Annotated in this window: 41 protein-coding genes and 1 riboswitch; of the genes, 26 read left to right on the top strand and 15 right to left on the bottom strand. The window is 67.7% G+C overall.

What is annotated here, in order from left to right; all coding sequences use genetic code 11:
- Window positions 1-234: 234 nt before the first annotated feature.
- The gene (locus IAE56_RS01555; RefSeq protein WP_200751201.1) at window positions 235-2,031 is read left to right on the top strand and encodes an autotransporter assembly complex family protein; all 1,797 of its coding nucleotides are present in this window, start codon (window positions 235-237) and stop codon (window positions 2,029-2,031) included.
- On the top strand, window positions 2,028-5,897 hold the full coding sequence (locus IAE56_RS01550; protein ID WP_200751200.1) for a translocation/assembly module TamB domain-containing protein: 3,870 nt from the start codon (window positions 2,028-2,030) through the stop codon (window positions 5,895-5,897). The genes IAE56_RS01555 and IAE56_RS01550 overlap by 4 nt, the downstream gene beginning before the upstream one ends.
- A gap of 57 nt (window positions 5,898-5,954) precedes the next feature.
- Here the strand turns inward: IAE56_RS01550 and IAE56_RS01545 are convergent, their stop codons facing one another.
- The 3 genes from IAE56_RS01545 to IAE56_RS01535 are packed head-to-tail and all read right to left on the bottom strand — an operon-like array spanning window position 5,955 to window position 10,347.
- Window positions 5,955-7,277 (bottom strand): J domain-containing protein, encoded by a 1,323-nt coding sequence (locus IAE56_RS01545; protein ID WP_200751199.1) that lies wholly within the window; start codon window positions 7,275-7,277, stop codon window positions 5,955-5,957.
- Complete coding sequence (locus tag IAE56_RS01540; protein WP_200751198.1) at window positions 7,274-8,662, bottom strand: hypothetical protein; 1,389 nt, start codon at window positions 8,660-8,662, stop codon at window positions 7,274-7,276. The genes IAE56_RS01545 and IAE56_RS01540 overlap by 4 nt, the downstream gene beginning before the upstream one ends.
- A complete protein-coding gene (locus tag IAE56_RS01535) occupies window positions 8,659-10,347 on the bottom strand; it encodes a molecular chaperone HscC (RefSeq protein WP_200751197.1) in 1,689 nt (562 codons plus the stop codon). Before IAE56_RS01535 ends, IAE56_RS01540 begins: the two co-directional genes overlap by 4 nt.
- Before the next feature lie 144 nt (window positions 10,348-10,491).
- On the opposite strand from IAE56_RS01535, the gene IAE56_RS01530 reads away from it, so the two are divergent.
- The 4 genes from IAE56_RS01530 (at window position 10,492) to IAE56_RS01515 (ending at window position 17,852) form a co-directional block, all read left to right on the top strand.
- Window positions 10,492-12,639 (top strand): S46 family peptidase, encoded by a 2,148-nt coding sequence (locus IAE56_RS01530; protein ID WP_200751196.1) that lies wholly within the window; start codon window positions 10,492-10,494, stop codon window positions 12,637-12,639.
- 225 nt (window positions 12,640-12,864) lie between these two features.
- Window positions 12,865-16,311: a PAS domain-containing hybrid sensor histidine kinase/response regulator gene (locus IAE56_RS01525; protein ID WP_200751195.1), complete on the top strand. Its 3,447-nt coding sequence runs from the start codon at window positions 12,865-12,867 to the stop codon at window positions 16,309-16,311.
- Window positions 16,312-16,475: 164 nt separating this feature from the next.
- Window positions 16,476-16,644: riboswitch (yybP-ykoY riboswitch) on the top strand.
- Between the two features lie 10 nt (window positions 16,645-16,654).
- Window positions 16,655-17,230 carry a manganese efflux pump MntP family protein gene (locus IAE56_RS01520; RefSeq protein ID WP_200751194.1) on the top strand — a complete coding sequence of 192 codons (576 nt, stop codon included), beginning with the start codon at window positions 16,655-16,657 and terminating at the stop codon, window positions 17,228-17,230.
- Between the two features lie 166 nt (window positions 17,231-17,396).
- Entirely contained in the window at window positions 17,397-17,852 is a 456-nt protein-coding gene (locus IAE56_RS01515; protein ID WP_164074355.1) for a transposase, read from the top strand.
- Window positions 17,853-17,907: 55 nt separating this feature from the next.
- Here IAE56_RS01515 and IAE56_RS01510 read toward each other — a convergent pair whose 3' ends face one another.
- On the bottom strand, window positions 17,908-18,573 hold the full coding sequence (locus IAE56_RS01510) for a response regulator transcription factor (RefSeq protein WP_006477308.1): 666 nt from the start codon (window positions 18,571-18,573) through the stop codon (window positions 17,908-17,910).
- A 153-nt stretch (window positions 18,574-18,726) separates the two neighbouring features.
- The gene (gene acs, locus IAE56_RS01505; RefSeq protein ID WP_200751193.1) at window positions 18,727-20,670 is read right to left on the bottom strand and encodes an acetate--CoA ligase; all 1,944 of its coding nucleotides are present in this window, start codon (window positions 20,668-20,670) and stop codon (window positions 18,727-18,729) included.
- A 244-nt stretch (window positions 20,671-20,914) separates the two neighbouring features.
- Here acs and IAE56_RS01500 point away from each other — a divergent pair, with 244 nt between their 5' ends.
- Together IAE56_RS01500 and IAE56_RS01495 are read left to right on the top strand one after the other, a co-directional pair.
- Window positions 20,915-22,342 (top strand): DcaP family trimeric outer membrane transporter, encoded by a 1,428-nt coding sequence (locus IAE56_RS01500; protein ID WP_200751192.1) that lies wholly within the window; start codon window positions 20,915-20,917, stop codon window positions 22,340-22,342.
- A 95-nt stretch (window positions 22,343-22,437) separates the two neighbouring features.
- Complete coding sequence (locus IAE56_RS01495; protein WP_108770498.1) at window positions 22,438-24,093, top strand: MFS transporter; 1,656 nt, start codon at window positions 22,438-22,440, stop codon at window positions 24,091-24,093.
- A 428-nt stretch (window positions 24,094-24,521) separates the two neighbouring features.
- Here IAE56_RS01495 and IAE56_RS01490 read toward each other — a convergent pair whose 3' ends face one another.
- On the bottom strand, window positions 24,522-24,905 hold the full coding sequence (locus IAE56_RS01490; RefSeq protein WP_200751191.1) for a hypothetical protein: 384 nt from the start codon (window positions 24,903-24,905) through the stop codon (window positions 24,522-24,524).
- A gap of 1,008 nt (window positions 24,906-25,913) precedes the next feature.
- Between IAE56_RS01490 and IAE56_RS01485 the strand changes: the two genes are divergently transcribed.
- From IAE56_RS01485 to xth, 4 genes are all read left to right on the top strand, one after another.
- Window positions 25,914-26,531 (top strand): hypothetical protein, encoded by a 618-nt coding sequence (locus tag IAE56_RS01485; RefSeq protein ID WP_200751190.1) that lies wholly within the window; start codon window positions 25,914-25,916, stop codon window positions 26,529-26,531.
- 54 nt (window positions 26,532-26,585) lie between these two features.
- Window positions 26,586-27,125: a DUF3304 domain-containing protein gene (locus tag IAE56_RS01480; protein ID WP_234455815.1), complete on the top strand. Its 540-nt coding sequence runs from the start codon at window positions 26,586-26,588 to the stop codon at window positions 27,123-27,125.
- Between the two features lie 127 nt (window positions 27,126-27,252).
- Window positions 27,253-28,662, top strand: coding sequence for a coniferyl aldehyde dehydrogenase (locus IAE56_RS01475; protein ID WP_200751189.1), 1,410 nt, complete (start codon window positions 27,253-27,255; stop codon window positions 28,660-28,662).
- Window positions 28,663-28,766: 104 nt separating this feature from the next.
- Window positions 28,767-29,534 (top strand): exodeoxyribonuclease III, encoded by a 768-nt coding sequence (xth, locus tag IAE56_RS01470; protein ID WP_200751188.1) that lies wholly within the window; start codon window positions 28,767-28,769, stop codon window positions 29,532-29,534.
- 79 nt (window positions 29,535-29,613) lie between these two features.
- Here xth and IAE56_RS01465 read toward each other — a convergent pair whose 3' ends face one another.
- Window positions 29,614-29,865: a GlsB/YeaQ/YmgE family stress response membrane protein gene (locus IAE56_RS01465; protein WP_108766857.1), complete on the bottom strand. Its 252-nt coding sequence runs from the start codon at window positions 29,863-29,865 to the stop codon at window positions 29,614-29,616.
- 90 nt (window positions 29,866-29,955) lie between these two features.
- On the opposite strand from IAE56_RS01465, the gene IAE56_RS01460 reads away from it, so the two are divergent.
- The 9 genes from IAE56_RS01460 (at window position 29,956) to IAE56_RS01420 (ending at window position 37,997) form a co-directional block, all read left to right on the top strand.
- The gene (locus IAE56_RS01460) at window positions 29,956-30,555 is read left to right on the top strand and encodes a 4'-phosphopantetheinyl transferase superfamily protein (protein WP_108766856.1); all 600 of its coding nucleotides are present in this window, start codon (window positions 29,956-29,958) and stop codon (window positions 30,553-30,555) included.
- Between the two features lie 39 nt (window positions 30,556-30,594).
- The gene (rsmG, locus tag IAE56_RS01455; RefSeq protein ID WP_108770494.1) at window positions 30,595-31,233 is read left to right on the top strand and encodes a 16S rRNA (guanine(527)-N(7))-methyltransferase RsmG; all 639 of its coding nucleotides are present in this window, start codon (window positions 30,595-30,597) and stop codon (window positions 31,231-31,233) included.
- Between the two features lie 112 nt (window positions 31,234-31,345).
- Window positions 31,346-32,143, top strand: a complete 798-nt coding sequence (locus tag IAE56_RS01450) for a ParA family protein (RefSeq protein ID WP_200751187.1) — start codon at window positions 31,346-31,348, stop codon at window positions 32,141-32,143.
- Window positions 32,143-33,063, top strand: coding sequence for a ParB/RepB/Spo0J family partition protein (locus IAE56_RS01445; RefSeq protein WP_079224318.1), 921 nt, complete (start codon window positions 32,143-32,145; stop codon window positions 33,061-33,063). Before IAE56_RS01450 ends, IAE56_RS01445 begins: the two co-directional genes overlap by 1 nt.
- Window positions 33,064-33,148: 85 nt before the next feature.
- Window positions 33,149-33,874, top strand: a complete 726-nt coding sequence (locus IAE56_RS01440) for a suppressor of fused domain protein (RefSeq protein WP_200751186.1) — start codon at window positions 33,149-33,151, stop codon at window positions 33,872-33,874.
- Between the two features lie 45 nt (window positions 33,875-33,919).
- Window positions 33,920-34,885: an NAD-dependent epimerase/dehydratase family protein gene (locus tag IAE56_RS01435; RefSeq protein ID WP_200751185.1), complete on the top strand. Its 966-nt coding sequence runs from the start codon at window positions 33,920-33,922 to the stop codon at window positions 34,883-34,885.
- A gap of 90 nt (window positions 34,886-34,975) precedes the next feature.
- Window positions 34,976-35,698, top strand: coding sequence for a glycosyltransferase family 2 protein (locus IAE56_RS01430; RefSeq protein WP_108770490.1), 723 nt, complete (start codon window positions 34,976-34,978; stop codon window positions 35,696-35,698).
- Window positions 35,698-36,039 (top strand): lipid-A-disaccharide synthase N-terminal domain-containing protein, encoded by a 342-nt coding sequence (locus IAE56_RS01425; RefSeq protein ID WP_108760679.1) that lies wholly within the window; start codon window positions 35,698-35,700, stop codon window positions 36,037-36,039. The genes IAE56_RS01430 and IAE56_RS01425 overlap by 1 nt, the downstream gene beginning before the upstream one ends.
- 188 nt (window positions 36,040-36,227) lie before the next feature.
- Entirely contained in the window at window positions 36,228-37,997 is a 1,770-nt protein-coding gene (locus IAE56_RS01420) for a DUF885 family protein (RefSeq protein WP_200751184.1), read from the top strand.
- 57 nt (window positions 37,998-38,054) lie between these two features.
- On the opposite strand, the gene IAE56_RS01415 is transcribed toward IAE56_RS01420, so the two are convergent.
- The 4 genes from IAE56_RS01415 to IAE56_RS01400 are packed head-to-tail and all read right to left on the bottom strand — an operon-like array spanning window position 38,055 to window position 44,080.
- Window positions 38,055-41,252 (bottom strand): CusA/CzcA family heavy metal efflux RND transporter, encoded by a 3,198-nt coding sequence (locus tag IAE56_RS01415; protein WP_200751183.1) that lies wholly within the window; start codon window positions 41,250-41,252, stop codon window positions 38,055-38,057.
- 10 nt (window positions 41,253-41,262) lie between these two features.
- Entirely contained in the window at window positions 41,263-42,435 is a 1,173-nt protein-coding gene (locus IAE56_RS01410; RefSeq protein ID WP_200751204.1) for an efflux RND transporter periplasmic adaptor subunit, read from the bottom strand.
- Window positions 42,432-43,685 carry a TolC family protein gene (locus IAE56_RS01405; protein WP_200751182.1) on the bottom strand — a complete coding sequence of 418 codons (1,254 nt, stop codon included), beginning with the start codon at window positions 43,683-43,685 and terminating at the stop codon, window positions 42,432-42,434. The genes IAE56_RS01410 and IAE56_RS01405 overlap by 4 nt, the downstream gene beginning before the upstream one ends.
- Window positions 43,686-43,741: 56 nt before the next feature.
- Entirely contained in the window at window positions 43,742-44,080 is a 339-nt protein-coding gene (locus tag IAE56_RS01400) for a hypothetical protein (RefSeq protein ID WP_200751181.1), read from the bottom strand.
- A 149-nt stretch (window positions 44,081-44,229) separates the two neighbouring features.
- On the opposite strand from IAE56_RS01400, the gene IAE56_RS21035 reads away from it, so the two are divergent.
- Window positions 44,230-44,916: a hypothetical protein gene (locus IAE56_RS21035; protein ID WP_234455813.1), complete on the top strand. Its 687-nt coding sequence runs from the start codon at window positions 44,230-44,232 to the stop codon at window positions 44,914-44,916.
- A 47-nt stretch (window positions 44,917-44,963) separates the two neighbouring features.
- Here the strand turns inward: IAE56_RS21035 and IAE56_RS01390 are convergent, their stop codons facing one another.
- Entirely contained in the window at window positions 44,964-45,353 is a 390-nt protein-coding gene (locus IAE56_RS01390) for a RidA family protein (protein WP_200751180.1), read from the bottom strand.
- Between the two features lie 110 nt (window positions 45,354-45,463).
- Between IAE56_RS01390 and IAE56_RS01385 the strand changes: the two genes are divergently transcribed.
- Both IAE56_RS01385 and dnaQ read left to right on the top strand, forming a co-directional pair.
- A complete protein-coding gene (locus tag IAE56_RS01385) occupies window positions 45,464-46,357 on the top strand; it encodes a LysR family transcriptional regulator (protein WP_200751179.1) in 894 nt (297 codons plus the stop codon).
- 130 nt (window positions 46,358-46,487) lie between these two features.
- Complete coding sequence (gene dnaQ, locus IAE56_RS01380; protein WP_200751178.1) at window positions 46,488-46,997, top strand: DNA polymerase III subunit epsilon; 510 nt, start codon at window positions 46,488-46,490, stop codon at window positions 46,995-46,997.
- Between the two features lie 46 nt (window positions 46,998-47,043).
- Here dnaQ and IAE56_RS01375 read toward each other — a convergent pair whose 3' ends face one another.
- Entirely contained in the window at window positions 47,044-48,258 is a 1,215-nt protein-coding gene (locus IAE56_RS01375) for a glycosyltransferase (RefSeq protein WP_200751177.1), read from the bottom strand.
- A gap of 115 nt (window positions 48,259-48,373) precedes the next feature.
- On the opposite strand from IAE56_RS01375, the gene IAE56_RS01370 reads away from it, so the two are divergent.
- Both IAE56_RS01370 and IAE56_RS01365 read left to right on the top strand, forming a co-directional pair.
- Window positions 48,374-49,093 carry a helix-turn-helix domain-containing protein gene (locus tag IAE56_RS01370; RefSeq protein ID WP_079224290.1) on the top strand — a complete coding sequence of 240 codons (720 nt, stop codon included), beginning with the start codon at window positions 48,374-48,376 and terminating at the stop codon, window positions 49,091-49,093.
- A gap of 70 nt (window positions 49,094-49,163) precedes the next feature.
- Window positions 49,164-50,489: an MFS transporter gene (locus IAE56_RS01365; protein WP_200751176.1), complete on the top strand. Its 1,326-nt coding sequence runs from the start codon at window positions 49,164-49,166 to the stop codon at window positions 50,487-50,489.
- A 113-nt stretch (window positions 50,490-50,602) separates the two neighbouring features.
- Here IAE56_RS01365 and IAE56_RS01360 read toward each other — a convergent pair whose 3' ends face one another.
- A complete protein-coding gene (locus tag IAE56_RS01360) occupies window positions 50,603-51,772 on the bottom strand; it encodes a mandelate racemase/muconate lactonizing enzyme family protein (protein ID WP_200751175.1) in 1,170 nt (389 codons plus the stop codon).
- Window positions 51,769-52,701, bottom strand: a complete 933-nt coding sequence (locus tag IAE56_RS01355) for a dihydrodipicolinate synthase family protein (protein ID WP_200751174.1) — start codon at window positions 52,699-52,701, stop codon at window positions 51,769-51,771. Before IAE56_RS01355 ends, IAE56_RS01360 begins: the two co-directional genes overlap by 4 nt.
- Between the last annotated feature and the right edge of the window lie 139 nt (window positions 52,702-52,840).

Here is a 52,840-nt window from a genome sequence, read left to right as displayed (position 1 = left end):
GCGAGCGCCTGGGCAAGGTCGCGGCGATCGAGCACCTGTCGAGCTGATGGGGGGATAGGTAGCGCCGGGCCATGCCCGGCGGCTTTCCGCGGGACCGCGCGGCGCGCTCGCCGGGCATGGCCCGGCGCTACCAACATCGTGCAGATAACGCGCACAAAGCTGCGCATTTTGACTGCCACTTAACAACCGATCCCCATTCGCGCGCTGCATTTCGCATCGTCACGCGCGGTCGGTATGCTGTGCCGCATGCAGCCAAAGAAATACGCCCTCCCGCTGATGGTCCTGACCCTGGCCACCACTTCCGTGGCCCATGCGCGCGGCACCATCGACAAGGTGGACATCAAGGGATTGGACAAGGGCGACGACGCCGCGATCATCGAGAACATCCAGGAATCGCTGTCGCTGTACGACACCATCGGCAAGGAACAGGGCGAGTCGCGGCTGGAATACCTGCTGTCGCAGGCCGAGCGGCAGACCCGCGAGGCGCTGGAGCCGTTCGGTTACTACAACCCGGTGATCACCGTGGAAGCGCCCCGCCAGGACGAGCGCGTGCAGGTGCATATCCGGGTGGAGAAGGGCGAGCCGGTGCGCGTGCGCCGCGAGCACATCGACATCACCGGCCCTGCCATGTACGACCAGTACCTGCAGGATGACCTGGCCGCGTTCAAGCCGCGCAAGGGCCAGCGCTTCGAACACACCCAGTACGAAGCCAGCAAGATCACCATCACCCGGCGCCTGGCCGAGCGCGGCTACTTCGACGCCGACTACACCCAGCGCCAGGTGCAGGTCACCCGCGCCGAGAACGCCGCCGACATCGACCTGACCTGGGACAGCGGGCGCCGCTACAACATGGGCCCGGTGACCTTCGAGCAGGATTACTTCGTCGACAAGCTGTTCGACCCGCTGGTGTACTGGGAACAGGGCAGCTACTTCCACGAAGGCAAGCTGGACCGCCTGCGCGAATCGCTGACCAAGCTGGACTACTTCAGCGTGATCGACATCCAGCCGCGGCCGGACCAGGCCGACGAGAACGGCGAAGTGCCGGTGGACGTGAAGCTGACCCGGGCCAAGCGCACCATCTACACCTCGGGCCTGAGCTACGGCAGCGAGAGCGGCGCGGGTGTGCGCGGTGGCATCGAGCGGCGCTACGTGAACAGCCGCGGCCACAAGATGAACACCCAGCTGGACTATGCGCAGAAGCGCAAGAGCCTGACCAGCACCTACCGCGTGCCGGCGTTCAAGTGGCTGGACGGCTGGTACGGCTTCACCGCCAGTGCCTACGATGAGCAGACCGATTACATCGACCTGCGCAACTTCAAGCTGATCGCCAGCCGCAGCGGGCAGATCAACGAGAACTGGACCGCCATCGCCTCGATGAACGCTCTGCGCGAGCGCTGGCGCTATGCCTCGGGCACCGAATTCACCAACGCGGTGTACAACACCTCGACCCTGGTCTATCCGCAGCTGGTCGCCGACTACGTCAACGTCGACGATCCGCTGTTCCCGCGCAGCGGCGTCAGCGGCACCGCCACCCTGCGTGGCGGCATCGAGGGCGCCGGTTCGGATACCAGCTTCGTGCAGGCCAATGCCGTGCTGCGCTGGTATATCCCGGTGGGGCAGAGCGACCGCCTGATCCTGCGCGGCGAAGGTGGCACCACCTGGACCAGCGACCTGGTGGCGATGCCGCCGAGCCTGCGCTACTTCGCCGGTGGCGACCGCAGCATCCGCGGCTATGCCTTCCGTGAGGTGGGCCCGCGTACGCCGGCGCCGGACAAGTACGCGCTGGGTGCGAAGAACCTGGTGGTCGGTTCGGCCGAGTACGAGCATTACTTCAAGGGCGGTCCGTGGGGTGCGGCGGTCTTCGTCGACACCGGCAGCGCGTTCGACAACACCATCGACCTGCACACCGGCGTGGGCTTCGGCGTGCGCTGGAAATCGCCGGTGGGCCCGGTGCGCGTGGACATCGCGCACGGCCTGAACAACCCTGATTCGCAGTTCCAGCTGTACCTGAACATCGGAGCGGACCTGTGAGCGCGCAGACCCCGGAGACCCGCACCCCGCCGCCGCCGCGCGTGCGCTTCTACCGCCGCCGCCGCTTCTGGGCGTGGTCGGGCGTGGGCGTCATCGGCCTGGTGCTGCTGGCGCTGCTGGCCGTGTACTGGCTGCTGCAGACCGTGGCCGGCCGTGATGTGCTGCTGGCGCAGGTGGTGGCGCGGCTGCCGGTGGGCGCCAGCTTCACCTGGGACAAGGCGGACGGCCCGGTGGCTGGCCCGTTGACCCTGTACAACGTCGATTTCCGCTACGACGACATCCACTTCCACGCCGAGCGCGCACACCTGGAGCCGGACCTGCGCCCGCTGCTGGGCCGCAAGCTGCTGCTGGACAAGCTGGAACTGACCAACGCCACGCTCAACCTGGCCAAGAGCGATGAGCCGTTCAAGCTGCCGTCGTGGCCCGATTCGCTGCCGCAGATCGAGATGCCGCTGGCGATCCAGGCCGATGTCATCGCCATCGATGGTTTCCGCATCAGCCAAGCCAATGAGCCGGTGATCGACATCGCCCGCGTGCGTGGCGGCATCGAGATCGCCAATGGCGAGTTCCAGGCGCACAAGCTGGTCGTGGACAGCGACATGGGCGATTTCACCGCCCAGGGCCGCTACATCCCGGCCAAGGATTACGACACCGACGTGACCGTGACCGCCGTGCTGCCGGCACCGCGCGGGCGCACTGCCGCCACCCTGGGCCTGGTCGCGCGCGGCGACCTGGCGCACATGGAAGTGGCCGTGGCCGGCCGTGCACCGCAGCCGCTGAAGGCGATGCTGGTGTTCGACGGCCGCACCGACCCGACCTGGAATGCCGCGGTCCGCAGCGACGAACTGGATCTGGCGCTGCTGTCGCCGGCGTTGGCGACTTCGGGCATCGCGCCGTTGGCACTGGATTTCACCGCCTCGGGCAAGGGCGGCAACGCCAACCTGCATGGGCGGGTGAAGCAGGGTGAGCAGGAGCTGGAACTGGCACCGTCGGTGGTTTCGCTGCAGGACCAGGTACTGAAGGTCTCGCCGCTGGTGGTGAAGGGCCTGGGCGGCGAAGCACGCCTGGAAGGCACCGCCGATTTCAGCCAGGAAGACCAGCAGAAGCTCAATTTCTCGGTGATCGCGCAGAACCTGACCTGGGTGCCGGCGCCCGATCCGAACACCGCCGGCAGCGCACCGGTACCGGTGACCCTGAAGGAAGCACGCTTCGGCCTGGCCGGCACGCTGCAGGCCTGGGCCGCGATCGGCCGCGCCGACGTGCAGCGCGAGCAACAGAAGGCGCAGCTGCGCTTCGATGTGCGCGGTAATGACAAGGCCGCGCAGATCCACCAGCTGCAGGCGCAGACCCCGGGTGGCCAGCTGCAGGTGGAGGGCCAGGTGGCCTGGTCGCCCCAGCTGGACTGGGATGCCAAGGCCACGCTGAAGGACTTCGACCCGGGCTATTTCGTGCCGGGCTGGAATGGCCGCCTGTCGGGCAACTTCGCCTCCAAGGGCCAGCAGCTGCCGCCGCCGGCCAATGCACCGGCCGGCACCGCCGGTACGCTGCAGGCGACGGTGGACCTGCCCTCGCTGAAGGGCACGCTGCGCCAGCGCAACGTCGACGCGCAGGGCAAGTTCGCCCTGCAGGGCGAACAGGGCCAGGGCGAGCTGAAGCTGACCGTAGGCAGCAGCCGGGTGACCGCGTCGGGCAAGGTCGGCGATCGCCTGGACATCGACGCACGCTTCGAACCGCTGCAGCTGAGCGACCTGCTGCCCGGCGCCGATGGCGGCCTGCGCGGCCAGGTGCAGGTGAAGGGCCCGCGCGATGCGCCGGACATCACCGCCGACCTGGTAGGCAACAACCTCAACTGGGATGGCTACGGCGCCGAAAGCCTGAGCATCAAGGGCCACCTGCCGTGGCGTGGCGACAGCGGGACGCTGGCGGTGCAGGGCCAGCAGGTCAATGCCGGCATGCTGCTGGAGCGCTTGAACGTGGATGCGCAGGGCAGCGTGTCCAACCTGCGCCTGGCCGCACAGACGCGCAACGAGATGGGTGCGATCGACCTGCAGGGCAGCGTGCGCCAGCAGGGCACGCAGTGGCGCGGTGAACTGTCCGCGCTGCGCATCGCGCCGATGAAGGGCGATCCGTGGTCGCTGCGTGCACCGGCGACCTTCGCCATCAACGGCAGCACCTACACGCTGTCCGAAGCCTGCCTGGCCACCACCGGCAGTGGCGCTCTGTGCGCGCAGGCCAACTGGCCGCGCGAGGGCGTGGTGGTGCGCAGTGATGCGCTGCCGCTGTCGCTGGTGCAGCCGTGGCTGCCGCCGCAGTCCGGCCGCCGCATCTACCTGCGCGGCGATGTCAGCCTGGACGCGCAGATCCGTCCGCGCGCCAACGCCTGGGAAGGCCACGTGGAAGTGCGCTCGAAGGAAGGTGGCGTGCGCCTGGGCGAGCTGCGCAACGCCGGTACCGCCGGCACCGACAGCACCCGCGGCGAACTGGTGCGGTACGACCAGTTCTCGTTGAAGCTGGACATGACCCCGGCCAGCATCAAGGGCTACCTGGGCATGGGCTTCCAGGGCAACGGCTTCGTCGATGCGAAGATGCAGACCGGCTGGGAAGCCAGCGCGCCGTTGAACGGTGAGCTCTATCTCAACATGTCGCGGCTGTACTGGCTGGAGCTGTTCTCGCCGGACATCGTGCGTCCCACCGGCCTGATCGAAGGCCACGTGAGCCTGCGTGGCACGCGCGGCCAGCCCTCGCTGGGCGGTGACGCGCAGCTGAGCAACTTCAAGGGCGAATTCCCGGCACTCGGCCTGACCTTCGACCAGGGCAAGGGCAGCTTCGTCGCCCAGCCCGATGGTTCGGCCAAGATCACCGCACAGGCCAATTCGGGGCAGGGCACGCTGTACGTCGACGGTGGCCTGTCCTGGTTCGGCGATGCGCAGCCGCTGCAGCTGAAGATCCACGGCGAGAACGTGCTGGTGTCCAACACCAGCGAACTGCGCATCGTCGCCAACCCCGATCTCGACTTCACCCTGGCCAAGGCGGCGATGGAGCTGCGCGGCACGGTCAACGTGCCCGAGGCCGACATCGACCTGGAGCGCCTGGACCGCGGCACCTCGGTGTCGGAGGATGTGGTGGTGCTGGATCCGGCCGACCCGGAGGAATCGCGCACCTCGCCGCTGGACATGGACCTGACCGTGAGCCTGGGCGACAAGGTGAAGATGACCGGCTTCGGCCTGAAGGGCGGGTTGACCGGCAAGATGCAAGTCTGGGCCAAGCCCGGCCGCGAGATGACCGCCAACGGTGGGCTGGAAGTCAGTGGCCGCTACAAGGCCTACGGCCAGGACCTGACGATCACCCGCGGCAACCTCAACTGGAACTACAACGCCGTCTCCGATCCGCGCATCAACATCCGCGCCGAGCGCCGCATCGGCGATGTCACCGCCGGCATCGACGTGACCGGCCGCGCGCAGCAGCCGCGTGCGGATGTGTGGTCCGACCCGGCGATGTCGCAGTCCGAGGCACTGGCCTACCTGGTGCTGGGCCGCAGCCTGACCAATGCCAGCACCGACCAGACCCAGCAGGTCACCGCGGCCTCGGCGGCGTTGTCGGCCGGCAGCGGCCTGCTGGCCTCGCAGCTGGGCGCCAAGCTGGGCCTGGACGATGCCGGCGTGAGCCAGTCGCGCGCGCTGGGCGGTTCGGTGATTGGCTTCGGCAAGTACATCTCGCCCAAGCTCTACGTCGGCTACGGCGTGTCGATGGTCGGCGCCGGTTCGGTGCTGACCCTGAAGTACCTGCTGCGCCGTGGCTTCGACGTGGAAGTGGAGTCGAGCACGGTGGAAAACCGCGGCTCGCTGAACTGGCGTCGCGAGAAATGATCCGGTCGGGGTCGGCACCCTTCGTTGAAAGGGATCCGACCCCATCGCCCGACGCGGCTAGCGGTTGAACCAGCGCAGCTCGTCGCGGTGGACGTGCAGGTCCTTCGCCCAGTAGACCAGGGCCATGACCAGCGCGGGCACGATCAGCACGATCGCCACCACCAGACTGCCGGAAGCCGCGTCCTGCTCCGCTGAGCTGCAGCGCTGCAGGAAGCGCTGGCGGGCCATCCGCAGCACCGCACCACTGGCGAAGACCAGCAGGACCAGCGTGCCGACCGGCACCCCGGTCGTGAAACGCAGCGCCAGGTGGAACGTACCCATCACCGCGGCGACCGCCAACGGAACGGTCAGGATGCGCACCCCCGGCAGGACGGTGGCGACGTGCTCCGGCAGCGACTGCCAGCGGATGATCGCGCGCGTGGTGTGGGACGTGAGCCACAGCCCGGGAACCAGCAGCACGGCAGCGGCGATGATCAGCGCCGCGCGCTGGCCGCCATCCAGCATGCCATCCTCCGAGGGCGGCAATGGCCAGCTGGCGATCACGGCCCAGGTGCAGATCAGCCCGAGGACCAGCGCGACCAGCAGGGCGCGCAGGCCACCGGCCTGCCAATGGATGGCATCGCCCTCGCGGCCGAAGCGTGACCAGAACGCGACCTGCCCTGCATCCAGGCCGGGTGGCACGCGCAGGTCGTGCCAGTAGCCGAGCGCCGCCAGCAGGCTGATTGCCTGGTGCGCGCGCGACGGCTGCAGGGTACTCAGCAGGTTGCGCCAGGCCGGGCGCGGCTCGCGCAGGCTGGGAAGCACATCGCTGCCGGGCACCAGCAGCGACTCGCTGATGCCCAGGTAGCGGGTCGCCAGTGCCTGCGCACCGGCGGATGACAGCAGCCAGCGCTGCTCGCAGCGGCGCGCGACTGCATCCAGCCAGTGCAGGTCCATGCCCCGCACCGGGTCATCCCAGTTGAAACACTCGCTGAGCGTGTCAAAGGTGCTGCGCGGCAGCGCCGGTTCGTCCGTCACCAGCTGCTGCAGCACGGCGTGGCCGATGCGCTGCTTGCCGTGCAGCGACCACAGCTCCGGTTGCTGCTGGAGGGCCTGCCGCAGGAGCGCGTCATCGCCCTGTCCGGCCACCTCGACCAGCTGCGCGGCAACGCCCTCGGCGTCCACCGTATCCGTCGATGCCTGCGCGGGGCGGACTTCCGCAGGCGGCGCTGCATCCTCGCGCAGTTGCGCCAGCGCGGCCTGGTAGGCCTCGTGCAGCCGCTGGAACGCCACCGGGTCATCTTCGGGCCGGGTGACCCGCAGCTGCCGCGCATACGCGCGCTTGATGGTGCGCTCGTCTGCCTCGGCGTCCAGCCCCAGCAGCGTCATCCAGTCGTTCATCGCTGGCGGCGCCACACCTGGGTCCAGGCATCGCGCGCCCACAACGCCACTGCGAAGGCGACCGGCAGCTCGGCGTAGCTCATGCCGAGGATCAGCAGTTTCAGGAACGGCACCACCGACAGCAGCAGCCAGCCGTTGAACTGGATCTGCAGGTGGGTGCGCCGCCACCAGCGCCACACGGACAGGCCCAGTACCGGCCAGGCGAGCAGGGTGCCGGCCGTGCGCAGTTCCAGTCCGTGGATCAGCACGATGGCCACGATCGCCAGCAGCGGAATCGGCAGCAGCGCCGCGAGCGCGGATCGATGTGGCTGCTCGTCCTGCACCTGCCAGTGCAGGAAGGTCTGCACCGCGGGGGCGACCGCGCCCAGCAGCACCAGCGCCAGCGCGGCGTACAGTGCCACCCGCGCGTAGGTGGCCATCGGATGGATGCCGGCAGCGCCGTCACCCGAGGCAAACTGGCCCAGCACGCCCACGGCCAGCACCAGCAGCGCGGCGATCACCGCGCACGCGACACCGCGCAGCAGTCCCTGCAGCCAGCGCTCGTGGTTCAGCCGGTGCATCGCGCCGATGTCGCGCCAGAACGCGATCTGGCGGGCCTGCAGTGGGGCCGGCACCGGCGTGTCGTCATCGATGCCCAGGGCATCCAGGGTCTGGTTGAGGTCGCGCCCACGCTGGGGCGACAACGAAGTGAGCAGTGCCTGCCAGTGATTCCACGGACGCGACAGCCAGGCCATGTGCTCGCCGGCCGCGGCGGGCGGGTTCGGCAATCCGCAGCGCTGCAGCAGTTCGGCCAAGCGATGGTGGTTGCCCGGCTGCACCACCCACTGGCGGTGCATCTCCATGCGCCGTGCATCCAGTGCATAGGGATCCACGCCGCTGCCGATCTCGTCCCAGCCGAACCGTTCGGCCAGCACATCGAGGTTGTCGGCCTGCACCGGCTCGGTGGCGGAGAACAGCGCGTCCAGCAGGGCGTCACCGATCCGCGCCTTCCCCTGCAGCGACCACAGTTCCGGCTGCTGCGCCAGCCACTCCTGCAGCGCGTCCGGCTCCTGCTGTACGGCTTCGGCCAGGATGCGGCCGGCGATGGCCTCCACGTCCATGCGCGGGTCGGCCCGCACGTGGTCATTCGCCTGCGGACCCGCGTCATCAACGCTCGGCGCTGCCGATTGCAGCGGTGCTTCCGGTCCGCTGCCGGGCCACGGGGTCTCCTCTGCGGCGCGATCCTTCGCCCATGCCAGTGCGGCCTGGTAGGCCTCATGCAGCTGCTGGAAGGCGACCGGATCGTCCTCCGGGCGGGTCACCCGCAGGCGCTGGGCGTAGGCCCGCTTGATCGCACGTTCGTCGGCATCCTCGTCCAGCTCCAGCACGTCCAGGCCCCAGCTCATGCATCGCGCTCCAGCATGTCCAGCGCCTGCGACAGCTCGCGGCGCTGCTGCTCGATGTGGTGCAGGTCCTGGCCGTCCAGCGCGTGGCGGAACTGCAGCAGCCAGCCCTGCAGCGTGTCGCGCTGATCGATGAACTCCTCGTACAGGCGTTCGGCACGGGCCACCACGGCCAGGTTCTGCTGGGCATCGCGCGGATGGATCTTCAGGTCCTGCAGGGCCTGCAGGCGCTGCTGGATCTCCTCGGGCGACAGCAGGCCCGGGTTCTGTTCCAGGATCAGCTCGTGGCGCAGGCCCGTGGCATCCTCAGTCACCTCCACCTGCAGCAGGCCGTTGATGTCGTAGGTGAAACGGGTGGTGATGCCGCGCTCTTCCATCGGTGCACGATGGGTCAACGGCACGCGCAGCTCGCCCAGCTTGATGTTGCGGTCCACGGTCGGGCTTTCGCCCTGGTAGATGTCGATCACGACTTCGCGCTGGCTCTCGTGGATCGGGAAGAACTGATCCTCGCGGCTGACCGGCACCACGCTGTTGCGCTGGATGATGGGATGGAAATAGCCGCCGCGCGACTGCCCGTCCGGCATACGGCGGGACACCTGGGTGCCCAGCGTGTAGGGGCAGACGTCGGTCAGCACCACTTCGCGCAGGGCTTCGTTGCGCCCCTTCAGGCCGGCGGCGACGGTGGCACCCAGGGCGATGGCATGGTCCGGGTGGACATGGCGCAGCGGCAGCCGACCGAACATGCGGGTGACCAGGCGGCTGACCATCGGCATGCGCACCGCACCGCCCACCAGCACGATGTCGTCCAGTGCGTCCGGCTGCAGCCGTGCATCGCGGATCGCCCGCTCGATCGGGCCGCGCATGCGCTGCAGCAGCGGATCGCACAGCCGGGCGAATCCGGCCTCGTCCAGTTCCCAGCGCAGCCGGCGTTCGCCCAGCGTCAGCTCCAGCGTGCTGCTGCCGCTGAGGCTCAGCTCGCGCTTGAAGAGTTCCAGGTGGCGCAGCAGCTGCGCCCTCTCGCTGTCGGCCAGGGTAGCCAGGTCCAGGCGCTGGTCGGCCAGCAGGGCCTCCAGCAGCACGCTCGAGAAATCCTCGCCGCCGAGGAAGTTGTCGCCGGCACTGGCATGCACTTCGATCACGCCGTCGAACAGCTCCAGGATCGACACATCGAAGGTGCCGCCGCCCAGGTCCAGCACCAGCACCCGACCTTCGCCCTCGCGCTGCTGCAGGCCATAGGCCAGCGCGGCGGCGGTGGGTTCGTTGATCAGGCGCTCCACGCGGATGCCGGCCAGTTCGCCGGCAGTGCGCGTGGCCTTGCGCTGCGCATCGGAGAAGTACGCCGGCACGCTGATCACCGCCTCTTCCACCTTCTGCCCCAGGGCGGCCTCGGCGTCGGCCAGCAGCGAGCGCAGCACCAGCGCCGAGAGCTCCTCGGGGCGGAAGCTGCGGTCGCCCAGGCGGGTCTGCCGGTCGGTGCCCATCCAGCGCTTGAAGTTCGCCACGCTGTGCGCCGGATGGCTGACCAGGCGGTCGCGCGCCGGCTGCCCGACCAGCACCGCGCCATCGGCCAGGCTGACCACCGAGGGCGTCAGCAGCTCGCCATGCGCATTGGGGAACAGTCGACCGCCGCCCGCCTCGTAGATGCCCACCAGCGAATGGGTGGTGCCCAGGTCGATACCGACGATCATGCTGCTTCCCTGACTGCATGTGATGGAACCGCGATTGTAGGCCGACAACGTGGCCGATGAACGCGCCACCCCAACCATCGGCCGTTGCCCCATCCGCCCCCAGCGGCTATGGTCCCGGGCTGTTCTGTACTGCTGGAAACGCCGATGTCTGCCCGTAAAACCCTTCCTGCCGCCCTGGCCCTGGGCCTGACCCTCGCCGCAGGCGCCCATGCCGATGAAGGCATGTGGATGCCGACCCAGCTGCCGGAGCTGGCCAAGCCGCTGAAGGCGGCCGGTTTCAAGGGCAACCCGGCCGAACTGGCCAACGTCACCGCGCCGCCGCTGAGCGCCGTGGTGCGTGCCGGCGGTGGCACCGCTTCGTTCGTTTCCGCCGACGGCCTGCTGCTGACCAACCACCACGTGGCGATGGGCGTGATCCAGTACAACAGCTCGCCCGAGCACGACCTCATCAACGGCGGCTTCATCGCCCAGGGCCGCGCCGACGAGCGCCCGGCCAATCCCGACTTCCGCGTGCTGGTCACCGTCGGCTTCGACAAGGTGACCGACCAGGTGCTGGCCCAGGCCAAGGGCAAGACCGGCCGCGCCTACTTCGACGCCGTCGATGCGGCCAGCAAGCAGATCGTGGCCGAGTGCGAGAAGGACGGCAGCGTGCGCTGCTCGGTGGCCAACATGTACTACGGCACCGATTTCTACCGCATCGCCCAGCTGGAACTGAGCGACGTGCGCCTGGTCTACGCGCCGCCGCGCGCGATCGGCAACTACGGCGATGAGATCGACAACTTCATGTGGCCGCGCCACACCGGCGATTTCACCCTGCTGCGCGCCTATGTCGGCAAGGACGGCAAGCCGGCCGCCTACAGCAAGGACAACGTGCCCTACCAGGCGCCGGCGCACCTGCAGATGTCGGTGGAAGGCCCGAAGGAAGGCGATTACGCGATGCTGGCCGGTTACCCGGGCATCACCTACCGCCACCGCACCGCCGCCGAATTCGCCGGCCAGATCGACACCGTGCTGCCGCGCCGCGTCTCGGTGTTCCAGCAGATGATCGACACCATCGAGGCGGCCAGTGCCAACGATGCGCAGGCACGTACCCGCTACGCCTCGCAGCTGCAGTCGCTGAAGAACAACCGCAAGCGTGCCGCCGGTGAGCTGGAAGGCCTGCTGCGCAGCGATGCCAAGGCCCAGCGTGCGGCCGACGAAACCGCCATGCTGGCGGCCACCGACCGCAGGTACCAGGCCGACATCAAGGCGCTGCTGGCCAACCTGTCGCAGGGTGCGGCGGTGGGCGAGCGCGACCTGCTGCTGGACCAGATGGCCCTGCAGACCCAGCTGCTGCGCTCGGCGCTGCTGCTGGAACGCCTGCGCATCGAATCGGCCAAGCCGGACGCGCAGCGCGAAACCGGCTACCAGCAGCGCGACCAGGCGATGATCGAAGGCGTGCTCAAGCAGGTGCAGCGCCGCTATGCACCGGAGGTCGAGAAGGCCCTGCTGACCCGCCTGCTGACCCGCTACCAGCAGCTGCCGGACGCGCAGCGCGTGGCCGAGTTCGACACCGCCTTCGGCCGCACCCCGGAACAGCTGGCCAAGGCCCTGGACAGCCTGTACGCCGGCACCCAGCTGGGTGACGAGGCACAGCGCCTGTCCCGCTTCGCCGCCGCCCGCGAAGGCAAGGCCCTGGCCGCCGATCCGCTGATCGCCGTCGCCGGCCCGCTGGTGGCCGCGCAGCTGCGCATCGAGAACGAGAGCAAGACCCGCGAAGGCGAGCAGCTGCGCCTGCGCCCGGCCTACATGCAGGCGCTGTTCGCCTGGCGTGCCAAGCAGGGCCGCGCGGTGTACCCGGATGCCAACCGCACCCTGCGCATCAGCTACGGCAAGGTCGAAGCGCTGCACCCGCGTGACGGCGTGACCTACTCGCCGGTGACCACCGTGGCCGGCATCGTCGAGAAGAACACCAACGCCTACCCGTTCGATGCGCCCAAGCCGCTGCTGGCGGCCATCGCCAAGGGTGATTTCGGCAGCACCGCCGACCCGGCGCTGAAGACCCAGACGGTCAACTTCCTGACCAACCTGGACACCACCGGCGGCAACTCCGGCTCGCCGGTGCTGAACGCCAAGGGCGAACTGATCGGCCTGAACTTCGACAGCAACTGGGAATCGGTCAGCGCCAGCTGGTGGTTCGACCCGCGCTTCAAGCGTGCCGTGCACGTGGACATGCGCTACCTGCGCTGGCTGCTGGCCAAGGTCTACCCGGCGCCGGAGCTGCTGAAGGAAATGGGCGTGCCGGCGGAATAAGGCCGGTTGCGGGTGGGTGCCTACCTCCTCTGGTGGGTGCCCACTGTCCACCTCTTCTGGTGGGTGCCCACTGTCCACCTCTTCTGGTGGGTGCCCACTGTTAGTGGGCACGGATGCCCCGTCACGACCAACGGTCGTGACCCACCAGACGGGTCAACGGTCGTGACCTACCAGAATGGCCAACGGTCGTGATCTACTGGCCCCTGTCCTGACGGAAACGCGCGCGTGGTCTCCAGCTGGATCCTGCTGCTGGTCTCGGTTGCCTATGCCGCGCTGCTGTTCGGCGTGGCGTGGTGGGGCGACCGTCGGCCGATGTACCCCGACCGGCCGTGGCTGCGGCCGGTCGTCTACAGCCTGGCGCTGGCCGTGTACTGCTCGTCGTGGACCTTCTACGGCGCGGTAGGCACCGCGGTCCGCCACGGCGTGGGCTACCTGCCGATCTACATCGGCCCGCTGCTGATGCTGCTGTTCGGCTGGCGCATCATCGAGCGCCTGGCGCTGGTGGCGCGCAGCCAGAACGTGGTGTCCATCGCCGATTTCATCTCCTCGCGCTTCGGCCGCTCGCGGCGGCTGGCCGCGCTGGTGGCGATCATCGCCCTGATCGGCATCGTTCCGTACCTGGCGCTGCAGTACAAAGCGGTGGCGATGAGCCTGCAGGTGCTGACCGGCAACACCGGCCCCACCGGCTTCTTCACCGACCCGGCGCTGTACGTGGCGCTGCTGATGGCGCTGTTCGCGACCCTGTTCGGTACCCGCCAGGTCGATGCCACCGAGCACCACCACGGCATGATGCTGGCCATCGCCTTCGAATCGGTCATCAAGCTGCTGGCGATGCTGGCGGTGGGCGTGTTCGCCTACCTGTGGCTGAGCAACCGCACCGATGCGGTGGTGCAGTCGGTGCATACGCTGTTCACCGGCCTGCCGCCGGTGGGCTTCATCTCGCAGACGCTGCTCAGTTTCCTCGCCATCATCTGCCTGCCGCGGCAGTTCCACGTGGCCGTGGTCGAGTGTGGCGACGTGCGCGACGTGCGCCGCGCGCGCTGGATGTTCGGTGGCTACCTGGTGCTGATCTCGGCGATGGTGCTGCCGATCGCCACCGCCGGCGTCACCCTGTTCGGCACCGGCGGGACCGTGGCCGATGATGCGATGGTGCTGGCCCTGCCGCTCGCCGAAGGGCGCAACGCGCTGGCCTTGATCGCCTACGTCGGCGGCTTCTCGGCGGCCACCGGCATGGTCATCGTGGCCTCCATCGCGCTGGCCACCATGGTCAGCAACGACCTGGTGATGCCGGTGCTGCTGCGCCGCAGTGGCGACCACCAGGAAGCGGCCGACATGGCCTCGCGCGTGCTGTGGATCCGCCGCATGGCGATCCTGCTGCTGGCGCTGATGGCCTATAGCTACTACCGCAGCAGCAGCAACGACAGCAGCCTGGCCTCGTACGGTCTGATGGCCTTCGCTGCGGTGGCGCAGTTCGCGCCCGGCCTGATCGGCGGCCTGTACTGGCGCGGCGCCAGCCGTCGCGGCGTCGAGGCCGGCATGGTGCTGGGCTTTGCCACGTGGATATACACGCTGCTGCTGCCGGCGATGACCATGGCTGGCTGGGTGGATGCGACCTGGGTGCGGCACGGGCCGTTCGGCGTGGAGTGGCTGCGCCCGCAGCAGCTGTTCGGCATGACCGGCTGGGACCCGCTGACCCATGGCACGTTCTGGTCGCTGCTGGTCAACGTGGCCACGATGATGCTGGTGTCCGCGCGCTGGCGCCCGGGCGTTGACGAACGCCTGCGCGCCGCGCCCTTCCTCGATCCCTATGCCGAACGGCCCTCGGTGGCGGGCGGCTGGCCCGGTCATGTGCACGTGGGCGACTTGCTGGCACTGGCCTCGCGCGTGGTCGGCGAGCGCCACGCACGGCGTTCGTTCTTCGAACAGGCGCAGTCGCTGGGGCGCGAGCTGCAGGCGTCGGCGCCGGCCGACCGGCCGTGGGTGCAGTTCACCGAGCGCCTGCTGGCCGCCTCGATCGGCGCCGCGTCGGCGCGCCTGCTGCTGACCAGCCTGCTGCGTGGCTCGGGCATGGACCTCGGCGAAGTGGTGGCGGTGCTGGACGAAGCGGGGCAGGAGCTGCGCTTCAACCGCGAGATCCTCTCCACCACGCTGGAAAACATCAGCGCGGGTGTCAGCGTGGTCGACCCGGACATGCGCCTGACCGCCTGGAACCGCCGTTACCAGGACATGTTCGGTTACCCCGACGGCATGCTGTACGTGGGCCGCCCCGTCGCCGACCTGATCCGCTACAACGCCGAACGCGGCGAGCTCGGCGAGGGTGATATCGAAGTGCAGATCAACCGCCGCATCGGTTACATGCGCGCCGGTTCACCGCACGTGTTCGAGCGTACGCGCAGCGACGGCAAGGTGATCGAGATGCGCGGCCAAGCCCTGCCCGGCGGCGGTTACGTGACCAGCTACAACGACATCACCGACTACAAGCACGCGGAAAAAGCGCTGCTGGAAGCCAACGAAACGCTGGAACAGCGCGTGGCCGAACGCTCGCACGAAGCCGAGGTCGCGCAGCAGTCGAAGACCCGCTTCCTCGCAGCGATCAGCCATGACGTGCTGCAGCCGCTGAACGCCGCGCGCCTGTTCGCCTCGGCATTGCGTGACAGCGACCATGTGAGCGACGAACAGAAGCACCTGGCCGAACGCGTGGATGCCTCGCTGCGTGCGGCCGAGGAACTTCTGGATGGTCTGCTGGACGTCTCGCGGCTGGATGCCGGTGGGCTGCATCCGGTGATCGGCGAGTTCGACGTGAGCGCGCTGATGCGCGAACTGGCCGCGCAGTACACGCCGGTGGCGGCGGGGCGCGGCCTGCGCCTGGACCTGTTCGCGCGTACCACCTGGGTACGCAGCGACCGCCGCCTGCTGCGCCGCGTGCTGCAGAACTTCCTCGCCAATGCGCTGCGCTACACCCGTCAGGGCCGCATCGTGCTGGCCGTGCGCCAGCGTGGCGATGAAGTGGAACTGCAGGTGTGGGATACCGGCCCGGGCATCCCCGAGCACCACATGCGGCAGATCTTCGACGAATTCCATCGCTACCAGCAGCCCTTCGACTGGGGCGAGCAGGGGCTGGGCCTGGGCCTGTCGATCTGCCAGCGCATCTCGCGCCTGCTCGACCACCGCCTCAATGCGCGCAGCCGGGTCGGCAGCGGTTCGATGTTCTCGATCATCCTGCCGCGCGTGGCGCCGTTGCCGGGCTACAGCGAGCCGCTGCTGCCTGCCCAGGCCGCCGCACCGCCGGTGCGCAGCGATTCGCTGGCCGGGATGCGCGTGCTGTGCGTGGACAACGACGAGGAGATCCTCGACGGCATGCGTGCGCTGCTGGGCCGCTGGCAGGTGCAGGTGATCACCGCATCGACCGTGGACCAGGCGCTGGAAAAGGTGGCCGAGCAGCCGCAGGTGATGCTGGTGGACTACCACCTGCACGACCGCATGGACGGCCTGGACGCGCTGGTGGCACTGCGCGAAGCGGCCGGCTACCCGTTGCCGGGCGCGCTGCTGACCGCCGACGGCCGCGATGAACTGAAGCGCATGGCCCGCGAACGCGGTTACCGCGTGCTGACCAAGCCGATCAAGCCGGCCTCGCTGCGCGCCTTCCTGGGCGCGCTGCGCGACGCGAGGTAACGCGGGGCCACGAAGCTCCTTGTAGAGCCGAGCCCATGCTCGGCTGGATCACGCCGAGCACCTGCGATTTTCGCGGCAATATAGCCTTCGCTATACAAACCAGCCCTGCCTGCGCGTTTGCCTGGAAACGCGCCATGCGCGGATCGCGATGCTAAGCTTCGCGTCCCCTTGGGGAGTAGCCGGATTCCTACGCAGGAATCGTCCACGTCAACATACTCGGCCAGTGCGCCGTGGCGTGGACAACCATGATGGTTGGCGAGACCAGCGGCCCGCGCGCGCAACGTCAGGTTGGGCGCGAGCGCGAGCCGTGCGTCCGTCCTTGCCCGACCTTCAGCAGCCGCCAATGTCTCCTGTTTCGATCCTCCTGATCGGCTTTGCCATGTCCACCGATGCCTTCGCTGCCGCGATCGGCAAGGGTGCGGCCATGCGCAAGCCGGTATTCCGCGATGCACTGCGCGCCGGCATCATCTTCGGCGTCATCGAGGCGATCACGCCCATCATCGGCTGGCTGCTTGGCCGCGCCGCCCTGCAGTACGTGGAAGCCTTCGACCACTGGATCGCCTTCGGCCTGCTGGTCGCGCTGGGCGTGCACATGATCATCAACGGCGTACGCCCGGACAGCGGCGAACAGGATGAAGATCCCTCGCAGCACCACGGCTTCTGGAAGCTGGCACTGACCGGTTTCGCCACCAGCATCGATGCCATGGCCGTAGGCATCGGCCTGGCCTTCATGGACGTGCATATCGGCGTGATGGCTGCGGTCATCGGCCTGTGCACGCTGACCATGGTCACCGCCGGCATCATGCTGGGCCGCGTGCTGGGCGGCATGGTCGGCAAGCGCGCCGAGATCATCGGCGGCGTGATCCTGGTGATCATCGGTTCGACGATCCTGTACGAACACCTGCACGGCGTGGCGTAACGGGCGGAACTGTAGAGCCGAGCCTGTGCTCGGCTCATGCGCGCAGCGCGGTTCTCAGGCGAAACGCAGCCGAGCATGGGCTCGGCTCTACAACGGGGAGATGGCCTACATGTCTCGCCGTGGTGCACTGATGGAGAGCCTGTCGGTCGCAGCATAGTCTTCGGGCATGTCCAGCCCCGCACTCCGTATTGGCCGCTGGTCGCAGACCGGCAACGTCTACGCGATCACCACGGTGACACACGCGCGTCGACGCTGGTTTGACGATGAAGCCAACGTCGGCCTTCTGATCGAGGCGCTCCGTACGGTGGAACGGACGGGACGGACGTGTTCCCTGGCCTGGGTGATCATGCCGGATCATCTTCACTGGCTGATCGAGCTGCGCCGCGGAACGCTCGCCGGGTGCATGCAGATCCTCAAGTCCCGCAGCGGACGTTCCATCGCCAGGCGCGTTGATGCCGATGCACCGATCTGGCAACCGGGGTATTACGATCACGGCCTGCGCAGCGATGAGTGCCTGCGCACGCAGGCGATGTACATTGCGGCCAATCCGGTTCGTGCCGGGCTGGCTACGCATCTTGGCGAGTATCCCTACGCCTGGAGCAGATGGCCCTTGCAGGATTAGCGCGGTCTTCGGCGAACAGCAGCCGAGCATGGGCTCGGCTCTACAAACGGGAGTGTCAGTCTTCTTCCGGCGGCAGCACGATGGCGTCGTCGTCGATCGCCAGCTTGCCGGCCATCAGCACGGCCTGGGTGCGGTTGGTCACGCCCAGCTTGCGCAGGATGGCGGTGACGTGGGCCTTGATCGTGGCCTCGGAGACGTTGAGGTCGTAGGCGATCTGCTTGTTCAAGCGGCCGGCGCCGAGCATCTGCAGCACGCGGAACTGCTGCGGGGTCAGTTCGCGCAGGCGCTGGCCGACTTCGCGTTCCTCGCTGCCGGTGGGCGGCACGTTGTGCGCCTCCGGCGGTGCCCAGGTCTCGCCATCGAGGATGGTGCCCAGCGCGTGGCCGATCGTGTCCGAGTCGGCCGACTTCGGAATGAAACCCAGTGCGCCGTGATCGAGCGCGCGGCGCATCACCGTCGCTTCTTCGCGCGCGGACACCACCACCACCGGCAGGTGCGGGTGCAGCGAGCGCATGTGCACCAGCGCGTTGAACCCCTGCGCGCCGGGCATGTTGAGGTCCATCAGGACCAGGTCGGCGTCGTTGTGCTGGTCGGCCAGCGCGTACAGCGCTTCGACGCTGTCGGCCTCGAACAGCTGCACGCCCGGGATGACCCGCTGCACGGCCCCTCGCAGGGCTTCGCGGAACAACGGGTGGTCATCGGCAATCAGGAGGGTGGTCATGGTCGGGGGGAACCGTGGGGGAAAACAGTGCGGGGTCAGATCCCTTTCCGTCAGGAAAGGGATCTGACCCCTTGGTGGCCGGAGTTCACTGGGGTCAGAGCCCTTTCCTGGTGGAAAGGGATCCGACCCCGAAGCCCCGGCCCGGATGGTCCATCAGCGTACCTTGCGCTCGTCCACCAGCGACGCCACGACCGACGGATCGGCCAGGGTCGAGGTGTCGCCAAGCTGGTCCGGCGCGTTCTCGGCGATCTTGCGCAGGATGCGGCGCATGATCTTGCCCGAACGGGTCTTGGGCAGGCCAGGTGCCCACTGCAGGTGGTCCGGCGTGGCGATGGGGCCGATTTCCTTGCGCACCCACGCCACCAGTTCCTTGTGCAGCTCGTCGCTGGGCGCCTCGTCGGCCACCAGGGTCACGTACGCGTAGATGCCCTGGCCCTTGACGTCGTGCGGGAAGCCGACGACCGCAGCCTCGGCCACCTTCGGGTGCGACACCAGCGCGCTCTCCACTTCGGCGGTGCCGATGCGGTGGCCGGATACGTTGATCACATCGTCCACGCGGCCGGTGATCCAGTAGTAGCCATCCTCATCGCGACGGCAACCGTCGCCGGTGAAGTAGCTGCCCGGGTAGGTGCGGAAATAGGTATCGATGAAGCGCTGGTGGTCGCCGTACACCGTGCGCATCTGGCCCGGCCAGGAATCACGGATGATCAGGTTGCCTTCGGTCGGGCCGTCCTGCACTTCGCCATCGGCATTGACCAGCGCCGGCTGCACGCCGAAGAAGGGCAGGGTGGCCGAACCCGGCTTGAGATCCATCGCGCCGGCCAGCGGCGAAATCAGGATGCCGCCGGTCTCGGTCTGCCACCAGGTATCGACGATCGGGCAGCGGCTGTCGCCGACCACTTCGTAGTACCAGCGCCAGGCTTCCGGGTTGATCGGCTCGCCGACGCTGCCGAGCAGGCGCAGCGACGCGCGCGAGGTCTTCTTCACCGGCTCCTCGCCCTCGCGCATCAGTGCGCGGATGGCGGTCGGGGCGGTGTAGAAGATGGTGACCTTGTGCTTGTCGATCACGTTCCAGAAGCGCGAGGTGTCCGGGTAGTTCGGCACGCCTTCGAACATCAGCGAGGTCGCGCCGTTGGCCAGCGGGCCGTAGACGATGTAGCTGTGGCCGGTGACCCAGCCGACGTCGGCGGTGCACCAGTAGATGTCGTCCTCGCGCAGGTCGAACACCGCTTCATGGGTGTAGGCCGCGTACAGCAGGTAGCCGCCGGTGGTGTGCAGCACGCCCTTCGGCTTGCCGGTGGAACCGGAGGTGTAGAGGATGAACAGCGGGTCTTCGGCGTTCATGCGCTCGGGCTCGCAGGTCGACGGCTGGCTGTCCACTACGTCGTGGAACCAGCGGTCGCGCGGGGCCTGCATGTCGACCGCGCCGCCGGTGTGGCGCACCACCAGCACGGTTTCAACCGTGTTGGTGCCCGGCAGCTTCAGCGCGGCATCGACGTTGGCCTTCAACGGAATCTTTCGACCACCGCGCAGGCCTTCGTCGGCGGTGATGATCAGCTTGCTCTGGCAGTCGCTGACGCGGTCGGCGATCGAGTTCGGAGCGAAGCCGCCGAACACCACCGAGTGGATCGCACCGATGCGCGCGCAGGCCAGCATGGCCACGGCCGCGTCGACGATCATCGGCAGGTAGATGGTGACCCGGTCGCCCTTCTTGACGCCCAGGTTGCGCAGTGCATTGCCCAGACGGCAGGTGCGCTCGTACAGCTCGCGGTAGGTGATGTGCTGCGCCGGCGCGTCCGGGCTGTCCGGTTCGAACAGCAGGGCGGTCTTGTCGCCGCGCTTCTCGAGCTGGCGGTCCAGACAGTTCACGCTGGCGTTGAGCTCGCCGTCCTCGAACCACTTGATGTGGAAGTCGGCCAGGTCGTAGCTGACGTTCTTGATCTTCGTCGGCTTGCGCATCCAGTCCAGCCGTTCGGCGGCCCTGCCCCAGAACGCATCCGGGTCGGACACAGAAGCCTGGTACTGCTGCTCGTAAGACGTCTTGTCGATGCGTGCCTTGGCGGCGAACTGCGGATCGACGGGGTAGATATCAGCCATGGCACCCTCACTTGCACGTTGACTTTGTATGTGCGGTCGCAGCATCGCAACGACCCTCCGCCACCAGTTTGCCCCATCCACCCCCGGTCGCGTCACCACGGCGCTTAGACCATGGTCGAAAGTCGGCGCCCTGCAGGCCCGGGTTCGACCAATGGCGAATACCGCTATACATAAACGCCCCGCAGTCTCGGCTCGACCGTGCCCCACGCGCGGCATCACCTTGCCACTTGGGAGAGAGGGCAACATGAGCCACCGTACGTTGAAAGCCGTGCGCACACCCTTGGCGGCCTGCCTGCTGGTCGCCCTGGTCGCACCGGGCATGGCGTTCGCAGAGACCGCCAAAGAGAAAGCGCTTGAATCACGCGTTGCCGAACTGGAGCGCCAGGTCCAGGCGCTGCTGTCCTCGCAGCAGCAACAGCAGACCCAGATCGTGCAGACCCAGCAGGCCGTGACCGATGTCCGCGCCGTGCAGGCCGAGCAGAAGCCGGTCGCGCAGGTGCCGGCCGGCAAGCAGCCGATCCAGGTCACCACCATCACCCCGGGCGCCGCGCCGGGCACCACGGTCAAGATCGGCGGCTTCATCAAGGCCGATTTCATGGCCACCCAGACCAGCGATGGCCAGCTGGCCGACGATGCCACCGGCCGCGCGCTGTACCTGCCGGGCCAGACCCCGGTGGCCGGTGCCGGCGGCTCGGGCAAGCGCTCGGACGTGGACTACAACGCCCACGCCAAGTTCTCGCGCTTCAACATCGGCATCGACAACGTCAGCGAATCGGGCAACAAGGCCGGCGCGATGTTCGAGATGGACTTCTTCGGCAACTCGCTGGGCAACCAGACCGCCACCAACACCTATGGCGTGACCCTGCGCCACGCCTACATGTACTGGAACAACTGGCTGGCCGGCCAGACCTGGTCCAACTTCATGGATGCGGCGGCACTGCCGGAAGCGGTCGACTTCGTTGGCCCGACCGATGGTGTGGTGTTCGTGCGCCAGGCCCAGGTGCGCTACACCCAGGGCGGCTTCAGCGTCGCCCTGGAAAACCCGGAAACGACCACCCTCACCGGTACCCGCAATCCGGTCACCGGCGTGTGGACCAACGCCAGCGCCAACTCCGACCGCGGCAGCCTGCCCGACCTGACGATGCGTTATGGCTGGAAGGGCGACTGGGGCACCTTCGGCGTCGGCAGCATCGTCCGCCAGCTGAAGGTCGACAACCAGGCCACCGGCGCCAAGGCCGACAAGGTGGCCGGCGGCCTGACCCTGGGCGGCAAGTGGGTGATGGGCGGCAACGATTCGCTGCACTACCAGCTGACCGGTGGCGAGGGCATCGCCCGCTACATCGGCCTGGGCGTCACTGCGGATACCGCCTATGACATCGCCCGCGACGAACTGAACCCGACCGGTGTGCTGGCCGGCTACGTGGGCTGGCGCCATGCCTTCTCGCCGAAGCTGCGCACCAACCTGATCTACGCCCGCAGCGACTACGACAACGACGGCAGCCTGGGGCCGCTGGTCACCAAGAGCGTGCAAAGCATCCGCGGCAACATCTTCTACACGCCGATGCCCAAGGTCGATATCGGTGCCGAGTACATGTACGGCGTGCGTGAGATCGAAGATGGGCGCAAGGGCGATATCAACCGCGTGCAGTTCACCACGAAGTACAGCTTCTGAATGAGTGCCGACCAACGGTCGGCACCTGCCTAGATCGAGTGCCGACCAACGGTCGGCACCCACCAACAACGATTGCTTCGGAGGGGAAGCGTCCCATGTCAACAACACCTGCACCGGCGAAATCCGAACTCACCCAGGGACACAAGAAGGTCATCTTCGCGTCCAGCCTGGGTACCGTTTTCGAGTGGTATGACTTCTTCCTGTACGGCTCGCTTGCCGCGATCATCGCCAAGCAGTTCTTCAGTGGCGTCAACGAAACCACGGGCATGATCTTCGCCCTGCTGGCCTTCGCTGCCGGCTTCTTCGTGCGTCCGTTCGGTGCGGCCTTCTTCGGCAGCCTCGGCGACCGCATCGGCCGCAAGTACACCTTCCTGGTCACCATCCTCATCATGGGCATCTCGACCTTCCTGGTCGGCGTGCTGCCCAACTACGCCTCGATCGGTTTCGCCGCACCGGTGATCCTGATCGTGCTGCGCCTGGCCCAGGGCCTGGCGATGGGTGGTGAGTACGGTGGCGCGGCCACCTACGTGGCCGAACATGCCCCGGCAAACAAGCGCGGCCTGTACACCAGCTTCATCCAGTGCACCGCCACGCTCGGCCTGTTCATGTCGCTGCTGATCATCCTGGCCTGCCGCTACTTCCTGGGCAACGAAGCCTTCGAAGCCTGGGGCTGGCGCATTCCGTTCCTGGTCTCGATCGTGCTGCTGGGCATTTCGGTGTGGATCCGCCTGCAGCTGAGCGAATCGCCGCTGTTCCAGCAGATGAAGGCGGAAGGCAAGGGCTCCAAGACCCCGTTCCGTGACAGCCTGAAGGGCGGCAACCTGAAGCTGATGCTGCTGGTCCTGCTGGGTGCCGCAGCCGGCCAGGCCGTGGTCTGGTACGGCGGCCAGTTCTACGCGCTGTTCTTCCTGAGCAGCATGCTGAAGGTCGACGCCACCACCTCCTACCTGCTGATCGCCGCCGCGCTGGCGCTGGGCGTGCCGTTCTTCATCTTCTTCGGTTGGCTGTCCGACCGTATCGGCCGCAAGAAGATCATCCTGGCCGGCTGCCTGCTGGCTGCCGTCACCTACATCCCGATCTTCAAGGGCCTGACCCACTTCGCCAACCCGGCCATCGAAGAAGCGCGCAGCAACTCGCCGGCGCTGGTTGTGGCTGATCCGAGCACCTGCTCGTTCCAGTTCGATCCGGTCGGCCTGCGCAAGTTCACCAGCTCCTGCGACGTGGCGACCGCCGCGCTGACCAAGGCGGGCGTGCCGTATGACGTGCAGCCGGCCGCTGCCGGTTCGCTGGCCATGGTGAACGTGGGCAGCGCCAGCGTCACCTCGTACGAGGCCGCCGGCCTGACCAAGGAAGAAGGCAAGGCCAAGGCCGATGCCTTCGGTGCCGAACTGAAGGGTGCACTGACCACGGCGGGTTACCCGGCCAAGGCCGATGGCTCGCGCATCAACATCGCCGGCACGATCTTCATGCTGTGGCTGCTGGTGCTGTACGTGACCATGGTCTACGGCCCGATCGCCGCCTATCTGGTCGAACTGTTCCCGACCCGCATCCGCTACACCTCGATGTCGCTGCCGTACCACATCGGCAACGGCTGGTTCGGTGGCTTCCTGCCGGCGATCTCCTTCGCGCTGGTGGCCGGTACCGGCAACCTCTACTACGGCCTGTGGTACCCCATCATCATCGCGCTGATGTCGGTGGTGATCGGCGGCCTGTTCCTGCGTGAAACGAAGAACGTGGACATCACCAAGTAAGCATGATGTTCATGGGATGAAGGAGAGGCCGTGGTGAAGACCACGGCCTTTCTGTTTGGGGGAACAAGGGAGATTGAGCAAGGGGTAGAGTCGACCGTTGGTCGACTGCTCTTGGCGGTACATCTGAAACCCCGCGCTGCGCGCGATAGTCGACTGACAGTCGACTCTACCCGCCATACAGCGCCTCTCTCTGCAAAGGCGTGACCTCAAACGTCCCTGCATCGATCAGCTTCCTGTAGTGGTCCCTGTTGCCTGGCCCGGGTGGATCGCAGCGAAGCAGATTGTCGAGCGAGCCATCGGCTGCATCCGAGGGGCCCAGACGGCCTGATGCATAGTCCTCTGCGGTAGGGCGCCCCTCAGAAAGGATCAGGTCGGGAAGGGCTGGAGATACCCCAGGCGCCAGCGTCGTTGAACTGCCCCCCACAGAATTACCCGGTCTGACGCGCGAACAGGCAGCCGCTTCGTGTGTCGATGAAACCGCAGTACTGCCTTTCATGCAGAGAACCGCGCCCATCCGGCATGCCAACCTCTCCGGATTCCACATCAGAGACGAGCACATACCGGCCATCAGGAGACGTCGCCGGATTGGAGTCGTACTCGAACAGGGAGTAAGAGTGCTCGCTCAGTGCCATGCGGTGCACCAGCTTGCCTTGCATCATCACCGACACGTTCCGGTAGCGACTGTTCTGCTCACCGTCGTATCGGAGTGTGATGTTGCCGCCAGCATTTACCGATTTCCCGCCGTCAGCCTTCGCATCCTCTGTTGAAGCCAGTGTTGCGAGCACGGCTAAGATCAAGCTCAACAAGTTCATTCTCCAGGAAACCGTCATTTGCAGGCGCGAGCATGCGATGGGTATCAGGGGCTTGTGATCGCCATTTCGGGACACTCACCTTTCTCCGCCAGCCTTCGCCTCGAGAACTCCTTGAGGCAGAACAAGCGCTGTTCACTCTCATCGCCTGCCTGCCCGATGTCTCTACGCAACTGGTCGGCTCCCGGGCAGCGCGCAGCGCGAGCGACAACGAGGTTGCACACAGGAACAAACGGGAAGTGCCCGTCAGGGCGTGGAATTTTCAGCTTCTCGTCCCAGGCCTCGAACGGAAAGAGCACATGTAGCAACCCGTCTACCGCCTCGTCCTCGCTTGGTCGCGTGAGGGCGACATCCGGCGCATCCCTGAGCAGCGTCGTATAGGCGTCCAGGAAGCGACGGCCGTGCCGATCATGCTCTGCGGGTGTGCTCGCCTGCCGCAAGGCTGTGTAGTAAGGGAAGAGGCTGTCTATATCGGGCCCGCTGCAGGTAACGCCAGACGAAAGTGAGCTGTCATTGTCGGGAGTCTGTACACGGCAGGTCGTACGCTCGAGCCTCTCTGCAAACGCCTCGAGCACCCTGCCAACACTGGCACCGGGTGTAGCGTCGCCCTCGAGTTCGCCGACGACGGCGCCAGGGTATCGCCCACCAACGGGATGTGTTCGCGCTCGGTCATCAGGCCGGCTGCCGCGACATCAATGGACTGCTCGCTGGCATAGGAGGCTCCGGCCACGAGAAAAAATCCGATCAGAAATGCATGTGCGCTTCGCATCTACGCATGTTATTGGGGTGGGACACCACCTTCAGCGCGCTCACAGCCTGCGGCAATGAAACAAGTACGAATCTACATGTCAGCCCAATAATCGATCGTGCCGGTGCGAGGTGACGTATCCAGCCACACGGAGCACGGAGATTTTTAGCCAAACACGCCAACCTTTGACGCAAAAGGCCCGAATTCGCTCTGCTGGTCAGTGCGTCCCATAGCATGGGTTATTCATCGAATCGGATCGGGGCATGCGCAGGGTACTTCTGGCAGCGATCATCGCTGTCCCAGCGTCAGCTGCCGATGCAGGGACGCATGTAGCTGCCGACGGCGCGGCACCGCAGGGAAGCCTGCGAATCGAGGAAAGATCGCCCGTGATCAAACAAGTTTGCAAGACAGAGAAGGTCTGGCTGTCCTGGAACAGCGCTGTACCAAGCGCAACACTGGTGACCTGTGATTGCAGTTGCACATCGCATGACAACTCAGGATGGCTCGTCGAGGAACAGCCGGAATTCGATAGCTATCGGGTACATCGCGTCTCTCTCGGCAAGGTTTTCAGTCCCACGGAGTTCCGTCGGGCTGGTGCGCGGATTCAGGATATCGTCTCGTCGCATCCGTGGTGTTCATCCGCCAAGCCGAGCATGCCGACGAATGCCGTGTTTGTGACGTTGGTGAAGCAGCCCACGGAATCGGGCGATGAGCCTTATTGCTTTACCCCCCGCTTCTTCGTAGGTGACCCAAACGCCCCCCTGAGAAGAACTCCAGTATCGGGTGAACTGTTCTCCGATTTGCCCGAAGCAGAATCAGCAGTGATAGCGCGGGAGGTCCAGATGCTGCGTGACTGGAGGCGAGAGTTTGCGCCTGAGTAGGGGCTTGGTGTCCGCGGACAAGAAATGAGGGCGATACATTATGGAGTTTCAGTGATGATTGTTTTGAAGCGCGTAGTGCTGGCATCTCTTGCCGGCCTACCTCTGCTCTTGTCTGCCTACGATGTGGAGGCCAGTGCGATTTATGGCGTCAATCACACCCACTGGGCGATCAATCGTTTCAGTGTCGATGGTCGTTCAGCCGTTGACATCATTGGCCCATATCAAGGCGGCGGTGGAGGGTGCTGCTACGGCGCACCAGAACACTGGTATCCAGGCCTGACGGTACGGGTTGATTGGGAAACGGGTGCCGGCAGCGCAATAGATTTTCCTGGAACAGAAGATTGGTCCAAAGTTTTGGCTTGGAGAGAAAAAATCCTGGCGCAAAAGCGCAGGCACAGCAAAGTCGTCCCCGTACCGGATTACACCGATCAGAAAGTCTGCGGTATCACCGTTCATTTTCTGCCCTGTGATGAGATTCAGGTCACCACCTCCTGCTACGCCTACGGCAGCCCCGAGTACCCGATCAAGACTCCGTTGCAACTCCCAGAGCCGCAGTCATGCCCGGCAGAACGTACCGACCAGCAGAAGGCGTAGTGATGGCGGGGATTGCATCAAAGGGTGAACGCACGCGCGGCGGTGGGAAGACGAACGAATGAGACCCTGTCCCACGGCGTGAAGGTTGGCATGCGAGCCAGGCACGGCTCGCCCCTACAATCGGCCCATGACCACCACCGCCCCAACCGACCTCCCCGCCATCCTGCAGACCCTGCGCAGCGCCTGGCAGGCCCAGCGCCCTTCGCTCGACCAGCGCGACGCCGACCTGCGCCGCCTGCGCGAGGCGCTGCAGACGCGCATGGATGACATGGCCCAGGCCATCGCCGAGGACTTCGGCCACCGCGCCCACGTCGAATCGAAGCTGGCCGATGGAATGAGCGTGCTGTCCGCCATCGACCACCTGTGCCGGCACCTGCGGCGCTGGTCGAAGCCGCAGCGCGCATCGGCCGGCTGGAAGCTGTGGCCGGCGCGCGCGCAGCTGCGGCCGACGCCGCTGGGCGTGGTCGGGGTGATCTCGCCTTGGAACTACCCGGTCACCCTGGCGCTGGTGCCGCTGGTCACGGCCATCGCCGCGGGCAACCACGTGCTGTTGAAGCCTTCCGAACACACCCCGCGCACCAGCGCGTTCCTGGCCGATCTGCTGGCCGGCGTGTTCCCGCCCGATCGGGTGGCGGTGGTGCAGGGCGGGGCGGATGTGGCTGCGGCGGTGTCCTCGCTGCCGCTGGACCATCTGTTGTTCACCGGTTCGACGGCGGTGGGGCGCAAGGTGATGGCCGCCGCAGCCGAGCATCTGGTGCCGCTGACGCTGGAGCTGGGCGGCAAATCGCCGGCGATTGTCTGCCGCGATTTCCCGCTGGAAAAGGCCGCCGCGCGACTGGCCACCGGCAAGTGGTTCAACGCGGGCCAGACCTGCATCGCACCGGACTACGTGCTGATCGACACGGCGCGCCAGCGTGAGTTCGTGCAGGCGCTGCAGCAGCAGGTGCGCGAGCGCTATGGCGACTTCAGCGATGCCGGCGACTACACGCGCATCATCAACGAAGGCCAGTACCAGCGCCTGCAGGGTTTCCTGGCGCAGGCACGCGAGCGCGGCGTGCCGGTGATTCCGCTGGCGCAGGTGGACCCCGCGCGCGCCGACCGCGAGCGCCTGCTGGTGCCGACCGTGGTGCTGGACCCGCCGGATGATCTGGACCTGATGCGTGAGGAGATCTTCGGGCCGATCCTGCCGGTGCGGGCTTACCCGGATCTGGAGGCGGCGCTGGCCGATGTGCTGTCGCGCGACCGGCCGCTGGCGCTGTACCCCTTCAGCCATGACACGGCGACGGTGGAGCGCATCCTCGGCCAGGTGGTTGCCGGTGGGGTGACGGTCAACGACACGCTGCTGCACTTCGCCGCCGACGGCCTGCCGTTTGGCGGGGTGGGGGCGAGTGGCATGGGCGCGTACCACGGCCGGGCCGGGTTCGATGCCATGAGCAAGCGGCTGCCGGTGCTGTGGCAGTCGCGTTGGGCGGCCAGTGACCGGCTGCGGCCGCCGTATTCGAAGATTGCGGGGTTGTTGAGGCTGCTGGTTCGGTGAAGCCACGCATGGCGTGGCTCTACTGAAGGGATCTGCGCACGCGGGAGATTCACGCGCCAACCAAGGTTGGCGTCTACCAAAGCGGGGCCGGGTAGAATGGCCCCATGAAAATCGCCTCGTGGAACGTCAATTCGCTCAATGTCCGCCTGCCGCACCTGGAGCAGTGGCTCAAGGATTTCGGCCCGGACATCGTCGGTATCCAGGAAACCAAGCTGGAGGACCACAAGTTCCCCGATTCGGCGCTGATCGCCGCCGGCTACCGCAGCGTGTTCGCCGGCCAGAAGACCTACAACGGCGTGGCGCTGCTGTCGCGTGAGCCGGCGCAGGACGTGCAGATCGGCATCCCCGGCTTCGAGGACGAGCAGAAGCGCGTCATCGCCGGTACCTTCGGCGACCTGCGGGTGATCAACCTGTACGTGGTCAACGGCCAGGACGTCGGCACCGACAAGTACGAGTACAAGCTGCGCTGGCTGGAAGCGGTGCACGCCTGGATCGCGCAGGAACTGCAGCGCCATCCGAAGCTGATCGTGATGGGCGACTTCAACATCGCCCCGGACGTGCGCGACGTGCCCGACCCCGAGGTCTGGAACGAGAACCACATCCTGACCTCCACCGCCGAGCGCGGTGCGCTGCAGAAGCTGCTGCAGCTGGGCCTGCATGATGCGTTCCGCCTGCACAACGACGAGGCTGGCGTGTTCAGCTGGTGGGATTACCGCGCTGCCGGTTTCCGCCGCAACCTAGGCCTGCGCATCGACCTGACCCTGGTCTCCGATGCGCTGAAGGCCAGCGCGGTGGCCTCGGGCATCGACCGCGAGCCGCGCACCTGGGAACGCCCCAGCGACCATGCGCCGGCGTGGGTGGAGATCGGTTGAAGCGGTAGCGCCGGGCCATGCCCGGCGAGCGCAGCGGCGGCAGGGAAACGCCGGGCATGGCCCGGCGCTACCGTTCAGATCACCGTATGCTCTTGCGGGTGAACAGGTTGACGATGGCCAGCAGGATCACCGCGCCGATCAGCGAGAACAGGAACGTGCGCAGGGTGATGGCATCGTTGATGCCGCCGCCGAACAGGAAGCCGGCAATCAGCGCGCCGACGATGCCCACCACGACGTTGAGGATGATGCCCTGCTGGGCGTCGCGACGCATGATGATGCTGGCCAGCCAGCCCACGATGCCGCCAACGATCAGCCAGATGATGATGCCCATGAACGTGACCTCTGGAAGGGGAAGGGACGGGGACCAGTTGACCCGCAGCGCCGTGAAACCGTCGTGCAATCCCGTGACGGGCGCGTGCGGATGAGCCTGCCAGCCACCCTCGACGGCCCCTGGCGCTTCGGCCCGGTGACGGTCTGGCGCTGCCCGCATGTGCCCGGCCAGCGCGGTGAGCCGCAGGCCCGGCAGGTGCTGGCGCAGGCGCTGGGCGGCGAACCCGATGCCCTGCCGCTGGTGCGCGACGACAAGGGCCGGCCGGAGCTGGCCGGCGCGCTGGCCCACTACGGCACCGGCTGGAGCCACAGCGGCGAGGTGCTGCTGGTGGCGCTGGGCGAGGGCGTGCGGCTGGGCGTGGATCTGGAACTGCTGCGCCCGCGCCCGCGGCTGCTGGAAATCATCCAGCGCTTCTTCCACCCCGATGAAGTGGCGTGGCTGCAAGGGCTGGCCGCCGACGAGCGCGAACACTGGTTTTTCCGCGTGTGGTGCGCCAAGGAAGCGCTGCTCAAGGCGCACGGCCAGGGCATCTCCTTCGGCCTGCACCGCCTGCAGCTGGCGCCCGGCGCCGATGGTGCCCTGCACCTGCGCTGGTGCGACGCCGAACTGGGCCAGGCCGAGCGCTGGCACCTGCACGAATGGCAGGCCAGTGGCCAGTTCCGCGCGGCATTGGCCTGGTATCCGCATTGAAGCGGCGAACCGGCGGGCAAAACCGGCGATAATGACGGCATGAGCGAACACGATCTTCCCGCCGGCGTGGTCTCCACGCTGGAACAGGGCCTGGCCAGCATGGGCCTGGCGGCCGCATTGGCGCCGCCGCTGCTGCGCTACCTGGCGCTGCTGCACCGCTGGAACGGCACCTACAACCTCACCGCCATCCGCGATCCGCAGGAAATGGTCACCCGCCACCTGCTCGATTCGCTGGCGATGCAGCCGTTCGTGGCCGATGGCAGCCTGGCCGATCTCGGTACCGGCCCCGGGCTGCCGGGCATCCCGCTGGCCATCGCCTGCCCGGGCCTGCAGGTCACCCTGGTGGAGAGCAACGGCAAGAAGGCGCGCTTCATGCGCGAAGCCGTGCGCCAGCTGGGCCTGACCAATGCACGCGTGGCCGAATCGCGCGCCGAGGCGCTGGACGAGGCCGGCCGCTACGACCAGCTGACCGCGCGCGCGATGGACACCCTGGCCGGCATCGTCCGCGTCGGTGGCCACCTGCTGCGCCCCGGTGGCGTGCTGCTGGCCATGAAGGGCGTCTACCCGCATGACGAGATCGCGGCCCTGCCGGCAGGCTGGCAGGTGCGCGAGGTGACCCCGCTGAGCGTGCCCGGCCTGGCCGGCGAACGCCATCTGGTCACTGTTACAGGCCCCTGAACCCCGCCGCCAGCCCTTTGCGAAACAACGGGTTGGCGATCCATGATTTCCGCACGGGGCCGGTTGTACGCATAATGACCGGTCCCAGCACACGTCGACGAGGCACACCCGCATGGCCCGCATCATCGCCATCGCCAACCAGAAGGGTGGCGTCGGCAAGACCACGACCGCCGTCAACCTGGCCGCTTCCCTGGCCAACGCACCCAAGCGCGTGCTGTTGGTCGACCTGGATTCACAGGGCAACGCGACCATGGGCAGTGGCGTGGACAAGCGCGAGCTGGTCTCCTCCACCTACGATCTTCTGCTGGGCGAAGCCAAGGCAGCCGACGTGCGCGTGGCCACCGCCGAGGGCTACGACCTGCTGCCGGGCAACATCGACCTGACCGCGGCCGAGATCCAGCTGATGGCGCAGGAAGAGCGCGAGCAGCGCCTGAAGCGCGCGCTGGCGCCGATCCGCGACGAGTACGACTACATCCTGATCGACTGCCCGCCGGCGCTGTCGCTGCTGACGCTCAACGCGCTGGCCGCCGCCGATTCGGTGCTGGTGCCCATGCAGTGCGAGTACTACGCACTGGAAGGCCTGAGCGCGCTGGTGGAAACCATCGAAGCGCTGCGCACCAACCTCAACCCGGTGCTGGAGATCGAGGGCGTGCTGCGCACCATGTTCGACGTGCGCAACAACCTCGCCAACGCGGTGTCGGCCGAACTGACCGAGCACTTCGGTGACCGCGTGTTCCGCACCATCGTGCCGCGCAACGTGCGCCTGGCCGAGGCCCCCAGCCACGGCCAGAGCATCGTCGGCTACGACCGTGCCTCGCGCGGTGGCGTGGCCTACCTGGGCCTGGCCGGCGAGATCATCCGCCGCAACAACGATCGCAACAAGGCCGCCAAGGCCGTGGAGACCGCCTGATGACCAGCAAGCCTGCAGCCAAGAAGCGAGGCCTCGGCCGCGGACTGGACGCCCTGCTGGGCCCCAAGGGCGCAGCCAGCCAGGTGCAGGCCACCACTGCGGTCATCGAGCCCCTGCCGGGTGAAGTGCTGCGCAAGCTGGCCGTGGGCCAGCTGCAGCCGGGCAAGTACCAGCCGCGCCGCGAGATGGACGAAGGCAAGCTCTCCGAGCTGGCCGATTCGATCAAGTCGCAGGGCGTGATCCAGCCGATCCTGGTGCGCCAGCTGCCGGCGGGCAACTACGAAATCGTCGCCGGTGAGCGCCGCTGGCGTGCATCGCAGCTGGCCGGGCTGGACGAAGTGCCGGTGGTGGTGCGCGAGCTGGAAGACCGCACCGTCATCGCGATGGCGCTGATCGAGAACATCCAGCGCGAAGACCTCAATCCGCTGGAAGAAGCCGAAGCGCTGCAGCGCCTCATCAGCGAGTTCACTCTGACCCACGCCGAGGCCGCCGAGGCCGTCGGCCGCTCGCGCGCGGCGGTGTCCAACCTGCTGCGCCTGCTGGAGCTGCCGGTGGCCATCCGCCTGCTGCTGGAAACCCGCCGCCTGGAAATGGGTCACGCCCGCGCGCTGCTGACCCTGGCCCCGGAACTGGCCGGCAAGCTGGCGCAGGAAGCGGCCGATGAAGGCTGGTCGGTGCGCGAAGTCGAGCGCCGTGCGCAGGCCTTCGCCGCCGGCAAGGTGCCGAGCAACCGCCCGGTGGCCACGCCGAAGGTGCAGCAGGCCGACATCGCCTCGCTGGAAACCGAGCTGTCCGAATCGCTGGGCACCAAGGTGGCCATCAACCACGGCCGCGGCGGCAAGGGCAAGCTGATCATCCATTACACCGATCTGGACACGCTGGACGGCGTGCTGGAAAAGCTGCGCACCCGCCAGGGTTGAGCGCGGCAGCGCTGCAGCAGCGCTCGGCAGGGAAACGCACACGCCGCGGGACGGCTTCGTGCCGCGGCTCATCCAGGGAGCAGGAATGAGCATGGACATCGACGACGTCAGCCCGGGCGGCAGCCCGATCCTGGTGCACAGCCGGGAAAAGGACTTCACTCCGGCCCAGGGTGAATCGCACATCGAGGCCATCAGCGCGCACATCGAGCGCCACCTGGGGCCGATCTCGGGCGTACTCCACGAAATCATCTCCGACCTCGTGCATATCGACGTGCACGTGGTGCCGGCCAGCGAGCCGTTTCCGTACCTGCGCCTGGTGACCTCGGGCATGAGCGACCTGCCGATGACCCTGCCCGAAGGTGCGCCCGGCTCGGCATACATGGAGCTGATGGTGACCCTGCCGGCCGACTGGCCGATCAGCGGTGATGCCTTCGAAGACGAGCGGAACTACTGGCCGGTGCGGTTGCTGAAGACGCTGGCACGGCTACCGCACGAGTACGACACCTGGCTCGGCTTCGGCCACACCATTCCCAACGGCCACCCGGCCGAGCCCTACGCCCCGGGCGTGGGTTTCGATGGCGCCATCGTGCTGCCGCCGGTCACCGCCCCCGAGGGCTTCGGCACGCTGCAGCTGGACGACGCCCGGACCATCGAGTTCATGTCCATCGTTGCCCTGTATCCGGAGGAGATGGACCTGAAGCTGAAGAAGGACGCCGAGGCCCTGCTGGATCGCTTCGATGCGAAGAAGATCCAGGACGTGATCGTGCCGGGTCGGGTGAATGTGGCGCGGAAACGTTTCGGTTTCTTCTGAGACCGGTAACATCTGGGGTCTGAACTTCGTATCCAGGCCCCGGCCATGACCATCCTGCTCACCGGCGCTGCCGGCTTCATCGGTGCCTACACCGCCCGCGCGCTGCTGGAGGCCGGCCAGGCCGTGGTCGGCCTGGACAACTTCAACGACTACTACGACCCGCAGATCAAGCGCGATCGCGTGGCTGCGCTGTGCCCGGGCCTGGACCTGCGCACCCTGGACCTGACCGACCAGCAGGGCCTGGCTGCGCTGTTCGATGAGGTGCAGCCCACCGCGGTGATCCACCTGGCCGCGCAGGCCGGCGTGCGTTACTCGCTGGAAAACCCGCACGCCTACGTCGACAGCAACCTGACCGGCTTCGTCAACATGCTCGAGCTGTGCCGCCACCGTGGCGTGCAGCACCTGGTGTATGCCTCCAGCAGCTCGGTGTATGGCGATTCGGCCACGCCTCCGTTCTCCGAGGACCAGCGCGTGGACCAGCCGCGTTCGCTGTATGCGGCCACCAAGGCCGCCAACGAGCTGATGGCCTACACCTATGCGCAGCTGTACGGCCTGCATGCCACCGGCCTGCGCTTCTTCACCGTGTACGGCCCGTGGGGCCGGCCGGATATGGCGCCGCTGCTGTTCTCGCGCGCGGTGCTGGCCGGACGTCCGATCGACGTGTTCAACGAAGGGCGCATGCAGCGCGATTTCACACATGTTTCCGACATCGTATCGGGCATCCTCGGCGCCCTCGCGAACCCCAGCACCGACGTGGTGCCGCACCGGGTGTTCAACCTCGGCAACCATACGCCGGTCGAGCTGGAGCGCTTCATCAGCGTGATCGAGCAGGCCGCCGGCCGCCCCGCGCAGAAGGTCTACAAGCCGATGCAGCCAGGCGACATGGTGCGCACGATGGCCGACACCCGGCGCGCCCATGACGCCTTCGGCTTTGATGCGGTCACCCCGATCGAGCAGGGCCTGCCGCCGGTCGTGCAGTGGTGTCGCGAGTATTTTGGCGATCGTGCCTGAGGAGTGACCCTCACGCAGCCGGATTCATCTTCGGATAACCTCGGCTTCGGAGAATGCGCGGTCTTTGTATCCCTGCTGGCCGAGTGACCCATGAGCCACCCCGAGCTTTCCGTTGTCGTCCCGGTGTTCAACGAGCGCGACAATGTCGCGCCCCTGGTCGGTGAGATCGTCGCCGCGCTGCGCGGCCACCTGCCGTTCGAGATCGTCTACGTGGACGACAACTCGCGCGATGACAGCCTGGCCGTGCTGCAGGGCCTGAAGGCCAGCACCCCGGAACTGCGCGTGCTGCACCATGTCAGCCAGAGCGGGCAGAGCACCGCCGTCCGCACCGGCGTGCGAAATGCGCGCGCGCCGTGGATCGCCACCCTCGATGGCGACGGCCAGAACGACCCAGCCGATATTCCGAAACTACTGGCTGCGCGGCAGAGCGCTGATGCGCAGGTGAAGCTGTTCGCCGGCTGGCGCGTCAACCGCCAGGACAGTGGCAGCAAGCGCTGGGCCAGCAAGTGGGCCAACGCGATCCGCGCGCGCATGCTGCGCGACGATACCCCCGATACCGGCTGCGGCATCAAGCTGTTCGAGCGCGAGGCCTTCCTCGATCTGCCGTACTTCGACCACATGCACCGCTACCTGCCCGCGCTGATGCAGCGCGCCGGCTGGAAGACCACCAGCGTGCCGGTCAACCACCGCCACCGTACCGCCGGCGTGTCCAAGTACAACAACCTGGGCCGCGCCCTGGTCGGCATCCGCGACCTGCGCGGCGTGGCGTGGCTGATCACCCGCAGCAAGCGCACTGCGGTGGAGGAGCGTTGATGGAGCTGCACTGGCTCGACCAGCCGCTGACCTGGTTGTACTGGACCGGCCTGCACGTCACCGGCTGGAAGCTGATCGGCTACACCGGCGCACTGATGTTCGGCGGCCGCTGGCTGGTGCAGTTCGTGGCGTCCAAGCGTGCCGGCAAGCCGGTCATCCCGCGCCTGTTCTGGTACATGAGCGTGGTCGGCAGCCTGATGACCCTGAGCTACTTCCTGTTCTCGGCCAAGCAGGACTCGGTGGGCGTGCTGCAGAACCTGTTCCCGGCGTTCACCGCCCTGTACAGCCTGCACCTGGACATCCAGCACCGCGGCTGGAAGCGGGACAAGGCCAGCCACTGAGGGCCAGGGGTCGGATCCCTTTCCGCAGGAAAGGGCTCTGACCCCGGCCGGATCCCGGCGCATCCACGCATGGCGTGGATCTACCGTATGTTCGTTGGTAGCGCCGGGCGCAGGCAGGACCTTCGTCCCATGCCTCGGGCCCTGCACGGTGCGATCATCGGGATCTGCCTTCCCGGGAACCTGTGCTCGTGAAAACCCGCCTTGCCGTAGCTCTGTTGATTGCCCTGTCCGCTCCTGCGGTCGCCCTGGCTGCGCCGCCGGCCGCCGCTCCGGCCAGCATGGCCGCCGAATCGGCCGCCGATGCCGCCTTCCGTGCGCTGTACGAGAAGGAGTGGAAGTGGCGCCAGGATGGCGGTGGCGAAGCCAGCGAGGACGAGGATGCGCCGGCCAACGCGACCCGCATGCCTGATGTCGGCCCGGCCGCGCAGCAGGCCCGCCTGAAGGTCTGGGACGAAACCCTGGCCGACCTGAAGAAGATCGACGTCAAGGCCCTGTCGGCCGACAACCAGGTCAACTACGCGATCTACCGCGATCAGGTCTTCAACCTGGCCGAAGCCACGCGCCTGCGCACCTACGAGATGCCGTTCAATTCGGACTCCTCGTTCTGGTCCAACCTGGCCTTCATGGCCCGGCGCGAGATGAAGACCGCGCAGGACTACCGCAACTACATCGCCCGCCTGAACGACGTGCCGCGCTACTTCGGCCAGCAGACCGACAACATGCGCGCCGGCCTCAAGCGTGGTTTCAGCGTGCCGCGCGCGGTGCTGGACGGCCGCGAGGTCTCCATCGCCACCGTCGCCGAGCTGAAGGACCCGACGACCTCGCCGCTGTACGCGCCGTTCAAGAAGCTGCCCGCCAGCATCCCGGCCGCCCAACAGGCCGCCCTGCGCGAACAGGCCGCGGCGGCCATCAGCGGCAAGGTGGTGCCGGCCTTCCAGCAGCTGCGCACCTTCTTCGTCAGCGAATACGTGCCGCAGGCGCGCACCACCCTGGCCGCCGAGGCCATGCCCGGTGGCAAGGCCTTCTACAAGCAGCAGATCCACGAATACACCACGCTGGACCTGTCGCCCGATGAGATCCACCGCATCGGCCTGGGTGAGGTGGCGCGCATCCAGAAGGAGATGAACGACATCATCCAGCAGGTGCAGTTCAAGGGCAGCTTCGCAGAGTTCCTGACCTTCCTGCGCACCGATCCGCAGTTCTACGCCAAGACCCCCGAAGAGCTGCTGTCGCGCGCGGCATGGATCTCCAAGCGCGCCGATGGCCAGCTCGGCCGGTTCATGACGCTGCCGCGTGCGCGCTTCACCATCGTGCCGGTGCCGCCGGACATCGCCCCGTTCTGGACCGCCGGTCGCGGTGGCATGGGCACCTACTGGGTCAACACCTACGACCTGCCGTCGCGCCCGCTGTACAACCTGCCGGCGCTGACCCTGCATGAGTCCGACCCTGGCCATGCGCTGCAGGGCGCGATCGCCTCCGAGCAGAAGGACCTGCCCGAATTCCGCCGCAACGCCTACATCTCCGCCTATGGCGAAGGCTGGGCGCTGTACTGCGAGAAGCTGGGCGTGGAAATGGGCATCTACGAAACCCCGTACGAGGATTTCGGCCGCCTGACCTATGAAATGTGGCGTGCCGCGCGCCTGGTCATCGACACCGGCGTGCACAGCAAGGGCTGGACCCGCGAGCAGGCCCTGGCCTACCTGCGCGACAACACCGCGCTGAGCGAGCATGAAGTGACCACCGAAGTGGATCGCTACATCTCCTGGCCGGGCCAGGCGCTGAGCTACAAGCTGGGCGAGATCGCCATCGTGCGCCTGCGCGCGCAGGCCGAGAAGGAACTGGGCGACAAGTTCGACATCAAGGGCTTCCACGACGTGATCCTGAAGCAGGGTTCGGTGCCGCTGCCGGTGCTGGAACAGCAGATCCAGGCGTACATCGCCGAGCGCAAGAAGGCCTGACCCTGGGCCCGGGGTCGGATCCCTTTCCACCGGAAAGGGCTCCGACCCCAATACGCCTCAGCGCTTCACCAACCGCCCGGCAAACGTCGGCAGTACCAGCAACGTCAGCACCGTGGCGGTGATCAGACCACCGATCACCACCGTCGCCAGCGGCTTCTGCACCTCCGCGCCGGCACCACTGGCGATGGCCATCGGTATGAAGCCGACGATGGCCACCAGGGCCGTGGTCAGCACCGCGCGGATGCGGCTGGCGGCACCATTGATGGCCGCCTGCATCGGCAGGTCGCCGCCCTCCAGCCGCTCGCGGATCGCCTGCATCAGCACCAGGCCGTTCAACGTGGCCACGCCGGAGACGGCGATGAAGCCCACCGCCGCAGACACCGAGAACGGCATGCCACGCAGCAGCAGGGCGAGGATGCCGCCGACCAGGGCCAGCGGCACGCAGCTGAATACCAGCAGCGCTTCCCTGCCACTGCGCAGGGCCATGAACAGCAGGCCGCCGATCAGCAGGAACACCACCGGCACCACCGTGGCCAACCGCTTCTCCGCGCGCTGCAGGTTCTCGAACTGGCCGCCCCAGCGCAGGTAGGCACCGGCGGGCAACGCCACGTCGGCCACTGCTGCCTGGGCCTCGCTGACGAAGCCACCGAGATCGCGCCCACGCACGTTGGCCTGCACCACCACCCGCCGGCTGCCGTCGCTGCGGCTGATCTGGTTCGGCCCTTCGCTGACGCTGATACGCGCCAGCGAGGACAACGGCACGACCTGGCCTGCCGGCGTGGCGATCGGCAGCGAGGCCAGCTGGTCCGGATCGTTGCGTGCGGCATCGTCCAGGCGCACGACCACATCGAAGCGTCTGTCGCCTTCGAAGATCCGCCCGGCCGCGGTACCACCGATGCCGGTGGACAACGCATCACTCACGTCCGCCGCGGTCAGTCCATGCTGCGCGGCGGCGACATGGTCGATCCTGACGTTGAGCGTGGGCAGGCCGGAAATCTGCTCCACCCGCACGTCGGCGGCGCCGTCCACCGCGCGCAGTTTCAACGCCACCTGCTCGGCCACCTTCTGCAGGGCGGCGAAATCATCGCCGTACACCATCACCGCCAGGTCCGTGCGCACGCCGGAAATCAGCTCGTTGAAGCGCAACTCGATCGGTTGGCTGAACTCGAAACTGTTGCCCAGCTGCTGCCCGGCCAGCTGCTCGAAGCGCTGCACCAGCGCTTCCTTGTCCAGCGACGGATCGGGCCACTGCGCGCGCGGCTTCAGCACGATCACGCTGTCGGAGATGTTGGTCGGCATCGGGTCGATGGCCGCTTCGGCGGTGCCGGTGCGCGAGAACACCGTTTCCACTTCCGGCTGTTCGGCCAACGATTTTTCCAGCGCCAGCTGCATCGCCAGCGACTGCTCCAGCGACGTGGACGGCACGCGCAGGGCCTGCATCGCCACGTTACCTTCGTCCAGGGTGGGCATGAACTCGCGGCCCAGCAGCGAGAACGAACCGATGCCCACCACCACCATCATCACCGCACCGGCCAGCACCGTGCGCGGATGCGCGACTGCACGACGGACCACCGGCTCGATGCGCGCACGCAGCACGCGGATCAGTTTCGTCTCGTGCTCGCCGTCGCCAGCATGTGCATCGCCGTCCTTCACCGTGGGCTCGCGCACCAGCAGTGCGGCCATTGCCGGCACGAAGGTGAAGGAGAAGATGAAGGCGCCGATCAGGGCCAGCATGAAGGTGGCCGCCATCGGGTGGAACGTCTTGCCCTCCACGCCTTCCAGGGTGAGGATCGGTGCGAACACCAGCAGGATGATCAGCTGGCCGAAGGCCGCAGGCCGCGCCATCTTCATGGCCGAATCGGCAGCCACGCGGAGGCGCTCCATCGCCGTCAGCGCGCGGCCCAGTTCGGCGCGGCGCTGGCCCAGCATCAGCAGCGTGGATTCGATCACGATCACCGCGCCATCCACCAGGATGCCGAAATCCAGCGCACCGAGGCTCATCAGGTTGCCGCTGATGCCGAAGCGGTTCATGCCGATCACCGCGAACAGGAACGACAACGGAATCACCAATGCGGTGATCGCCGCCGCGCGCAGGTTGCCCAGCAGCAGGAACAGCACCACCACCACCAGCAGCGCGCCTTCGCTGAGGTTCTTCGCCACGGTCCCGATGGTGGCGTTGACCAGTTCGCTGCGGTCCAGCACCGGCACTGCCACGATGGACGGCGGCAGCGAGGCATTCACCTGCCGCAGGCGTTCTGCGGCCGCCTGGGCCACGGTGCGGCTGTTGCCGCCGGCAATCATCAGCGCGGTGCCGAGCACGGCCTCGTGGCCGTTGCGGCTGGCCGCACCCAGGCGCGGCGCGCGGCTCAAGGCCACTTCGGCCACATCCGCCACGCGCACCACCACGCCGTTGCGCGTGGCCACCGGGGCCTGCGCCAGATCGTCGGTGGTCAGCGCCAGCCCATCGGCACGCACCACCAGGCCCTCGCCAGCGCGCTGCACGAAGCCGGCGCCGGCCTGCACGTTGGAACGCCGCAGGGCGGTCACCAGGTCGGCCAGGCCCAGCCCATGCGCGGCCAGCCGCGCGCTGTCCGGGTGCACGCCGTATTCCTTGACGTAGCCGCCGACCGTATCGACGCCGGCCAGCCCCGGGCTGGAGCGCATCTGCGGCGCGATGATCCAGTCCTGCACGGTACGCAGGTAGGTGGCGCGTTCTTCCGGCGTGCGCAGCAGGGTGCCTTCCGGCGTGCGGTAGACCTCGCCCGCCTGCCAGCCGGCCGCACCGGGCTTGGCCAGCTGGGCCGGATCGAACGCGGTGAAGTCCACCGTCCACATCAGCACCTCGCCCAGGCCGGTGGTGACCGGCGACAGCAGCGGCGACGCACCGTCGGGCAGATCGTCGGCGGCCTCGCGCATGCGCTCGGCCACCTGCTGGCGGGCGAAGTAGATGTCGGTCGCATCGGTGAAGATGGCGGTGACCTGCGAGAAGCCATTGCGTGACAGCGAGCGCGTGGTGGTCAGGCCGGGAATGCCGGCCAGCGCGGTTTCCAGCGGGTAGGTCACCTGCCGTTCGATCTGTTCCGGCGTCAGCGCCGGGGCCACCGTGTTGATCTGCACCTGGCGGTTGGTGATGTCCGGCACCGCGTCGATCGGCAGCTTGCCCAGCTGCAGCAGGCCCACCGCCGCCAGCAGCGCGGCCGCGAACACCACCAGCCAGCGGTGGCGCACCGCGGTTTCAATCATCAGCTTGAACATGGTCGCCTCCTCAGTGGCCGTGCTCGGCTTCGCCCTTGGCCAGTTCGGCCTTGAGCAGGAAGGCATTGGCGCCGACGATGCGTTCGCTGCCGGTCAGGCCACCGAGGATCTCGATGCGGTCACCGGCACGGCGGCCGGCCAGCACCGGCTGCGCCTTGAAGCCGCCGTCGACGGCGACGAACACCGCGCTGCGGCCATCGACGTTCTGCACCGCATCGGCCGGCACGCTCAGCGCGTCGCCCTGGGCCTCGGTGACCACCACGGCCGAGACCGGCGAACCGGCTGGCGGCAACGCGGCGTCCACCGGCATGGCACGAATCACCGCCACGCCGCCCTGCTGGCGCACATCCGCGGCCGAACCGGTAACGGTGGCGGTGAAGCTGCCGCCCGGCACGCTCACTTCCAGCGTCATGCCCGGCGTGACCTGCGCGGCCAGCGCCGGTGGCGCGGTGAACACCAGCTCGTTCATCGCCGGATCGGCGACCTCGGCCACCACGCTGCCGGCAGCGACCACGCCGCCCGGCGTGACCTGCACGTTGCCGACGATGCCGGCCACCGGGCTGGTGATGCGCACGCGGCCGCTGGCATCGGGCGCGCCATTGGCGGCGGCCTGTGCCTGTGCCGCCGCGGCCTGCGCCTGCGCAGCCATGGCACGTGCATGCGAGGTTTCCAGCTCCTGGCGCGCGACCACGCCCTGTTCCACCAGCGCCCTGTCACGACCGTGGGCCAGGCGTGCGGCCTTGGCTTCGGCGGCGGCCGCCAGTGCATTGGCGCGGAACACCGCGGCCTCGCCGCTGAGCACGATGGCCAGCGCCTGGTTCTGCTTCACGGCCGTGCCCGGTGCCACCAGCACGCGTTCAACGCGGCCGGTCACGCTGGACGCCACCGAGGCGCGCGCGCCGTTCGAGGGTTCGACACGGCCGGACAGGCGCGTGGAGCCGCCACCGCCACGACCGACGGCGACCACTTCGATGGACGACGCCTTGATCTGTGCCGGCGTCAGCGCGACCACGCCTTCATCGGCTTCGGGCGCGTTGCCTGTGGTGTTCTCAGCGCTGCCCGGTGCATGGCCGTGGCCATCGTCGGCAGCGGCGGTTGGGGTCTGTGCAGTGCCAGTGCAGCCGGCCAGCAGTGCGCCCAACAGTGCAGCGGTCATCAACGAAATAGTACGGGAGAACATCAGCGAACCTCCACAAACGGGGCGCGCCCTTCCAGGCGGGCAAGATCGATTTCCGCGCCGACGCGCGACAGGCGCGCATCCACGGCGCTGCCGCGTGCGGCGATGAGGGCACTGCGCGTGCTGCGCAGTTCCAGCTGCGAGATGCGTCCGGCGTCGAAGCCAATGCGGGCCAGCCGGTAGGCTTCTTCGGCAGCCACCACGCTGTCATCGGCGGCGCGTGTGCGGCTGCCGGCAGCCTTCAGCCCGGCCACCGCCGCGAGGCGCTCGGCTTCGCTGTCGCGACGCTGCTGGTCCAGCCGCGCTTCGGCCGCACGCTGTTCGGCACTGGCCGCGCGGATGCCGCCGCGGTTGCGGTCGAACAACGGGATCGAAAGGCTCACGCCCAGCGTATAGGCCTGTTCGCGGTCCTCGCGGAAACGGGTCTGCGCGGCGGTCACGCTGAGATCGGGCAGGGCACGCTTGCGCTCCACGTCGACCAGACGGGTGCTGGCCTGTGCCTCGGCTTCGGCGATACGCACCGCCAGCGCGGCATCGGCTGCACCGCGTGGCAGCGGCGGCGTGCGATCCAGCAGGCTGCTGTCGATCGACTGCACCGGCGTATCCAGCAGGGCCGCACTGGTCAGGCGCGCCAAAGCCGCATCGCGGAAGGCCTGCGCTTCATCCAGCGCGGCGCTGGCATTGGCCACTTCGCTGCGCGCCTGCACCGCGCGCAGCTGCGGTTCGCGGCCCTGCTCCACCAGCGCGTCGACGGCCACGGCATCGTCGCGGGTCAGGGTCAGCGCTTCCTTGGCCAGGGCGTAACGACGCAGCGCGCTCTCGGCCTGCGCGTAGAACGCCGCCAGCTGGCTGGCTACATCACTGCGGCTCTGCGTCCCACGCAGTGTTGCGGCCTGTGCTTCGGCGCGGGCAGCACGTACGCGTGCACCACGCTGGCCCCAGATTTCCAGCGGCTGGGACAGGGTGAGCACGTTGTCGGCGCGGCCCATGCCGCCGTAGCTGCCGGTACCCCAGGCGTTTTCGGTGGTGTAGGAGAGCGATGGGTTGGGCAGGGCGCGGGCCTGCTCGGCGCGTGCCTCGGCAGCGTCGGCCAGGGCCGCGCCAACGCGGGCGCCGGGCAGCTGGTCCAGGCGTTCAAGCAGGGTGTCATAGGAAGGGGCGGCTTGCGCCATCGCCTGCAGTGCCGGGGCAAGGCCCAGCAATACGGCAATGACCCGCCCGGCCGCACGCAGCGACCGAGGTGTCGAGTTCGACATGAAGGATGTCCGGTTGTGAGTGAAACGGAAGCCCGCGATCGCGGGACGCGCTCAACTCACGCCCGGGGAGGACGCTTCAGTTCATCCTGCGCGACGGCATAGGTCGCGCTGTCACCGTCCGCCATCCAGCGTGCCGGCAGCGGCGTGCCGAAGGCAGCAACGGTGCCGGCCGGCAGGCTCAGGTTGGAGTGGTGGCAGTGGTTATGGCTGCAGGCACCGGTATGCGTGCCGTCACTGTCGCCGTCTGCGTCGTCGGCCGCGGCTTCAACATGGGCCGCGACCGTGTCATGCGGTTCCACCGCACAGGCCAGCACATCGGCCACCGGCACGACCACGAATGCCGCCATCAGCAGCGTCAGCAGGGTCGAACGGAGGTGGCGGGCAATCCAGCGCATGGAGGGCAGGCTAGCAAGCGGTTTCCGGTGGATACAATATCAATGGGGGGGCGGATCCCTTTCCGCAGGAAAGGGCTCTGACCCTCCGGCCTGGTTGCTCCGCCACGCACCATCGTCGAGGATCGGGATTCGTCACCAGGGAAGGAACGATGACCGCACGCATTGCCGCAGCAGGCCTGCTGCTGATACTGGCCAGTCCCGTCGCAGTCGCCGCCGAGGACGTCTACGTGGAATTCCTGTGGGCGCCGACCCCGGCAGATGCCCTCGCGCGCTCGCAGACCCAGCTGTTCATTGCCGACGGCCACCACGATCACCGCATCTGCGTGGCTGCCAATCTCGTCGATACCGACGTGGCGGGCCTGCACATCGACATCCGTGATGCCAAGGGCGTGCAGGTCTCGCGCACGGCCCACGAGGACTACCGGGGCCGCAAGAAGTGCTATGCCGCTGACCTTGGAAGTACCGGCGCGGCCGGGATGTGGACCGTCGATGCCGTGCTGGGGGATGGACGCCGTGGCAGCGCGCAGATCCGCGTGGATCCGACGCTGGAGGCGTCGCCCCTGTACCTGCGGCATGACCAGCCCTACGTGGCGGGGCGGCCGAACTACGACGCGTCCATTCCGCCGGCCGAGTGGGTGGGCAAGCTGGTCTGGGCGATGGACGTGGATGCCGCAGGCAAGGTGACCCATGTCGAGGTGGAGACCGCCGAAGGCATCGGCGAGCGCCTGCGTGAGCGCGCGCTGGCGGCCGGGTGGCTGACCCGGTTTGGGCCTGACCCGGCGCGTGCGCAGACGCCGCTGCGCTGGCGTCGCACGCTGGAGTTTGCTCCCGACTGAGGCTACGGGCTGTAGAGCCGAGCCCATGCTCGGCTCTACAGCAGACGTCAGGGCAGCTTCGCGATCACCTTGATCTCGAACTGGAACCCATACAGCCAGGTCACGCCGATGCCGGTCAGGGTCGGGTGCGGCGCTTCGCCCCAGTACTCGGGCACGATGGCCCAGGCCTTCTCGAAGTTGGTTTCCGGGTCGACCATGAACACGGTTACGTCGATCACGTCATCGAAGCTGCAGCCAGCGGCGGCCAGCACCGCATTGAGGTTGTCGAAGGCGCGGCGCACCTGGGTCTCGAAGTCCGGTTCGGGCGAGCCGTCCTCGCGGCTGCCGACCTGGCCGGAGACGAACAGGAAGCCATTGAAACGGATGGCCGGCGAGTAGCGGTTGCGCTCATAGAGGGCCTGGCGGCCGGCGGGAAAAACGACATTACGAGGGGTCATTGGGGAGGCTCCAGAGGGAAGGCCTCCATGCTGCTCGCCGGCGCTGTCTGGATAAACAGCGATGATCGGCCTAGATTGATTGCCAATCCCAAACAATCATGGCCCGGCCCATGGACCGTTTCGAGGCGATGCGCGCCTTCGCCCGCGTGGTGGAAACCGGCAGCTTCACCCGTGCCGCGCACACCCTGCAGGTCAGCCGCACCACGGTCACCCAGCTGGCGCAGCAGCTGGAAGCGCACCTGCGGCTGCGCCTGCTCAACCGCACCACGCGGCGGGTCAGCGTTACCGCCGATGGCGCGGCCTACTACCCACGCATCGCGCGCCTGCTGGCCGAGCTGGAAGAGGTGGAGGGCGGCCTCGGCGATGCCGCCAGCCAGCCGCGCGGGCGCCTCCGCATCGACGTGCCCGGTCCATACGCGCGGCTGCAGCTGGTGCCGGCGCTGCCGGACTTCCACGCGCGCTATCCGGACATCCAGCTGGACATCGGCGTCAGCGACCGCGAGGTCGATGTCATCGCCGACAACGTGGACTGCGTGATCCGTGGCGGTGCGCCTGCCGATCCGGCGCTGGTGGCGCGGCCACTGGCCAGCTTGCCGATCGGCTTCCACGCCAGCCCTGCGTACCTGCAGCGCTTCGGCATGCCCGCGCACCCGCACGCGCTGGAAGGGCCGGACCATCACATGGTCGGCTTCCTCAGCCCGCGCACCGGTCGCGCACGCGTGTTCACCGCCCAGCGCGGTGATGAGCGCATTGAAGTGCAGGGCCGGCATGCGGTGGGCTTCGACGATGGCAATGCCTACTTGGCCGCCGGCGTGGCGGGCCTGGGCGTGGTCGCGCTGCCGAGCTACATGGCGGATCCGCATGTGGCCAGCGGTGAACTGCGGCCGGTACTGCAGGACTGGCAGCTGCCGCCGATGCCGATGCACGTGATGTTTCCGCCGAACCGGCACATGAGCCAGCGCCTGCGGGTGTTCATTGACTGGGCGGTGGAGGTGTTGGGGTGACACGGGGCGCTGTAGAGCCGAGCCCACGCTCGGCTGCTTGTCGCACCTGAAGGATTGCAAGAGTTCCTAGGTCGATAGCGCAAGGCATCGTGCGACCATTCCAGGCAGATCAGCAAGAACAACACCCCCCATGCATCGTATCGTCGCGCTGGACACCGAAACCACCGGCCTGTCGCACAAACAGGGCCATCGCATCATTGAGATCGGCGCAGTAGAAATGATCGACGGACGGATCACGGGGCGGCAGTTCCACACGTTCCTGCAGCCGCAACGACGCGTGGATCCTCACGCGCAGCGCGTGCACGGTATCAGCGATGCGATGCTGATCGGCAAGCCGCTGTTTTCCACCAAGGCCGCGGAACTGATTGAATTCGTGCGCGGTAGCGAACTGGTGGCCCACAATGCGACCTTCGACGTCGGTTTCCTGGACCACGAACTTCGCCTGGCCGGTCATCCGATCGGCTTGGGTCACCATTGCCGGGTGACCTGTAGCCTGAAGATCGCCCAGCAGCGTTGGCCCGGGCAGCCCAACAAGCTGGACGATCTACTCACACGCCTGCGCATTCCCAGCAACCGTGGTCTGCACGGCGCGCTGAAGGATGCGCATCTGCTGGCCCAGGTGATTCCGCATCTGCGCTGATGCGTTGATGCGGCGTTGGGCGCCGCAGCCAAGCATGGGCTTGGCTCTACAGGGGCTGTAGCCAGCGCTCGATCATCGCCACGCCAGTGGCCACGCCATCTTCGCTCGCCATCGCTACGCCCAGTGCAGCAGCACGCGCACGCGTCGCGCTGTCCTCGGCGAACGCAATCGCCGCCGCCAGCGTGGCGGCATCCAGTCGCTTCGGTGACAGCGGCGCCGGCGCCACACCCAGCGTCTGCAGGCGCCGCGCCCAGAAGAACTGATCGGCGGCGAACGGCATCACCAGCGAAGGAATACCGGCGCGGCAGGCCGAATGCGTGGTGCCGCTGCCGCCATGGTGGATGGCCAGCGCGCAGCGTGGGAACAGTGCTTCATGCGGGGTCGGTCCGAGCACGAACACGTTTGCTGGCAACGCACCCGAAGGCAGTCCGGCCCAGCCTGGGAACAGCAGCACGCGGCGTGGTGCAAGCGCCTGCAGCAGAGCCGGCAGCACGCGCTCGCGGTCGAAGCCGGTCATGCTGCCGAAGCCGAGATAGATCGGCGCGGGTCCGGCATCGAGGAAGGCCTGCAGGTCGGCCGGCGGCGACCACGGTTGTTCCGGCATCCGCCATTGCCCGCATACCACGTGGTCAGCCGGCCAGTCCGCAGGTGGCGGCAGCAGCTGCGGGGAAATGCCGTACAGCATCGGCAGGCCGGTCCACAGCGTGCGGCGCGGCGGTTGCCCCAGTGCGGCGCGCGCGGCGTTGATCGGCCTGCGGAAGGTGCGCCACACCGCCTGGTTGACCAGCCCGTAGCTGGCCCGACGCACGACGCCCGGCAGCGGCATCGGCGGCAGGAAGGGCGACGCGAAGGCGCGCGTCGGCGTCAGCGGAATCATGCCGGTGCCGATGGCCGGCAGGCCGTGGCGCTCGGCCACGCTCAGGCCGACCAGCGCGGCCAGCCCGCCGGTCAGAACGGCATCGCAGCCGGCGGCGGCGGCATCCGCCTGCGCCATCCAGGCGGGCACATGGCGGCCGGCCATCCGCGCCAGGCCGCGTGAAGCGGCGGCCAGGTTGTTGCCGCGTGCCACCAGGGCCACCACTTCGTCGTGGATGTCGCCTTCCAGCGCCGCGTGCGGCACGCCCAGTTCGCGCGCGCTGCCCAGCGTGCCCTGTTCGGCCAGCAGCACCACGTCGTGGCCGGCCTGGCGCAGGCCATGGCACAGCATCACCAGCGGCCGGGTGTCGCCTTCGGTTCCATAGGTCAGGGCCAGCAGTCGCATCGGGGGCTTCGCGGGTGGGGTCGTCAGTATCGCCGCCTGTCGCAGAAGGCCGCGCGAATGCGCCCAGGTGTTGCTATTGGTGGCATTGCACGGGTCCGGCCAGTACGCTTCCTGCATGCGAACCAAGCCCAATGCCCAGCCCAACCAGAGCCTGATCGACGGCATCGCCACCCTTCAGGCACTGGCGTCGTCGCCCGAGCCGGTGGGCTGCCGTGAACTGGCCCGCCAGCTCGACGCCAACCCGACGCGGGTCAACCGCCTGCTCAAGACCCTGGCCTATCTGGGCATCGCGCGGCAGACCGCCGACCGCAAGTACACCGCCGGCCCGGGCATGCACGTGCTGGCCGCGCAGAGCCTGTTCGCCTCCGGTCTGATCCGTCGCGCGCTGCCGGTGCTGGAAAGCCTGCGCCGCTTCGGCCACACCGTGGCACTGGGCGTGCTGTGGAACGACAGCGTCAGCTACCTGTTCCATGCGCCGCCGGGCATCGAGGCGGCACGGGGCCTGGGCCGCATCGGCCTGCTGCCGGCCACCACCAGCGGCATCGGCATCGTGCTGCTGGCGCAGCTGAGCGATGACGAAGTGCGCGAGATCTACCAGGACAAGCCGATCCCGATGTTCCCCGAGGGCATCGAGCAGCTGCTGGCGACCCTGGCAGTGACCCGCGCGCAGGGCCATGCCCGGGTGCACGTCGCCGACGAACGCGACCACCACATCGTCGCCATCGCCATGGGCGACCCGGTCCACGCCGGCATCGCCATGTCCGGCTGGATCCCCGAATCGGCCACCGCGGAACTGGTGGCGGCCCTGCGCACGGCGGCGGCGGAGATCGGCTGAGGCACCGCGACAGGCCTGCCGCAGTGCGACTTGACCTGTTGCTACAATAGCAATACGTTGCAGCCTTCCGATGGGAGGCGTCGTCGATGGCCAAGCGGTGGAACGCGTGAGCGGCTCGGGCAAGACCAGGTGGGTCCTGCTGGGGCTGCTGTTCTTTTCCACGGTCATCAACTACCTGGACCGGCAGGCGCTGTCGATCCTGGCCACGACCATCCAGGCCGACCTGGACATGTCCGACATCGAGTACGCGCGGGTGGTGCAGGTGTTCCTGTTCGCCTATGCCGCCGCCTACGTCATGGCCGGGCGCATCACCGACTGGCTGGGCGCGCGGGTGGCGCTGCTGCTGTTCGTGGGCTGGTGGTCGCTGGCCAACATCGCTACCGGCTTCGTACGCAGCGCGGTGGAACTGGGGGCGGCGCGGTTCGCGCTGGGCCTGGGCGAGCCGGGCAACTACACGGTCGGCACCAAGGTGGTGTCCGAACAGTTCCCGCCGCGCCAGCGCGGCCTTGCCCTGGGCCTGTACACCGCCGGCGCGATGATCGGCGCCACCCTGGCACCGCCGCTGATCGGCGGCATCGCCATCGCCTACGGCTGGCGCGCGGCATTCTGGATCACCGGCCTGGCCGGGCTGGTGTGGATGATCGGCTGGTGGTGGGCCTACCCGCGCGGCGCCGGAAAGCAGTCGACCGCAGTGGCGGCCAGCGCTTCGGATGCGTCTCCAGCCGACGAGGCCGCGGCCGCACCGACGCCACCGAGCATGAAAGGGGTCTGGGGCCGGTTGGCGCGCGACCGCACGGTATGGGCGTTGGTCGCCTCGCGCGCCGTGGCCGACCCGGTCTGGTACTTCTACCTGTTCTGGTTCCCCAAATACCTGGGCGATGCGCGCGGCATGAGCCTGATGGCGGTCGCGTCCCTGGCCTGGATCGTCTACGTGGCCGCCGACATCGGCAGCGTCGGCGGTGGCCTGATTTCCGGTGGCCTGGTGAAGCGTGGGATGGACCCGGTGCAGGCCCGCCTGCGCACGATGATCGGCGCGGCGTGCCTGGCACCGGTCGGCATCTTCGTGGCCCTGCATCCGCCGATCCCCGTGCTGCTGGGGCTGGCCTGCCTGGTCACGTTTGCCCACCTCACCTATCAGATCAACCTGACCACGATGACGGTGGACCTGTTCCCGTCGCGCTACATCGCCTCGGTGGCGGGGCTGGTGGGCTGCGGCAGCGCGCTGGGCGGCATGGTGTCTGCGCAGGTGGTCGGGCATCTGGTGGCCGGTGGCAACTTCGACCGCGCGTTCGTGCTGATGGCGGTGCTGCACCCGATCGCGGTGGTGCTGGCCTGGATCGCACTGCGCCAGGCACGTCGCTCGCCGATGACACTGGTGGGGCAGCAGGCGGCGTAACCACGTGTCTCTGTAGCGTCGAGCCGTGCTCGACCGCGGAAAAAACAGTCGAGCATGGCTCGACTCTACAAAGGCCGCAGTCGAGCATGGCTCGACGCTACAAACGGCTGAGGTCAGGCCACGGCTTCGGCGTGTTGCCAGAACGTCGTGTTGGGAACCGCACCCAAGCCGGGGCCGCTGGGCAGCTGGTAGCCGTCCTGCGTATAGGCCATGTCGGTGTCCAGCATCTGCACCGAGCGCGAGAAGATCGAGTGCTGCCACTCGTGCCGCCACAGCCCTTCGACCACCGCCGATGCATGCAGGCTGGCCGCCATGAAGATGCCGCCGCCGATGGTGGCGTGCGGTGCGACCTGCACGCCGTGGGCGGCGGCCAGGCGGGCGATGCGCAGGAACTGGGTGATGCCGGTGTGGCCCATCTCCGGCTGCACGTAGGCCAGGCTTCCACCTTCCACGCGCGGCCTCGCCACGTAATCAGTCGGCCACTCTTCGCCCGCAGCCACCGGAATCGGGCTCTGCTGGCCCAGCGCGACCAGTCCAGGCACGTCCTCCGGCTTCAGCGGCGCCTCGATGAAGGTCAGGCCCACTGGCTGCAGCTGGTGGGCCAACTGCAGCGCGCCCTCCAGATCGAACTTCCAGTGCAGGTCGACCATCAGCTGGGCGTCCGCGCCCAGTGCCTGGCGAAGCGCCGCCATCTCTTCGGCAATGCCGTCGTGGCTGACCACCGCGTGCACCTTGAAGGCGGTATGGCCCTGCTGCTGGAACGTGCGCGCCATGGCCACCTTTTCCTCCAGCGTGGCCGCGGGCAGGCCGGACACGTAGCCGGCGATGCGCTCGTGGCGCCGCTCTCCCAGCAGCGACCACAGCGGCTGGTCCGCGGCACGTGCGCGCAGGTCCCACAGCGCGATGTCCAGCGCGGCGACCGCATCGGTGTGGAAACCGCTGCCGCAGCCGCGCACGCGCATCAGGCCGTACAGGTCGTCCCAGATCGCCTCGACATCTTCCGGTTCGCGGCCCAGCAGCTCCGGTGCCAGCAGGTCGTTGATGATTTCGCAGGTCGCGCGCGGTGCGCAGATGCCGTACGTCTCACCCCAGCCAACGGCGCCGTCGGCGCTGGTCACCCGTACCAGCACCGAGCGGTCCACGGTCGGGTACAGCGTGCCGTTGCCCCGGCGCACCAGGTAGCCACGCTCGTTGACCCTTTCCCCGATACCCAATGGCCCCAGGTAGGGCGTGCTGCGTGGCACGGTGAGGATGAAGGTTTCGACGCGGGTGACGGCGCTCATGCAGGGGTCCGTTGTGGGCGGCCGGGCACAACGTCCAGCGGCAGCAGGTCGGCGATGCGGGACAACAGGGTATCCAGTTCGCGGCGGTCCCAGGCATCCAGCGCCGGGCCGGGCGCGCGTACATGGTCGCAATCGATGATGCCCCGGCGCAGCAGCACGGCCTTGGTCAGCCGCCAGCGGAACACCGCCTGCATGCTCAGCAGCGGCAGCGTGCGCTCGAACAATACGCGTGCGCGCTCGTGGTCACCGGCGGCGTATGCGGCCAGCATCGCCACGTGGACTTCGGTGATCTCGCAGGCCGGCATGGTACCCACCGCACCGCGTGCCAGCTCGTCCAGCACGTAGCGCGCGCCCGCGCCACCGAACACCGCCTGCACGGCATCGCCAGCCCGTTCGGACAGCGCGGTGATGCGATGCCCGGACGGCATTGTTTCTTCCTTGACGTAGGAGATCGCCGGCACCTGCGTGGCCAGGGCCAGCAGCGCATCCACGCCCAGGCCCACGCCCATCGGCGGCGGCGCGTTCTGCAGCATGATCGGCACGCCCGATTCGGTGCCCAGGCGCGCGAAGAACGCCGCCATGCCTTCGTTGTCACCGGCCAGCGCGTGCGGGGTCAGCACCATCGCCGCCGCCGCGCCTGCTTCGCCGCCGGCACGGGTCAGGCGCACGGCATCGTCCAGCGTCTTCGCACTGCCACCGACGATGAACGGCACGCGGCCGTTGTTCCAGCGGCCGATGCAGGCGGTCAGGTGCAGCCGCTCCTCCATGTCCAGCATGTCGTACTCGCTGGCCAGGCCGGGGAACACCACGCCGGCGGCACCCGCGGCCAGCAGGTACTCGAACACCCCCTGGGTCGCGGTCTCGTCCACGGCGCCCTGGGCATCGAAGATCGTGGGAAGAATCGGGAAGACACCTTGCAGAGCGGCCATTGCGCCGGATCCTTGTCGAAAGGGTGTGCCATGTGTAGCAACACCATGAAAGGGAGGTTCCCGCCGGGGCCGCGAAGGAACCGTCATTCTTCGCTGCATTGCAGCGTGCGCGGCCAAATCATATTGCTATATTAGCTAC

Source organism: Stenotrophomonas sp. S41, from assembly GCF_016624625.1.
Taxonomy (GTDB): domain Bacteria; phylum Pseudomonadota; class Gammaproteobacteria; order Xanthomonadales; family Xanthomonadaceae; genus Stenotrophomonas.
The sequence above is the reverse complement of the archived record's forward strand: the minus strand, read 5'-3'. Positions and strand labels throughout refer to the sequence as shown.

Excerpts from the sequence above, each read along its gene's own strand:
- IAE56_RS01465 (WP_108766857.1), bottom strand. The coding sequence starts at position 29,865 with ATGGGCATCATCATCTGGCTGATCGTTGGCGGCATCGTGGGCTGGCTG.
- IAE56_RS01545 (WP_200751199.1), bottom strand. The coding sequence starts at position 7,277 with ATGAACGACTGGATGACGCTGCTGGGGCTGGACGCCGAGGCAGACGAG.
- IAE56_RS01480 (WP_234455815.1), top strand. The coding sequence starts at position 26,586 with ATGATTGTTTTGAAGCGCGTAGTGCTGGCATCTCTTGCCGGCCTACCT.
- IAE56_RS01360 (WP_200751175.1), bottom strand. The coding sequence starts at position 51,772 with ATGAGCGCCGTCACCCGCGTCGAAACCTTCATCCTCACCGTGCCACGC.
- IAE56_RS01490 (WP_200751191.1), bottom strand. The coding sequence starts at position 24,905 with ATGAACTTGTTGAGCTTGATCTTAGCCGTGCTCGCAACACTGGCTTCA.
- IAE56_RS01415 (WP_200751183.1), bottom strand. The coding sequence starts at position 41,252 with ATGTTCAAGCTGATGATTGAAACCGCGGTGCGCCACCGCTGGCTGGTG.
- IAE56_RS01405 (WP_200751182.1), bottom strand. The coding sequence starts at position 43,685 with ATGTCGAACTCGACACCTCGGTCGCTGCGTGCGGCCGGGCGGGTCATT.
- IAE56_RS01430 (WP_108770490.1), top strand. The coding sequence starts at position 34,976 with ATGAGCCACCCCGAGCTTTCCGTTGTCGTCCCGGTGTTCAACGAGCGC.
- IAE56_RS01400 (WP_200751181.1), bottom strand. The coding sequence starts at position 44,080 with ATGCGCTGGATTGCCCGCCACCTCCGTTCGACCCTGCTGACGCTGCTG.
- IAE56_RS01555 (WP_200751201.1), top strand. The coding sequence starts at position 235 with ATGCTGTGCCGCATGCAGCCAAAGAAATACGCCCTCCCGCTGATGGTC.
- IAE56_RS01390 (WP_200751180.1), bottom strand. The coding sequence starts at position 45,353 with ATGACCCCTCGTAATGTCGTTTTTCCCGCCGGCCGCCAGGCCCTCTAT.
- IAE56_RS01535 (WP_200751197.1), bottom strand. The coding sequence starts at position 10,347 with ATGATCGTCGGTATCGACCTGGGCACCACCCATTCGCTGGTGGGCATC.
- IAE56_RS01460 (WP_108766856.1), top strand. The coding sequence starts at position 29,956 with ATGAGCCTGCCAGCCACCCTCGACGGCCCCTGGCGCTTCGGCCCGGTG.
- acs (WP_200751193.1), bottom strand. The coding sequence starts at position 20,670 with ATGGCTGATATCTACCCCGTCGATCCGCAGTTCGCCGCCAAGGCACGC.
- IAE56_RS01450 (WP_200751187.1), top strand. The coding sequence starts at position 31,346 with ATGGCCCGCATCATCGCCATCGCCAACCAGAAGGGTGGCGTCGGCAAG.
- IAE56_RS01515 (WP_164074355.1), top strand. The coding sequence starts at position 17,397 with ATGTCCAGCCCCGCACTCCGTATTGGCCGCTGGTCGCAGACCGGCAAC.
- xth (WP_200751188.1), top strand. The coding sequence starts at position 28,767 with ATGAAAATCGCCTCGTGGAACGTCAATTCGCTCAATGTCCGCCTGCCG.
- IAE56_RS01440 (WP_200751186.1), top strand. The coding sequence starts at position 33,149 with ATGAGCATGGACATCGACGACGTCAGCCCGGGCGGCAGCCCGATCCTG.
- IAE56_RS21035 (WP_234455813.1), top strand. The coding sequence starts at position 44,230 with ATGACCGCACGCATTGCCGCAGCAGGCCTGCTGCTGATACTGGCCAGT.
- IAE56_RS01520 (WP_200751194.1), top strand. The coding sequence starts at position 16,655 with ATGTCTCCTGTTTCGATCCTCCTGATCGGCTTTGCCATGTCCACCGAT.
- dnaQ (WP_200751178.1), top strand. The coding sequence starts at position 46,488 with ATGCATCGTATCGTCGCGCTGGACACCGAAACCACCGGCCTGTCGCAC.
- IAE56_RS01375 (WP_200751177.1), bottom strand. The coding sequence starts at position 48,258 with ATGCGACTGCTGGCCCTGACCTATGGAACCGAAGGCGACACCCGGCCG.
- IAE56_RS01355 (WP_200751174.1), bottom strand. The coding sequence starts at position 52,701 with ATGGCCGCTCTGCAAGGTGTCTTCCCGATTCTTCCCACGATCTTCGAT.
- IAE56_RS01385 (WP_200751179.1), top strand. The coding sequence starts at position 45,464 with ATGGACCGTTTCGAGGCGATGCGCGCCTTCGCCCGCGTGGTGGAAACC.
- IAE56_RS01500 (WP_200751192.1), top strand. The coding sequence starts at position 20,915 with ATGAGCCACCGTACGTTGAAAGCCGTGCGCACACCCTTGGCGGCCTGC.
- IAE56_RS01485 (WP_200751190.1), top strand. The coding sequence starts at position 25,914 with ATGCGCAGGGTACTTCTGGCAGCGATCATCGCTGTCCCAGCGTCAGCT.
- IAE56_RS01510 (WP_006477308.1), bottom strand. The coding sequence starts at position 18,573 with ATGACCACCCTCCTGATTGCCGATGACCACCCGTTGTTCCGCGAAGCC.
- IAE56_RS01425 (WP_108760679.1), top strand. The coding sequence starts at position 35,698 with ATGGAGCTGCACTGGCTCGACCAGCCGCTGACCTGGTTGTACTGGACC.
- IAE56_RS01365 (WP_200751176.1), top strand. The coding sequence starts at position 49,164 with ATGGGAGGCGTCGTCGATGGCCAAGCGGTGGAACGCGTGAGCGGCTCG.
- IAE56_RS01370 (WP_079224290.1), top strand. The coding sequence starts at position 48,374 with ATGCGAACCAAGCCCAATGCCCAGCCCAACCAGAGCCTGATCGACGGC.
- IAE56_RS01540 (WP_200751198.1), bottom strand. The coding sequence starts at position 8,662 with ATGAGCTGGGGCCTGGACGTGCTGGAGCTGGACGAGGATGCCGACGAA.
- IAE56_RS01445 (WP_079224318.1), top strand. The coding sequence starts at position 32,143 with ATGACCAGCAAGCCTGCAGCCAAGAAGCGAGGCCTCGGCCGCGGACTG.
- IAE56_RS01435 (WP_200751185.1), top strand. The coding sequence starts at position 33,920 with ATGACCATCCTGCTCACCGGCGCTGCCGGCTTCATCGGTGCCTACACC.
- IAE56_RS01530 (WP_200751196.1), top strand. The coding sequence starts at position 10,492 with ATGTCTGCCCGTAAAACCCTTCCTGCCGCCCTGGCCCTGGGCCTGACC.
- IAE56_RS01475 (WP_200751189.1), top strand. The coding sequence starts at position 27,253 with ATGACCACCACCGCCCCAACCGACCTCCCCGCCATCCTGCAGACCCTG.
- IAE56_RS01495 (WP_108770498.1), top strand. The coding sequence starts at position 22,438 with ATGTCAACAACACCTGCACCGGCGAAATCCGAACTCACCCAGGGACAC.
- rsmG (WP_108770494.1), top strand. The coding sequence starts at position 30,595 with ATGAGCGAACACGATCTTCCCGCCGGCGTGGTCTCCACGCTGGAACAG.